Genomic DNA, 56,079 nt, shown 5'->3' with positions numbered 1-56,079 from the left:
GACAGGGCAAGCTCTTCGAGATCCCGTTGCCGGTGTACCTCGCGATCGTCATCTCGGTGATCCTGTGGTTCGTGTTGCGGTACACGACGCTGGGACGTCAGTGGCACGCCGTCGGCGGCAGCGTCGAGGTCTCGCGGCTGTCGGGCGTCAACGTCCGTCGCGCGCGTCTGCTCGCGTTCACGCTCGCCGGCTTCGTCTCCGCGATCGGTGGCGTGCTGCTTGCAGCGCGCCTCGGCAGCGCCAGCGCCGTGCAGGGTGAGGACAACATGATGTTCTCGGTCGCCGCGGTCTTCCTCGGCATGACGATCCTCCGCTCCGGCGCGGCCAACCTCGTCGGCACGATGATCGGTGTCGCCATCATCGGGGTCCTCAGCAACGGACTGAACATCCTCGGCGTCAACGCCTACATCCAGCAGGTACTGACCGGCGCGATCATCATCGCCGCGGTCACCCTGTCCTCCCTCAAGCATCGGGAGCGGTGACCCGCCCTTCCCGACCCCTCCGAGTCCCCACTCGGAACCCCACCCCAAGAGATACGCAATATACGAAGGAGTACAACGTGCGTGCATCACTGAAAGCACTCGCGGCCGTTGCCGCAGTCACCGCTCTCGCCCTGACGGGCTGCTCGAGCTCCGGTGGCGACAGCGACGCTGCCCCGAAGGTCATCGCCTTCACCTCCGGCAACCAGACGCCCATCGGCGGTTGGTGGCTGAACAACACCGAAGCGCAGGGAACCGAACTCGGCTGGGACGTCTCCGCGATCGCCGGTGACTTCGACTTCCAGAAGATGAACCCCGCCGTCGAGAGCGCCATCGGTCAGGGCGCAGATGTCGTCTACAACGGCTTCACCGACATCGCCTCGATCGCCTCGATCGTGACCGCCTCGCAGGATGCCGGCATCCCGATGTTCGCGATCGACGCGGGCACCGAGCCCAACGACGGCTACGCGCTGAACATCACGACCGACCAGCAGGGCATCGTCGACCAGACCCTGGGTGCGATCTCCGATGCCATCGGCGGCCTCGACGGAAAGACCATCATGGTGATCGGACACGACCCGCACGCCGGCATCCGGATGCGCTCGGGTCTTGCGGCCGACGACATCGTCGCCGCGGGCGGCACGCTCGCCGGTGGCGCGATCCAGCAGGTCGTCTCGCCCGCAACCGGCCGCACCGAGGCGCTGGCCCTCGTGGCCGACTTCATCACCGCGAACCCCGGTGTGCTCGACGCGGTGTGGGTCGGCTGGGATGACGCGGCACTCGGTGCGGTTCAGGCCATCAGCGAGGCGGGCGCCGATGCCGTTGTGACCGGGTGCGACGCCACCAGCGAGGCCATCGCCGCCGTCGAGGCGGGCACCATGCTCGCCACCGTCGAGCAGCCGTGGCCGTCGATCAACGACACGATCATGGACGCGATCTCGGAGTACCTCGCCACGGGAACCCTCCCCGACTCGAACTTCGAGATGGTCGCCACGACGCTCGTGACCCAGGCGAACGCCGCCGACATCACGCCGTCGGATCAGCTCGGCTGATCCCCTCGCCGGTGGGGCGCTCGCGCCCCACCGGCCCACCGTCTTCACCGCTCGCGCGCGCGGGCCGACACCCCACTGCGTCCGCTCGCGCGCGCGAGCAGGCACGACCAGAAAGACTCGAAGAACATGCGCTTGGAAGGAAAAGTCGCCCTCATCACCGGCGGCGCCAGCGGAATCGGTCTCGCGACCGTCCAGAAATTCGTCGAAGAGGGCGCCAAGGTCGCCGTCGCCGACATCAACGCGGCGCGTGCCCAGGAGGTCGTTGACACCCTCCCGGCAGGCTCCGCGATCGCCGTCGGCGTGAACGTCGCCGTCTTCGCCGAGGTCGAGGCCGCCGTCGCCTCGACGGTCGAGGCGTTCGGCAAGCTCGACGTCATCTTCAACAACGCCGGTATCGCCGGAGGCAAGCCGCTGCTCGAGCACGACCCGGCGGTCGACTACGAGCCGCTCATCCGCGTCGACCAGGACGGCGTCTACTACGGGATCCTCGCGGCGGGCCGTCAGTTCCGCGCGCAGGGCGGGGGCGGTGTCATCATCTCGACATCCTCCATCTACGGTGAGCAGGCCGCTGAGCTCTCGTTCACCTACAGCGCCGCCAAGGCCGCCGTGATCTCCTTCACCCGATCGGCCGCCTACGAGCTGGCCGAGTATGGCATCCGCGCCGTCGCCATCACGCCGGGCCGGGTGGGCACCGCGATCATCAACCAGTTCTCGGACGACCTGAAGGCGACCTTCGCGTCCGAGCAGCTGCGCAACAAGATGACCGAGCCGATCGAGATCGCCAACGTCGTCGCCTTCCTCGCCTCCGACGAGGCGAACGTCATCAACGGCACGGTCGTGCACGTCGACGACGGCTACTCGGTGTTCAAGCAGCGCCTCGACCTCCCGGTCTTCTGAGGGGCAGCGTCATGGCTCTCGATATCGGCTGCCACATCAACGTCCTCGTCGCGAGCCCTGACGCCCCCGGCGCATCCGATGCGCTGCGCAGGGTTGCCGACATCGGCTATCGGCGCGTGGTCCTCGCTCCCTTCGACCCCGCCGCCACCGACCTCGGCGCCCTGCGCCACCTCTTCGACGAGGTGGGCCTTGTGCCCATCCCGATCGCCGGCCAGATGCCGGGGGCGGATGTCTCCTCCGCCGACCCCGATGAGCGCGCCGCCGGTGAGGCGTCGCTTCGGGCGATGGTCGATGCGACCGTGGCGCTCGGCGGTGACCAGCTCAATGGGGTCCCCTACGGCGTCTTCGGTCACCCGATGGTGCCTGTCGACCACGCGGCGCGCGAGCGCTCTGCCACCGCGGTCGGCCGGGTCGCCGACTACGCGCACGAACAGGGCATCACGATGACGTTCGAGGTCGTCAACCGCTACGAGACGGCGATGCTCAACACCGCCGCCCAGGCGATGACCTATGCGGAGCTGAGTGGTTCCGATCACCTCGGCATCCACCTCGACACCTTCCATATGGGAGTCGAGGAAGCGGACGCCGCGGCCGCCATCCGGATGGCGATGCCCCGACTGCGCTACCTCGAGCTGGGCCAGTCGGGCCGCGGTCTGCTCTCGACCGGCGCCGTCGACATCCCCTCGCTCGTGCGTGCGGCGCTGGATGCCGGCTACACCGGCCGCTGGGGGGTCGAAGCGTTCTCCCGCTCGATCATCCCCGAGTTCGTGTCCGACATGCTCGCGATCTGGCGTGAGCCTTATTCAGACGGCATCGCGCTCGCCGAAGACGCGATGCGAGTGATCCAAGGAGCAGTGAAATGACGACAGTCACCGACATCTCGACCCTCATCGACCCGGCGGTCTTCGCGGGGAAGATCTTCATCGACGGCGAGTGGGTTCCGGGAGGGGCCGGTCAGATCGACTCGGTCGCGCCGGCCACGGGCGAGGTGCTCGCCCCCGTCGGGATGGCTTCGCCCGAGGACGTTGCCCGTGCGGCGAAGAGCGCTGCCGCAGCACAGAAGGAGTGGGCGGCGATGCCGCATCCCGCTCGGGCCGCCGTCCTGCGTCGCGCCGGGATGCTGTGGGAGCAGTATGCGGATGAGGTCGCGGGGTGGAACATCCGCGAGGTCGGGGCGATCCCGCCGTTGGCCGGCTTCGCGCTGCACGTGACCGCTGCCGAATGCTACGAGGCGTCCTCGCTGCCCTCGGCGCCGCTCGGAACCGTGCTCTCCAGCGAAGAGCCGCGGTTGTCGATGACGCAGCAGGTGCCGGTCGGTGTCGTCGGCGTCATCTCGCCCTTCAATGTGCCCCTCATCCTCGGCATCCGTGCCGTCGCCCCGGCGCTTGCTCTCGGCAACGCCGTGCTCCTCAAGCCCGACCCCCGTACGGTGATCACCGGTGGCGTCGCGTTCGTGCGGATCTTCGAGGAGGCCGGGCTGCCGGCAGGCCTGCTCCAGCTGGTCCCTGGCGGTGCTGAGGTCGGTCAGGCGCTGGTGGAGGACCCGCACGTGCGGGTGATCGCCTTCACCGGTTCCACGCGCGCGGGCCGCGCGGTCGGTGAATTGGCGGGGCGTCACCTCACGCGCGCGCACCTCGAGCTGGGTGGCAACTCGGCGTTCATCATCCGTGAGGATGCCGACGTGGACGAGGCGGTGAACCTGGCCACGTGGGGGTCGTTCCTGCACCAGGGGCAGATCTGCATGACGGTCGGGCGTCACATCGTCCACGAAGCCGTGTTCGACCAGTACGTCGAGAAGCTCGCCGCCAAGGCCGACTCGATGTTCGTCGGCGACCCCGCGGCGGGCCCGGTGCACCTGGGGCCGCTCATCGACGAGGTACAGCGCGACCGTGTGCACGCGCTCGTGATGGATGCCGTCGCGAACGGCGCTGAACTGAAGGCGGGTGGGTCCTACGAGGGTCTCCACTACCGGCCGACGGTCCTGGCCAACACACCCGCGGACGCACCCGCGTACTGCGAGGAGGTCTTCGGACCGGTCGCCTCCGTCGTCTCGTTCTCCACCGACGAGGAGGCGGTGGCTCTGGCGACGGCGACCGACTACGGCCTGTCGCTGGGCATCGTGACCCGGGACGCGCTGGCCGGGTGGGAGCTCGCGCAGCGCATCCCGACCGGGATCGTGCATATCAACGATCAGACGGTGAACGACGAGGCCAACACCCCGTTCGGCGGCACGGGCGCCTCGGGCACCGGATCCCGTCATGGCGGCGCGCAGGCCAACATCGATGCGTTCACCGAGACCCGCTGGATCACGATGCGCCGCGAACCCGGACAGTATCCGCTCTGACGCGGACACGATCATGCCCCGGGCGCGCTACGTGGAGTGCGTGTCCCGGGGCATCACCGTATCCAGCACGTACCGTTCGCGCCCCGCCGCCAGGCCGACCACGACCTGACCGACCAGGACGCCGGTGAGAAGTACGAGGGGTGCGATCCATCCGCCGGTCGTCGCGTAGAGGGTGCCGAAGAGCACCGGACCCGCCGCCGCCATGAGATAGCCCACAGACTGCGACATCCCCGACAGCGCCGACGAGGCGTGGTGGTCGCGAGCGCGCTCGGCCATGAGGATCAGCGACGTGCCGAGCGAGGCACCCGACACCGGGCCGAGGAAGAGGATCCACACGATGATCGCGTCCGGGGCGACCATCAGCCCGATCGCCCCGATCATCCCGATCAGGGGAAGAGCGGCGGCCACCCAGCGTTTGGCGGCGCCTCGGAAGGCGAGCGGCAGCAGGAGCGCTCCCGCAACCGATCCCGCCTGGTAGATCATGACGTCGAGTCCCGCGACGACGGCGGTGCGCCCGGTCGAGACCGCGATCGTGGCCAGCCAGGTGGAGAGGATGTAGAAGAGGGCGGATTGGAATCCCATGTAGGCGGCGACGACCCACGCCGTGGCATCCGACCACACGCCGCGGGACACCCGCCCGGCGCCCTCCGAGGTGTCTCTGGCCTGGGGCAGTCCGCGGGTCGCGGCGATCCACACGATGATCGCGGGGAGCAGGAGAGCGCCTCCGGTCACCAGCAGTGCTGTGCGCCACCCCTCACTCGCACCGAGATCCATCGCCAGATGTGAGGTCGGCACCGCAAGCCCGGAGGCGATCGCCCCGGCTCCGCCGAGGAGCGCGGAGTAGGTCGCCATCATGGCGGGGACCCGGGCCGGGAACTCGCGCTTGACGACAGCCGGCATCAACACGTTCGCGACCGCCAGTGCGACGCCGATCAGTGCCGTGCCGAGCCACAGGCCGATGACCGGCCCGGGAAGCGAGCGGACGACCGTGCCTGCGGTCAGCAGGAGCAGCGCACCGGTGACGGTGCGGGTCATGCCGAAGCGGCGACTGAGGTCGTGCGCGAACGGGGAGACGAGCGCCCAGGCGGCCAGGGGCACGGCGGCGACGAGGCCGAGCGTCGCCGCTCCCATGCCGGTGTCGGTGCCGATCTGCTCCAGGAGCGGTCCGATCGCGGTGATGGTCGGCCGCATGTTGAGCGCGACAAGGCACACCGCGACGACGAGAGCGACGCGGGCGCCCGGCATCGTTGCGCGTTCATCGCCCATTGGATCGGACTATACCTCAGGGCATAGGTATACGGAGGGGATGCCGGGGGCGGAGGTTCCGGCGCGGCGCTATGCGAGCGGCCACCCGGTGTACGCCTCGGCGAGGTAGGCGCGCCCGGCCTCGGATTCGACGACCGAAGTGAGCTCGCCGACCTGGCGCTTCCGGTCGAACTCGCTCGCGTCGGGTGCGACATGCAGCATGCTCGTCATCCACCACGAGAAGTGCTGGGCTTTCCAGATCCGCTGTGAGGCGGTCTCGGCGTAGGTCTCCACGAGGCGCTCGTCATTCTCGAGCAGGAGCGCGCGCAGTGCGCGGTCGAGGAGGATGACATCCGCGACAGCGAGGTTCATGCCCTTCGCACCCGTCGGCGGGACAGTGTGCGCAGCATCGCCGACGAGCGCCGCGCGCCCTCGCTGCAGTTCGCGTGCCACGAAGCTGCGGAAGCGCAGGACGTCGCGCTGAAAGATCGGGCCCTCGTTGAGGGTGGTGCCGGGCACGCGCAGCTGCAGCGCGTCCCACAGTTCCGCCTCGCTCCACGCGTCCGGGTCGGCGTCGGGGTCACACTGGAAGTACATCCGCTGCACCGTGGCGCTGCGCTGGCTGATGAGGGCGAAGCCGTCGGGGGAGTTGCTGTAGATCAGCTCATCGGAGCTGGGCGGCGCCTCACAGAGGATGCCGAACCACGCGAACGGATACTCACGGAAGTAGCCCTCGCTCGACGAGCCGCCCACGGCGGGCCGCACGACGCTGCGCGAGCCGTCGGCGCCGACCACGAACTCCGCGCGGATCTCGCTCACCGTGCCCTCCGCGTCGGCGATCACGACTGTCGGACGCTCGGTGTCGACGCCCTCCACCCGCTGAGCGGACACCCCGAACCGGATGTCCTGACCCGCGTCCAGCCGCGCCGCGATGAGGTCTTTGAGAGCCTCGTGCTGCGGGTAGAGCCAGACGCCGCGCCCGACAGACGCGGCGAAGTCGATGCGGTGGCCTTCGCCGCCGAAGCGCAGTTCGATGCCGTCGTGCCGGTGACCGACCGTGCGTGCGCGGGAGAAGTCACCCAGGGCGTCGAGGACTTCCACGGTGCCCTGCTCCAGAATTCCGGCGCGGATGGTCGTCTCGATCTCTTCGCGGGTGCGCTGGTCGATCACGATCGATGCGATACCCGCCTCGGCAAGGAGGTGGGAGAGCAGCAGGCCCGCGGGGCCGGCGCCCACGATCGCAACGCGGGTGGTCTCGGTGAGGGGCATCTCGTCTCCTTCGACGGGGTGGATATCGTCGCGGATCAGTGTGCGGGACGGTATCCCACTTCGCCCACGCGAGTCTCATTCAATGAGAAGGTAATTTCCCGCCGGTCCACCGCTCATGCCCGTCGCGCGCGAGGTCCGTCTCGATCGCCCGGGCCGCCGCGCGCAGGATTGCGACGGCGCTCTCAGCGGGTGCGTGCCGCGGCAGGATCACCGAGAGCGCCGCGACCACCTCGCCGCGGTCCCGGACGGGAACGGCGACACCCGTCGAGACGGTCTCCACCGAGCCGGGGGCAACGACGAAGCCACGGGTGCGCACCTCTGCCAACAGGGTGCGCAGTGCCCCGGCATCCGTCACGGTCTCGGGAGATACCGCCGGCAGCGGATTTCCGAGCACGCGCTCCCGCACCTCGTCCGGTGCATGTGCCAGCAGAACCAGTCCCGAAGAAGACGCGTGGAGCGCGAGCCTGCCGGCGACGCGGGTGATGTTCGCTCCGGCATCCGGATGCGAGAGGCGCTCCAGGAAGAGTGCCTCGTCGTTCTCGAGGACCGCGAGTTGGGTGTGTTCTCGGATCCGCGCCTGTACGGCCTCCATGTGCGGCAGCGCCGCCTGGCGCAGTCGCAGGGCGCGAGACCCACGCAGCGCAAGCTCCCACAGTCGCATCCCCAACCGGATGTGGTGCTCGTCGTCGCGCTCGAGAAGCCCGGCGGCGACGAGATCGTCCACCAATCGATGCGCTGTCGCCGAGGGCAGCCCGGCGCGCCGCCCGATGTCGGATGCCGACTGCACGGTGCGGGTGTCGCTGAAGGTATCGAGCACGCGCACGACGCGATCGATCATCGAGTCACCCGATGGGGAATTGGCCACGCTTCAGCGTCGCACGAGGTGGTGTCCGGACGCGATCGATCAGGTGAGCGCGCCGGCGAGCCAGGCGCGGCTCCGGACCAGGAGCGAGCGCGCGATGTCGGATCCCGGCGACCACGACTCCACCCCGTGGGGAACCCCGTGTACGACATCCAGCGTGACCGCGACCCCGCTCTCGCGGAGGCGGTCGGCGTAGGCGACGTCTTCCGCGAAGAACAGCTCGATGTCCGAGGTGTACATCCAGGTGGGCGGCAGGCCGGTCAGATCCGTGCGTCGTGCGGCGCGGCATACGGCGGAAGCGTCGGGGCGCCCACGCTGTCGCCCAGGTACTCGCCCCACCCGGCGCGGTTCGAACGGTTGTTCCAGATGAAGTGGTCGGTGGCATCGAGCGAGTCGTCGGCTGCGGTGCGGTCGTCGAGCATCGGCGCGAACAGCCACTGTGCGATCACATCCGTTCCGCGATCGTGCAGCCTCTGCACGAGAGCGGCGGCCAGGCCGCCCCCGGCGCTCTGACCGCCGACGGCGATGCGCGCCGGGTCGATGCCGACCTCGTCTGCGTGCGAGACGAACCAGTCGAAGGATGCCGTGCAGTCGTCGATCGCGGCGGGATACGGAGCCTGCGGCGCGAGACGATAGTCCACCGCGGCGACGACGGCGCCCGTTGCCAGGGCCGTCTTCGCGCACATGATGTCGTCGACGGCGGCAGCGCCCATCACCAGTCCTCCGCCGTGGATCCACAGCAGCGCCGCCCCCGAGGGTGTGGCGGGGGTGTGGATGCGCAGGCGCACGTTCCCGTCGCGGACGACGCGCCGCTCCACGCCGTCGTAGCCCTTTCCCCGCGCCAATCCCGAGAGGCGCGCGATGAGGCGGCGCCGGAAGCGGCTGTCGATGTTGATTTTCGGTCCCGCGAGCGTGGCTTCTCGGAGGGTCGGGTCGACGGCGTCGAGGTCCATGCGGCTCCTTTGCTCGGCTGGTGACCGGGCGCGAGGTCAGCCCGTGATGTCCTTCTCGTAGCGCGTCAGTGCGTCTTCGGCCTCCAGCATACGGACGAGGAGTGCGTTCAACTGGGCGACTTCGTCGGGCGAGAGCGATGCCTGGAGAATCCTCTCCCGCTCACGCGCAATCGGCATGAGGTCGTCGTGCACGCGCTCGCCGTCCTGCGTCAGGAAGAGGTGACGCGATGCGCGCGGTCCGACCAGCTGTGCGACGAACCCGCGGGATACGAGCTCGGCAACGCTCTTCGAGGCGATCGACTTGTTCAGGCCCAGCACCTCGCACAGATCGCTCGCCGTGGACCCGGGGTGGTTTGCGAGCGCGCTGATGATGCGCCATTCGTTGGTCCCGACGCCGTGTGCGTGCTGGAAGAGGCGAGCGCCGCTCCACACGAGCATGTTGTTCAGCAGGCCGAGCAGAGCCGGCGTGTAGGTGTCGCGGTCGATGGTGTGGCTGAGGCGATCGGCGACGAGACCCTGCTCGCGCGCCGACGCGATCACCTCTTCGCTGGGTGCGGCCATGCTCTCCTCGCTTCCGGTGCGCCGTTCGGCCCTGTCGAGTCGGTGAGGCGCGTGCCCGATCCTACGGTTCTCGCGGGGGATTGCACGAGCGTGAGTTTATATTTAAACTCGCCATTGCATCGATGCATCGCCCGTGAACGAAGGAGTCCTCGTGGTCACCGCAACATCCCCCGCGCCGGTCCTGGACATCGATCCGTTCTCGGTCGCGTCGCTGTCCGATCCTCGTCCGGTCGATGAGGCGATCCGGGAGTCCGGTGAGATCGTGTGGATCCAGAAGCACGGTCTGTGGTTCACCGGGCGCCACAGCGTGGCCGAGGCGATCTTCCGCGACTACGAGACCTTCGAGTCCTCGGCGGGCACGGGCGTCACCAACACCAAGCGCGCCGAGAACTGGCGAAAGCCGAGTGTCATCCTCGAGAACGACCCGCCCTCACACACCAAGTACCGCCGCATCATGACCTCGGTATTGAGCCAGCGCGTCGTGCGACGACTCACCGAGGGGTTCCAGGAGCAGGCCGATCGACTCGTGGACGAGGCCGTCACCGCCGGAGAGTTCGACGCGGCGGCGCTCGCCGAGTCGTTCCCGCTGACGGTTCTCCCGGATGCGGTGGGGGTGAATCCCGAGGGGCGCGAGCACCTGCTGCCCTACTCCAACCTCAACTTCCAGGCCATGGGGCCGCGCAACGAGCTCTACGACCGCGCCGTCGAGGCGGCCGGTGAGGCGGCGACGTTCGTGAACTGGCAGATGCGGCGCGAGGCACTCGCTCCCGGAGGTCTCGGCCACACCATCTACGGGTACGTCGACGAGGGTGAGATCTCCGAAGAGGATGCCGGGATGCTGGTGCGCACGTTCCTCTCCGCCGGCGTCGACACCACGATCTTCGGCATCCAGTTCACCCTTCTCGCCCTCGCGGAAGACCCCTCGGCCTGGGCGCAGCTCCGAGAGGACCCCGCCCTGGCACGCAAGGCCTTCGAAGAGGGCCTGCGTTGGAACGCGCCGAGCCCCTACATCGGGCGCACGACCGCGCGGGAGACCGAGATCGCTGGGGTCCGGCTCGGTGAAGGGGAGAAGGTCATCATGGCGCTCGGAGCGGCCAACCGCGACCCTCGTCGCTTCGAGAACCCCGATGTCTACGATCTCTCCCGCGACACATCCGGGCACCTCGCATTCGGCACCGGCATCCATGGTTGTGTCGGCCAGATGATGGCGCGGATGGAGGCGACCTGTCTGCTGTCGGCCCTCGCGCGCCGTGTCGAGACGATCGAGCTGGCGGGAGAGCCGGTGCGGTTCCTGTCGAACTGGCTGCGCGGATTCGAGCAGCTCCCCGTTCGGGTCACCCTCCGCTGAGTACCTGACGCGCACGAAAGACAGGCCTGTGAAAAGGACATCACTGTGAAGAAGATCATCAACGACCCCGCCGATGTCATCGAGGACTACATCGTGGGCCTCATCGCCACCGAGCCTCATCTCGCGAGAGTGGAAGGCTGGCCGGTCGTCGTCCGGAGCGCCGCCGCGCGCAAGAAGGACAGGGTCGCCCTCGTGTCGGGCGGTGGATCCGGGCACGAGCCGGCCCACGCCGGCTATGTCGGACGCGGGATGCTGGATGCCGCGGTCCTCGGACCCGTTTTCACCTCGCCCTCCGTGGACGCGGTGTACGCCGCCATCCGTGCCGTCGCCACCCCCGCCGGCGTCGTGCTGATCGTCAAGAACTACACCGGCGACCGGCTCAACTTCGGCCTGGCCGCCGACATGGCTCGCGCCGATGGCATCCGCGTCGACATGGTGATCGTCGCCGACGATGCCGCGCTCGGTGACGAATCCCGGGTCGGTCGACGGGGTCTGACGGCGACGGTGCTCGCTCACAAGGTCGCGGGCGCCGCCGCCGAGCTCGGCGCCGACAGCGAGGAGATCGTGGCCCTCACGCGGGATTTCCTCGAGGGAGCAGCGACGGTCGGGGTGGCGCTCGGGCCGTGCTTCGTGCCGGGCGCGTTCCGACCCAATTTCGACCTCGGCGCCGACGAGATCGAGTGGGGCCTGGGCATCCACGGCGAAGCCGGCAGCGAGCGGGGTCCCCTCGTGCCCAGCGCAGAAATCGCCGAGCGGCTCGTCGGTGTGCTCATCGACGATCTGGAGCTGCGCGCGGGAGATGAGGTCGTGGTCCTCGTGAACGCCCTCGGGGGGACGCCGGACCTCGACCTCCGGATCCTCAGCGGTGACGTGCTCGGGGCGCTGTCCGAGCGCGGCATCGCGGTGCGACTGGCCTGGGTCGGCCCTTTCCTCACCTCGCTCGATATGCCGGGAGCATCGCTGACGATCGCACGGGTGACCGACGCGTCGCTCGTGCTTCTCATGGCCGACGCCGAGGTCACGGCATTCCCCCGCACGACCGTGCTGCGAGATGCCGGCGCGGGCGAGGTCGTGTCGACGCTCACTGCAGCCGAGGCGGCCGGTGATCAGAGCGAGCGGGAAGCGGAAGTGGACATGCTCGCGGACGTCGCCGAGGCCGTCGCGGCGGCGGTGGTCGCCGCGGAGCCCCACCTCACGGACCTGGATCGGAAGGTCGGCGACGGTGACCTGGGCACGAACCTCGCCCGCGGCGCGACCGCCGTGCTCTCCCGGGCGGCCCTGCTCCGGGGGCGTCCCACGACCGAGCGCTATCTCGTGGGTGTCTCCGACATCCTGCGCCGTGAGGTCGGGGGCACATCGGGGCCGCTGTACAGCATGTTCCTGCTCGCGATGGCCGAGCGGCTGCGCGACCGGTCCGAGGCGGACGCGGCCACCTGGAGCGCGGCGTTCAGCGCGGGCGTCGCCCGCATCCGCGAGGTAGGCGGCGCGGCCCCCGGCGACAGCACCATGGTCGACGCGCTCCAGCCCGCGGCCGATGCGCTGCAGGCGGCGCCGGGGACAGGTCTGCGCGCCGCGGTCGCCGCCGCGCACGATGGCGCCGAGTCCACCGCCGCGCTGCGGCCGAGCCTCGGGCGCAGCAGCTACGTCGGCGAGCGTGCCGTGGGGGTCCCCGATCCGGGTGCGGTCGCGATCGCACTTCAGCTCGCCGAGATCGCCCGTGTGGTCGAGGCCCGGAGCCCGTCGTGCTGACCCTTCAGGTCGCGGCACGCACGGACGAGGCCGATGGCGTCGCGGGCCTCGTGCTCGTCGATCCGCAGGGACAGCCGCTCCCGGCGTGGGAGCCCGGCGCCCACATCGACGTCCACCTCGACAGACCGGGCGAGCCGGCGCTGGTGCGGCAGTATTCCCTCTGCGGCGACAGCGGGCGTCGCGATGAATACCGCATCGCCGTCCTGCGCGAGGCCGACGGCGGAGGGGGGAGCCGCCACCTCCACGACGCTGTGCGACAGGGACAGCTCATCCGGGTGTCGACGCCGCGCACGCTCTTCCCGTTCCGCGTCGCGCCGCGTCTGGTGTTCGTCGCCGGCGGCATCGGGATCACCCCGATCATGCCGATGATCCGGGCCGCCACGGCGGCCGGAGCGGACTGGATCCTGCACTACGCCGGCCGGGAGCCGAGTGCCATGGCGTTCGGCGCCGATCTCGCTGCTTTCGGCGACCGCGTGCGCATCTACGTCAGCGCGCAGGGGCAACGGATGGCGCTCCCGCAGATCGTCGCGGATGCCGGGAGCGCGCCGATCTACGCGTGCGGACCCTCGCGTCTGCTCGATGACCTCGAGGCAGCGGGCGCGGAAGCGGGCACTGAGGTCATCGTGGAGCGTTTCACGAACGACGCCGAGGTCACGAGCGACGATGATCTGCCCTTCGAGGTCGAGCTGACACTCACCGGGACGACCATCACCGTGCAGCCCGGCGAGAGCATCCTCGACCGGGCGGTCGCCGCCGGCGCAGACGCCCCCTCGTCGTGTCGGGGTGGGACGTGCGGAACGTGCGAGACCTTCGTGCTCGGGGGTGAGCCCGATCACCGCGACGCAGTCCTCAACGCGAAGGAGCGTGAGGAGTCCGAGGTCATGATGATCTGCGTGTCCCGGTGCGTGGGCGAGCGGCTCGTCCTCGAGCTGTAGGCGCTACGGCGTGCTCGTGAGCGCCACCGCTCGTCGGATGGCGGCGAGGCCCCTCTCCACGTCCGCGGTGCTGGTCTGCCAGTTCGAGACCGAGATGCGCAGCACGGCGCGCCCCCGCCAGACCGATCCCGACATCCAGACGTCACCCTCCGCGAGGATGGCACGGGTGATGGCCCGGGTGCGCTCGTCGTCCTCGAACGCGAGCGTCACCTGGGTGAAGACCACGTCGTTGAGGATCTGTGCGCCCGGTATCCCACGGATCCCCGCCGCGAACTCGTGGGCGCGAGCCGCAAGTCGGTCGATGAGGTCGACGACCCCCGTGCGCCCCATCGCCCGGAGGGTCGCCCACACCGGCAGCCCCCGCGCGCGGCGAGAGAGTTCGGGTACGAAGTCGTACGGGTTGCCGAATTCATCTCCGAAGCCGGCGAAATAGGGGGCATCGATCGACATGGCCGCTCGGTGCGCCGCGGGGTCTCTGACGATCACCACGCCGCAGTCGTAGGGAACGTTGAGCGTCTTGTGGGCGTCCGTCGCCCAGGAATCGGCGAGCTCGACGCCGGCGGCGAGGTGGCGCAGGGAGGGCGAGGCCGCCTGCCACAGTCCGAACGCCCCGTCGACGTGTACCCACGCTCCGTGGCGGTGTGCGATCGGGATCAGCTCGGCGAAGGGGTCGCTGGCCCCCGAATGCAGGTCGCCGGCCTGCAGGAGCAGGAGCGTCGGCGTGCTCGGGGCGTCGGCAAGGCTCGCCTCCAGCGCGTCCGTCCGCACGCGGCCCTGATCGTCGACCGCGACCACTTCGGGCTGGGGGAGCCCCGCATAGCGCAGCGCCAGCAGCACGGAGGTGTGGACGTCCTCGCCGGCGAGCACCCGAATCCGGGGACCACCGGCGAGCCCGCGCGCGGGATCCCCGCCGGCCCGTCGCAGCAGCTGGTCACGGCCCACCAACACACCGGTGAGGTTGGCGGTGGTCGCGCCCGTCGTGAAGCCGACCGACGATGTCGCGGGCAGGCCGAGGAGATCCACCAGCCATCGTCCCGCGGCCCGCTCCACCTCGGCCGCGCCCGGGGCTGCGGCCAGGACGCCGGTGTTCTGATCCCACGCGCTCACCAGCCAATCGGCGGCGACGCCCGCGGGTTGGCCCCCGCCGAACACGAATCCGAAGAACCGACCCGACCCGTGGGCGCCCAGTCCCGGCTCGACGACAGCGGCCAGATCATCGATCACGGTGGCGGCGGGGGTGGGGGTGTCGGGAAGCTCGCCGAGCGCGTTCCGGATGGTGGCGCCACCGCGGCGCGGCGTGACCTGACGGGTGCCCAGCGAGGCGATCCAGTCCCGGGCGTGGGCGTGCGCGCGATCGAGGGCGGGGGTGAAATCGGACGCGGTCATGAAAGCCATCATGGGCGCTCGGGGCGTCATCGCCGAGCGCGCGCCTCGTTCCGATCGCGGAGCGAGCATGCCATGCGCAGGGCGGCGGCAAAGATCGCGGTTCTTGTCTGCGGCGAAAGGATGCCCGCGCGCATGCTCGTCATCTCCGGTCTCGTGCGAGGCTCGTTGCCTAGCCTGACGGCATGGACACTCCCGCGGAGGACGCCTCAACGTCGGGGCTCGACTCCCGCATCACGCTGCGTTTTCTGAGCTTGCCGCACGATTCGGCTCCGGGCGGTCGTACGGTCGCCGGCGGGAGCGTCATGGAATGGATCGACCAGGCGGGGTACGCCTGCGCCGTCGGATGGAGCGGCGCGTACTGCGTGACCGCGTACGTGGGAAACGTCCGACATGCCCGTCCGATCGCGCCGGGGTCGCTCGTGGCCGTCCACGCGCGCATCATCCACACCGGCCGCTCCAGCATGCACGTGGCGGTGACCGTCGAATCCGCCGACGTCGCCGAGCGCGTCTACTCGCCGAACACCACGTGCGTGCTGGTGTTCGTCGCGGTGGGCGAGGACCGCACGCCGGTGCCCGTGCCGCAGTGGCGGCCGAGTTCGGCATCCGACCATGCGCTCGCCGAAGCCGCGGTCTCTCGGATCCCCGCCCGGGATGCGATCAAGCGCGCCATGCTCGGACAGGAGTACACCGACGCGAGCGCCGCGCCGCGCTCGCGCCTGCGGTTCCTCGTTCCGCCGAGTTCCGTGAACTTCGGCGGAGCTGCGCACGGCGGCACCGTCATGCGTTGGATCGACGAGGCGGGATACGCGTGCGCCGCCGCCTGGTCCTCGGATCAGGCCGTTGCGGTGTACTCGGGCGGCATCCACTTCCTCGCCCCCGTGAGAATCGGCAACGTCGTCGAGCTGGACGCGCGCCTCATCTACACCGGCCCCCACAGCATGCACGTCTCGGTCCGTGTGCTCACCGCCGACCCGCGCACACCCGAGGCGAGGACGCTGACCACGCAATGCCTGCTGATCTTCGTGGATGCCGGACCCGACGGCGCGCGGGAGGTGCGGCGCTGGGAGCCGTCGCTCCCTGAGGACGTGCGCCTCACCCAACACGCGGTCGATCTGGTGCACCAGCGAGGTGAGATCGCCGTCCTCGCACCTGAGGTGCTTCTGGCCCAGTAGTTTCGCCAGGGACCAACGGCGGATGCATCGGTGTATCGAAAGTCGTACCCTTGCTGTCAGCAGTACCCGGCGCAGGGTGCGATCGGGCTGATCTCAGCAAGAGGAGGAGTCCGCGATGGACATCGCAGGAAAGGTCTTCGTCGTCACCGGCGCGGGCAACGGAATCGGTCGTGAGACGACACTGCAGCTGCTGTTGAAGGGCGCCTCCGTGGCCGGTGTCGACCTCAACGAAGCGGGGCTCGCCGAGACCGTCGAATTGGCTGCGGCCGGAAACCGGCTCTCCACCCACGCCGTGAACATCACCGACCGGGACGCGGTTCAGGCGCTGCCCGCCGCTGTCGCCGAGCTCCATGGGGCCGTCGACGGGATCGTCAACATCGCCGGCGTCATCCAGAAGTTCGTCAAGGTCATCGACCTCCCCTACGAGGAGATCGAGAAGGTCATGAACGTGAACTTCTGGGGCGTCATCAACATGTGCAAGGCCTTCTTGCCCACGCTCGTCGAGCGTCCCACGGCGGCGATCCTCAACGTGTCGAGCATGGGCTCGTACGCCCCCGTTCCCGGCCAGGCGGTCTACGGCGCTTCCAAGGCCGCGGTCACGTTGCTGACAGAGGCGCTCTACGCCGAACTCATGGGCACGAATGTGCAGGTCACGACGATCTACCCGGGTGCCATCGGCACCAACATCGCCGCCAACTCGGGCGTCACGATGGAGGGGATGGAGGAGAAGGCCGCGAAGAGCACGCGCAAGATGACCAGCCCCCAGGAGGCCGGCCGCGTGATCGTCGACGCGATCGAGAAGGGGAAGTTCCGCGCCACGATCGGCTCGGACGCCGCGACGATGGACCGTCTCTCGCGCCTGAACCCGAAGTTCGCGACCGAGCTGATCGCCAAGCAGATGGCCGACTTGCTCAACTGACACCGCTTCCCGAAGAGGCCCCGCGAGCGTGTGCTCGGAGGGGCCTCTTCTTCGTGGATCGCGGAGGGATCAGAACACGATCGTGTGGTTGCCGTGACGGATGACGCGGTCCTCAGCGTGCCAGAGGACGGCGCGGGAGAGGACGGCGCGTTCGACATCCGCACCCCGTCGCTGCAGATCGGCGGCTGTCATGGAGTGGTCGACGCGGGCGACGTCTTGTTCGATGATGGGGCCTTCGTCGAGGTCTTTGGTGACGTAGTGACTGGTCGCGCCGATGAGTTTCACGCCGCGTTCTTTGGCTTTCTTGTAGGGGCCGGCGCCGATGAAGGCGGGAAGGAACGAGTGGTGGATGTTGATCACCGGGACCGCGACGTCGGTGATGAACTCGTCGGAGAGGATCTGCATGTACCGGGCCAGCACGACGAAGTCGACGTTCCCGGCCAGGAGCTTGAGGATCTCGGTTTCGGCGGCGGATTTGTCCGGTCCCTGTGAGGGGATGTGGAAGAACGGGATCCCGAAGGATCGGACGTCTTCGGCGGTGTTGGTGTGGTTGGAGATCACCATCGGGATTGAGACCGGGAGTTCCCCGCGGCGGTGACGCCACAACAGATCCAACAAACAGTGATCACTGGTGGACGCGAGAATCGCCATCCGCTGGGGAACCGACATGTCGCGGAGGGTCCACTCCAGCTCGAATCCGGCACCGAGGGTGCCCTCGAGATCGGCCTCGATGTCGGGAAGCGCTGCGGAGAGCTCAGGGCGGTGCAGAACGACGCGCTGGAAGTACGCGCCGCCTTCGGGGTTGTCGGAGTACTGGTCGAACTGGACGATGTTCGCGCCGTTGCGGGTCAGCAGTGCGGAGACGGCCGCGACGATGCCCGGAGTGTCCTTGCCCCAGACGGTGAGGCAGGCGTGATCGATCGGCAGATGCGGAACAGGCATGTCTTCGATTCTGCCGGGTCACTCGGTCTGCGGACTACCGCACACCCTTCATGAGCGCGAGCACCGGCTTGACGGCCAGCAGCATCGCCACACCGAGCACGACCGCGGCGATGCCGAGGAACGAGAAGTACGGCACCTCGTTGTCGGGGTCGTAGAACTGGGCCAGCCACCCTGCGATCGCCGTTCCGAGGGCGACGGAGAGGAAGAAGAGCGCCACCATCTGCGTGTGGAACGCACTCGGCGCCAGCTTGGTCGTGACCGAGAGCCCGACCGGCGAGAGCAGCAGCTCCGCGACCGTGAAGACGAACAGGATGCCGACCACCGCCAGCAGCGGGGTCGTGTTCTCCCCGCCGTTCGCCCAGGGCAGGAAGAGGAGGAAGGCGGCACCCATCACGATCGCGGCCAGACCGAACTTCACCGGGGTCGAGGGCTGGCGTGAGCCGAGCTTCGTCCACAGCGCCGCGAACACGCCCGACAGGATGATGATGAAGATCGGGTTGATCGACTGCACCCACGCGACCGGCATCTCCCACCCGAAGAGGTCGCGATCCATGCGCTTATCGGAATACACCGTCATGACCGTGAACTGCTGCTGGTAGAGAGACCAGAATCCGACGCTCACGATGAACAGCGGGATGAAGCCGAAAACGCGCGAGCGCTCGACTTTCGTCACCTTGCGCGAGCTCAGGATCACGATGAAATAGGCGATCGTCGCGGCCAGGGAGACGAGGATGACGACATCCGAAAGGTTGTCGGCGCGGATGACGCCCACCAGGACGAGCAGCACGATCGCGACGATCGCGCCCACGGCGATGCCGATCATCAGGGTGTACTTCGATGTCGGCAGCGGGTTGTGCACGACCCGGGAGGCGGCAGGGAGGCGGCGTCGCCCGAACGCGTACTGGGTCAGACCGATCGCCATGCCGAGCGCTGCCAGGCCGAAGCCCCAGTGGAAGCCGAGCGTCGACTGCAGGAGCCCCGTCAAGAGGGGGCCGAGGAAGGCACCGAGGTTGATGCCGAGGTAGAACAGCGAGAAGCCGGCGTCGCGGCGGACGTCGTCGGGGGCGTAGAGGGTGCCGACGACCGAGGTCGCATTCGCCTTCAGTCCGCCCGAGCCGACGGCGATCAGGATCAGTCCGACGCCGACGCCCATCAGGCCCGGGAGCAGCGCGAGGCCGAGGTGACCGAACATGATGACGATCGCGCTGTAGAACAGCACGCGCTCCGACCCGAGCAGGCGGTCGGCGATCCAGGCGCCCAGGATGGTCGACAGGTACACCGCCCCGCCGTAGGCGCCGACGATGCCCGTGGCGACGGTCTCGTCGATGCCGAGCCCGCCCTGCGCCGCCGAGTAGTACAGGTAGATGAGCAGGATGCCCTGCATGTCGTAGAAGCTGAAGCGCTCCCACATCTCCACGCCGAAGATGTTGGCCAGGGCGGCGGGCTGTCCGAAGAAGCGGGTGTCGCGCGCCGGTGCAGCGTCGCTGGTCGGGGCCGTCATGCCCGCAACGCTATACCGCTAGGGACCTTCGATGGTGTCGCGCAGCCCGGCGTGCACGGCATCCAGCCAACGACTGACGTTGCGCCGCGCCTCCGGGGTGTCGGGGTAGCGGCAGCGCAGGTGCAGTCCCGACTCGTTCGCGATGAACCAGATCATGACCCCGTCGGTGCGGATCACCGCCGAGACATACTGCACATCCCGAATACGATCGGCGGCGATCGGGAGGCGGCCGGTGTCGAGCCACGACACGGCGAACATGCCGGGTGTGGCGGGCATGCCGCCATACGGCGCGAGGATCGGTCCCAGCGGGTGGGAACCGAGCGCCACCGCTTCCTTCACGGAGCGGGCACAGGCTGCCGGGGAGGGGTCGTCGCACTCGATGACCGAGTTCGTGATGAACCAGCCCACCGCGTCGTGCCACTCCGGCTGGTGCCGGCTGTGGACGGGGAAGACGGCGCGCAACGGCTGACCGCCCATCTCGAGGCTGATCTGGGTCATGACCGACATCGCGAGGGCGATCGCCCGCACGCCCCGGGCGGCGGCGACCCCGTGGAAGTCCTCCATCTCGTCGGCGTCGAAGACGTCACGGACGTCGACGATCTCTGCGCGCGCGGTGGACACATCGCCGAGGGTGAGGGGGAAGATCGGCATCCTGCCGCCTTCCGCCTCCAGGATCTCCGCCCAGCGAGTGTTGATCTCAGCGGGGGCGGGGGGTCGTGTGGCGAGCTCCGCGCTGTGATCAGCGAAGGCCCTGGCCACCGGCAGTCCTCCGCCCAGCGGCGCCGCTTCACGGTCGTCGTCGATCATCGCGGCCAGATCGCGCGCGAGGATGAGCAGCGACCACATGTCGACGTGGGAATGGTCCGACGCGATCACGACGGTGGGGTCGGCGCCGCCGCCCGGCTCGACCAGGCACAGGCGATGAGAGGGGCTGGCGAAGGGGCGGCACTCGGCATCCAGCACCTCGCGGAGCACGTCGCGCGTCAGCCGCGAGGCGGGGGCCGGATGCTCGATCCAGCGCCCGGCGCCGAACCGGGCCTCACGCACCCGAACCTGACCGTCGGTGACATCGAACACGGTGCCGAGTGTGCCGTGCCGCTCGACGACCGCGGTCCACGCGTCCGCGATTTCGTCAGGGGCGGCAGAGGCCCGCAGTCGGAAAGAGATCGCCATCCACGACCCGGAGCGATCGCCCTCGCCGAGGTGTCGACCCTGGTCGAACGACACCGTCAGCGGCTCCGCATCCGGGAGCGGCTCGGCGGGAATCAGCAGGCTCCGTACGCGTCCCTGGGGCAGAGACATCCGGGCAACATTCGTGAGGCGCATCGCGCGTAGTCTAGGCGGCAACCGTTTCGCATTTTCACCGGCTCGGGGAGGGGCACGTGGGCAGGCTCGAGGTTCGTGGCGCCACACTCGATTTCGAGGTCACCGGAGATGACGGTCCGCTCGTGGTCCAGCTGCACGGACTGATGTCCTCGCGCCAGCGCGACCGGCAGCTGGGTCTCGACCTCGGACGTGCCCTGCGTGGCCATCGGGTGCTGCGGGTCGACGCGCGCGGCCATGGGGGATCGAGTGGTTCGCCCGATCCCGCGGACTATGCCTGGAACAGGCTCGCCGAAGATCTCATCGCCGTGCTCGACGATGTCGCGCCGGGCGAGACGGTGCACGGGGTGGGGCCCTCGATGGGCACCGGAACCCTGTTGCACGCGGCGCTGCACGACCCCGCCCGCTTCACGAGCCTCACGCTCATGGTGCCGCCCACGGCCTGGGGTACGCGGCGCGCGCAGGCCGAGACCTACCTGCGCAACGCCGACCTCATCGAGCGTCACGGCGTCGATGCTTATTTGCAGCTGGGAGCCACGACACCCGTCCCACCGGCGATCGCGGATGCACCCGAGACGCTCCCGTCGGTCGACGAGCGGCTCCTGCCGACGGTGCTGCGCGGGGCCGCCACCGCAGACCTCCCGGCCAAGGACAACATCACGCTCATCGAGGTGCCGACGCTGATCCTGGCGTGGACGGGAGACCCGACTCATCCGCTGCGCACCGCGACGCGGCTGAGCGAGCTCCTGCCGCAGAGCCGACTTGTCGTCGCCCGCACGCCGTACGGCGTCACCGCCTGGCCAGGGCTCTTCGCGGAGCACGTCATCACCGCCGGTGTCGAGCCGACCCCGACCGGCACCATTCCCGTCATGCCCGATGTGACCCGGCCGCTGCCCGAGACCCGCGCGTCGTGACCCCGTCGGATGCGGCGGCCGGGGTGCCGCCGCTGCGCATCGAGCCGCTGGAGACCGTCGAGCAGGTGTTCACGGCATCCGAGGTGCTCTCCGAGGTCTGGGGTGGCGATCGCACGGGGATGCCCGGCAATCTCTTGCGGGCCCTCGCGCACTCGGGCAACTACGCCGTGGGGCTGTATTCCGAAGAGCGCATGGTGGGCGCGTCGGTGGCGTTCTTCGCGGAACCGGCGGCCCGCTCGATGCATTCGCACATCACGGGCGTGCTGGCCGCGCACCGCAGCGGTGGCCTCGGTCGCATGCTCAAGCAGCACCAGCGCGAGTGGGCGTTGTTGCGAGGCGTCGGCACGATCACGTGGACCTTCGACCCCCTTGTCGCCCGCAACGCGCACTTCAATCTGCGGTCCCTCGGTGCGCGGGCCACGGACTACCTCGAGAACCACTACGGCGAGATGGACGACGCGGTCAACCGCGGCGACGAGACCGACCGACTGATGGTGTCGTGGGCCCTCGCCGCGCCGCCTGCGCCGCTACCGACCGACGCCGAGGTCGTGACTGTGGTGTCCGTGCCACGCGACATCGAGTCGTTGCGCCGAGCGGACCCGGCGGCGGCCCAGGAGTGGCGGCTGCGAGTGCGCGAGGGACTCACGGGAGGCCTTTCGGAGGGCCTGCGGATCGGGGGCTTCGACGCGCCGCGCGGCTACCTGCTCGTGCGGTGACCCGGCGGGCGCCCCGGCGCACCTGCGCAATTACCCGCTCCCACGGATGCCTGCACCCCGTACGTCCGTGGGAATGAGGATTGCCGTGCGAAGGCGAGGCCCCAGGCCGCCATAGTCTGAGGGCATGCCGATCACGACGCCCGCGCAGCCGGTCACACTCGAGGCGGTCGAGCTTCGGGTGTTGAATCTTCCCCTGGTCGAACCCTTCACGACCTCATTCGGCACCGAGAGCGTGCGCGAAGTGATCGTCGTCCGAGCGGTCACCGACGGCGCGGACGGGTGGGGTGAGGTCGTGACGCAGCACGCGCCGCGCTATTCGAGCGAGTACACCCAGGGGGCCTGGGATGTCACGCGCCAATTCCTCGCTCCGGAATTGCTGCGCCACCGCGCGCTCGCGCCCGAGGATGTCTCGTCCGCGCTGTCTCCGTTCATCGGGCATCGGATGGCCAAGGCGGGGCTCGAGCTCGCCGTGCTCGATTCTGCGCTGCGCACCGAGGGACGCTCCTTCGGGGACTATCTGGGGGCGGTCCGGCCGAGGGTTCCCAGTGGCGTCTCCGTCGGCATCCAGCGCGACCCGGCGAGTCTGGTCGACGCCGTCGGCGAGTACCTTGCGTCCGGGTATGTGCGCATCAAGATCAAGATCAAGCCCGGTCGGGACATCCGCGACACGGCAGCCGTGCGCGAGGCATTCGGCGCGATTCCGCTGCAGGTCGACGCGAATTCGGCGTACACGCTGGCGGATGCCGCGGTGCTCGCCGAGCTCGACCGGTTCGACCTGCTGCTGATCGAGCAGCCACTCGAAGAGGACGACCTCGTCGACCACGCGATCCTCGCGAAGAGCTTGCGCACCCCGGTGTGCCTGGACGAATCGGTCGTGTCGGCAAAGGCCGCGGCCGACGCGCTCGCGCTGGGTTCGGCATCCGTCATCAACATCAAGGCGGGCAGGGTCGGCGGGTATCTCGAGGCTGTGCGCGTGCATGACCTGTGCCGGGATGCCGGTGTGCCGGTGTGGTGCGGCGGCATGCTCGAGACCGGTATCGGTCGAGCCGCCAATGCGGCGCTCGCAGCCCTCCCCGGGTTCACCCTGCCGGGCGATGTGTCGGCATCCGACCGCTTCTACCGCGAGGACGTCGTCACCGAGCCCGCCGTGCTCGTGGACGGCCACATCGCGGTGCCGACCGGCCCCGGACTCGGGGTCGAGGTCGACATGTCGGTGCTGGACGCGCTCACCGTCGCCAGCGAGGTGATCCGCGCCTGACGCCGGGCACCCCGGGGGCTTGTGCGGGCGGTGCGGCGCGGCCACACTCGGGACTAACGGTGCGCCGCAGGGGGTGCCCGCCGCGATCCTGAGGAGGACACCATGAAGACGCGCGCCGCGGGGGTAGCGCTCATGCTCGGTCTCAGCGCCGTCGCGCTGACCGGGTGCGTGAACCCGGTCGAAGAGCTCATCAGCACCACGGTGGAGGATGCGATCGAGGGTGCGACCGGTGTGGATGTCGACACGGGCGACGGGGCCAGCGTCCCGGACGGCTTTCCTGCGAGTGTCCCGCTGCCGAACCAGGATCCGATCGTCGCCGCGTCGATCGACGGGGGCTACAGCGTGTCGTACAGCCTTGCCAGTGCGTCCGAGGCCGAGGCGCTCATCGATGAGATGAAGGCCCGCTTCACGACGGAGTCGGAGACCGACATCGGTGGGCTGAAGGCATGGAGCTTCACCGATGGCGAGTGGACGATCGCCGTCACCGTCATCGAGGATGACGCGACGACACAGATGGTCTACGTCGTCGTTCCGGCCGGCAGCTGAACCGGAAGCCCCCTCCCCCACCCGACCGGCGGGGGAGGGGGAGGTTAGAGGCCGAGCGCCGCGGCGACGGTCGGGTTGACGACGGCGCCGGCGTGGGCGTTCAGACCCTTCTTCAGCGCCGGATCGGCGTCGGTCGCCGCCTCCCAGCCGAGGTCGGCGAGCTTCACGATGTACGGGATGGTCGCGTTGGCCAGCGCCTGGGTGGATGTCACGGGGACGGCTCCCGGCATGTTGGCGACGCAGTAGTAGATCGAGTCGTGCACCGGGAAGGTCGGGTCGTGGTGCGTCGTGGGGCGGGATCCCTCGAAGCATCCGCCCTGGTCGATCGCGATGTCCACGAGCACGGAGCCCGGCTTCATCTGTGCGACCATCTCATCGGTGACGAGCTTGGGCGCCGTGGCTCCGGGGATGAGGACCGAGCCGATCACGAGATCGGCGGTGCGGAGGGCCTCGGTGAGGGCGAGCGGCGCCGACAGACGGGTCTGTACCGCGCCGCCGAGTTCGGCCTCCAGCTGCCGGAGCCGCGGGACGGATACGTCGAAGATCGTGACCTGCGCGCCCAGCCCGATCGCGTTGCGGGCGGCGTGCTCGCCGGCCACGCCGCCTCCCACCACGACCACGTGCGCCTTCTCGGTGCCGGCGACGCCGCCCAGCAGCATCCCGCGACCGCCGGCGGGCTTCATGAGGTGGTGGGCGCCCTCGACGATCGAGAGGCGACCGGCGACCTCGCTCATGGGGGCCAGCAGCGGTAGGCGCCCGTCGCTGGTCTGCACCGTCTCGTAGGCGATGGCCGTCGTGCCCGAGGCGAGGATCGCGTCGGCGCACGCCTGGGAGGCGGCCAGGTGCAGGTACGTGAACAGGACCTGGCCCGAGCGCAACCGGTGGAACTCCGAGGCGACGGGTTCTTTCACCTTGACGAGGAGGTCGGCAGTGGCCCACACTTCGTCGGCCGTGGCCAGCATCGTCGCGCCGACCTCGGTGAACATCTCGTCGGTGATGCCGGCGGCGACACCCGCACCGGCTTCGATCACGACGTCGTGGCCGTGACGGGTCAGCAGATCGACGCCCTCGGGCGTGATCGCGACGCGGCGCTCATCGTCTTTTACTTCGGCGGGGACTCCGACTCGCATGGCTGAACCTTTCACTCGTTGGAGCAAGTGTGAAGCTTCCTTCGTTACGAATCCGTTTCATCCGTGGATACTTCGGTACATTGGCACAATGTCGCAGCGAGTTTCGGTTTCAGGCTCATCCGAGCAGGATGTCGCGAATCTTTCGCGCTCGGATGCCGCGCTCGATGAGCTCGATCTGGCCGTGCTCGAGCTGGTCACGACCGAGGCCCGCATCACCAACCGCGAGCTCGCTGCGCGCGTGGGGGTGGCGGAGTCCACCGCCCATACGCGGTTGCGGGGACTCGAACGCCGCGGTGTCATCGAGGGCTACGAAGCGGTGATCTCGCAGGGCACGCTCGGGCGTGGGCTGCAAGCGTTGGTGGGGGTGACCCTGCGGCCCGGCGCGCGGCAGGCCAGCATCACGCGGTTCTCCGAAGACACCCGCACCCTCCCGGAAGTGCTGCAGTTGTTCTTCGTGGGTGGAGCGGACGACTTCGTCGTGCACGTGGCGGTCGCCGATTCATCGGCACTGCGGCGCTTCGTGGTCGACCACATGTCGGGGCACGAAGGTGTGGCATCCACGCGCACGAGCATCATTTTCGAGTACCGGCGCAACGCCGTCGCGGCGTCGTTCGCATAGGCGATGAGGGGTCACTTGACGGAAACCAATCGGAAACGTAACGGTCGTCGCCATCGCGATACAGTCGAGCGACGAAAGGTGCGATGAATGAGCGAGGTGGACGAGACACTCGACGACATCGACTCCCGACCGGGGAGTACGACCTCGCTGTTGAGGTCGGTCATCGGGATCTATCTGCGCGAGCTCGACGAGTGGATCGCCGTCGCGGATCTGCTCCAGCTCATGGATGCCCTCGATGTTCCGGCGCCGCGCGCTCGTACGGCCATCGCTCGTGTGAAGAAGAAGGGCCTGCTGCGGCCCGAGGCCCGCGGGGGCGTGGCGGGCTATCGGCTGGCACCGGAGGCGCGCGTCATGCTCTCCCGCGGTGACCGCCGGATCTACCACCCGCGCCACATGGATGCCGCCAGTCCCTGGTGCCTCGTCTCCTTCTCGATCCCGGAGGACAACCGCAGCCTGCGTCACCAGCTCCGTCGTCGCCTGCTCTGGATCGGATGTGGAACGGTCTCGCCCGCGCTGTGGATCGCCCCGGCATATCTGCTCGACGAGGTCGAAGACATCCTCAGCGAACTGGGTGTTCGCGAGCGGGCGACGGTGTTCGTGGCCGACGAGCCGCGCGTGGCGGGTTCGCTCGCGCTCGCCGTCACCGGCTGGTGGGACCTCGACGAGATCCGCGCCCATCACGACGAGTTCCTCGCCGGACATTCGGCGGCAGTGATCGAGGATGCCGCGACCAGCCGCGAGGCCTTCGCCACCTACATCCGCGGCATCGACGCGTGGCGCATCATCCCCTACGTCGATCCGGGCCTACCGCCTCAGTTGCTGCCGGCCGATTGGCCGGGCGAAGCATCCACGACGCTGCTGCTCGAGCTGCGCGCGCGCTTCAGCGGCCCGGCCACCGACTATGTGTCCGAGGTCGTCGGCCGCCGCGTCGACAACCCGAGCCGCGCGGCGTTCCTGGCCGGGAGCGGTCAGCGATGAGCGCGCCCCGGGTCGTCCTCCTGGACGGCTGGCAGCATCGCCGTGCTCCCGTGCACTGGCAGGGCTGGCTGGCCGAGCGTCTCACCGAGCACGGGTGGGAGGTGGATTACCTCACGCTTCCCGACCCCGAGCGCCCGCGCTACACGGACTGGGCGCGCGTCGTCGAGCGGGCTGTGCAGCGCGACGAGACCGCGCCGCTCGTCATCGCCCACGGCCTCAGCGTTCTGCAGTGGCTGCGGATGTGCGAGGACCCCGCGCTCACGATGCCCCTCGTTCCGCGCGCGCTCTTGGTGGCACCGCCCGCGGCCGGCGCGCATGGCGGGGATGTCTCGGAGTATCGCCCGAGTGCGGTGCTTGCCGCGGCGGTGGAGCGTCGCCACGCGGTTGCGCCCCTGCTGGTGTCGACCGTGGACGACCCCTATCTGCCGGAGGGGGCGGGTGCCCTGGTCGAGGCCGCCGGCGCAGACTGGGTGGAGCTGGCCGAGGGTGCGCACCTGAACACCGCGTCCGGCTTCGGTCCATGGCCCGCCGTGCTCGAGTGGTGCCTGACCGCCACCTGGCCACGCAGCGAGGCGGACACCGCCGACCTCGCACACACGACTGCTCGTGAGGAGATCCACGTGAACGCATCGTCCGAAGACCTGGCCCTGGATGCCTGGCTAGAAGAGGTCTATCGCCCTGACGGGCACCGGCTCGGCATCCTGAGCGCCGCCATCACGACGGCCGCCGCCGGCGCCGTGGATGATGCGATCGCCTCCGAGGGTCTTCTGCCGATCCGCCGTCACGCGCAGCTGACCCCCAGAACGGGGGAGGACCAGCTGCGCCCCGAAGACGTCGCAGACTTCGTGCGGCGCTACGGCCACGAGTATCAGGCGGCGGTCATCGCCGAGCGGTTCGCGGTGGGCGAGGGCGGCCGGGACATCCGTGCCGCGCTCGACGAGGAGGGCGTGCTCGCGCGATTTATCTGACGCAATTGTGACGCCAGTCAGACTAATGAAACACTGTGGTAATCCCCGGACACCTTCTCGTGACATCTCGCGAGTAGAAATGACGGGTACCACGGCATCTAGATGCCGCCATCGCACTTCTGATCGGATCGTCACATGAGCTCTGCGCAGACCGCACCACTGGAGGGCCGCGTCGCGCTCGTGGTCGGCGGAGCCGGGAGGCTCGGGCGCGAGATCTGTCGCATCCTCGCTGACCGCGGCGCGATCGTCGCCGTCGGCTACCGCGGCTCCGAGGATGCCGCGCGCGCCCTGGCGGCCGAGATCGATGGACTCGCGGTGCGCATCGATGTGAATGACGACGACGCAATCGATCGCGCCTTCGCCCGCGTCGAGGCCGAACGCGGATCCGTGACGGTCGTCGTCGACACCGCACACGTGGAATCGCACCCGCGCGCGGTCGCGGATCTGGACCGCGAGTTCCTGGGCGAGCACCTGGCCGCGGTCCAAGGATTCGCCGCGGTCGCCCGCCGTGCACTCCCGGGCATGCGCGACGCCGGCTGGGGACGCTTCGTCTACGTGTCGGGCGCGCTCATGTCACGTCCCTATGCGGGTTTTTCCGCCTACGGAGCGGCCAAAGCCGCTGCCACAACGCTCACCCGGTACCTCGCGGCCGAGGAGGGCCGCGCCGGAGTCACCGCGAACATCGTGGCGCCGGGACGCGTCTTCGACCCCGCCGACGAACTCGACGAGACCCGCCGTGAGCTCTCCGACATGCTCCTGGCCCGCACCGCCCTCGGGGAGTTCCCGACGGCAGCTCAGATCGCGGCGACAGTCGCCGACCTCACCACTTCTTCGCACCTGACCGGCCAGACCGTGTGGATCACCGGCGGCGAACCGATCATCGCCTGACATCGGAAGGAACCTCCATGACCATGACTGACACGACTGTCGAGACCGACCCGATCATCGCAGCGCTGCAGGCGCCCGACAGCGCCGAGGCGATCATCGCGAACACACACGCGATCCTGCCGCTGCTGGCCGAAGAGGCCGACGAGTCGGAGCGACTCGCCCGCCTCTCCCCGCGCGCAGAACGCGCGATGCGCGCCGCCGGCGTCTTCCAGATGGCCTTTCCCAAGCGTCACGGCGGCGTTGAGATGTCGCTCGTGCAGCAGGTCGAGGTCACCGCGTTGGTGGCCGCCGTCGACGGTGGCATCGGATGGAACGTCGGCGTCTTGAACGCCACCGGCTTCTACGCCGGCCGACTCGGCGACGAGGCCTACGCCGAGCTCTACCCGACGCGCGACATGCCCACCAGCGGCGCTTTCCACCCGCGAGGACGTGCCGAGCGCGTCGAGGGCGGCTACCTCGTGAGCGGCGACTGGGGCTGGGGCAGCGGCAGCTACACGGCCGAGTACATCATCGGCGGTGCCGAGGTGTTCGAGAACGGCGAGCCGGTGATGGGAGCCGACGGCAAGCAGATGCACCTGGGGTTCTGGCTTCCGCGTGAGGCCATCGACGTGAAGGATGACTGGCAGGTGCTGGGGGTGCGAAGCTCGGGCAGCACCTCGTATTCGATCCCCGCTCCCGGCGCGTTCGTCCCCGAGCGGTACAGCTTCGATCGAGAAGCGCTCGACACGGGCGAGGGTGACCCGCTCGACAAGAGCGTCGGCGTCTCGCATGTCGCGCTCACGGGTGTCGCCCTCGGTGTCGCCCGTCATGCCGTGCAGCTTGCGGCCGAGTACATCGGATTCCGGATGCAGAGCGCGCCCGCCAAGGTGGATGCCGCGACGCGCCAGGCGCTCGGTGAAGCGATGGGCGAGGTCGACTTCGCCTACGCCGGTGTGCGTGAGGTGTGCCGACTGACTGATGAGGTCCTCTTCACTCCCGGCGCGATGCTCACCGATGTGCAGCGCGCACGCATGACCGCGGCCAACGCAGTGGCCGGAGCGGCGCTGCGTCGCGTGCTGAACCTGTGCACCGAGCTCGCGGCGGCCAGCTACATCCTCGATCGCAACGCCATCCAGCGCGTCGTCCGTGATGGTCTGGGTGCACTCGCGCACGCCGGGACGCGCCGCGTGCACCTCGGCGCGCTCGCCACCGCCGCGATGCAGCACCCCGAGCAGGGCACCACGATCGCCGACGAGGCCGGCTGGGCGGCAGGCGCGCTGTGACCACTCCCATGCTTCCCGGCAGCGAGCGGGTGCGGGTGGTGGTCGAGAAGATCGACGAGGTGACCGGAGCCGGCCGCGTCGGCGACAGCTTCGAGATCGACGGCACGGCGCTGACGCTGCCCGACGGCGGCACCTTCTGCCCGTACGCGCTGGCCGCAGTGCTTCCCGTGGTCACAATGCGCCAGTCGCCGCTTCCCGCCGACAGCTGGCTGATCCGCAAGCCGTGGATTTGCGGTCCGGACGCCCGGGAAAACCTCATCATGCGCGTCGAGGGGTTCGACACCGACGACGTCGATACCCAGGAGGTCGTGTCATGAGCCGCACCGTGCGCTGCACCGTGTCGTCGATGAACTACTCGGCGTGCGGGATGAAGGAGGGCGACTGGTTCGACGTCGGCCCGGACGGATTTCGGATGCCCGACGGCGCCCACTTCTGCTACTTCGCCGTCGCCTCGGTGCTGCCGCTGATCAACGGGCGCATCGACTCCGATGACGTGGATGCCTGGCTCGACTCGAGCCCCGTCGTCCAGTGCCCCGACCCGCCGGAGGCACTGCGGATGACGCTCTCTCGGGCACCGGAGGTGAGCGCATGACCCGCGAGGCGACCTTCAGCGCACGCATCGGTGCGCCGGTCGGTGTGAGCGACATGGCCGACCGTGCCGTCTTCGCCGAGGAGCTCGGCTTCGACCAGGTCTGGACCGGCAACGACGTGTTCGGCACGCCGGGTCTCGTGCAGCTCGCGGCAATCGCCATGCGCACGAGTCGCATCAGGTTCGGCTCCGGTGTGATGGACCCCGTCACGATCCACCCGGCGCAGATCGCCCAGTACGCGTCGGGCCTGCAAGACCTGTCGGATGGTCGGTTCCTCCTCGGGTTGGGTGCCGGTTCCGAGGTGTTCTTCTCCTGGGCGGGCATCACACCCGACAAGCCCGTCGTGCGCACCCGCGAAGCCGTGGTCGCGATCAAGGAGCTCGTGGCCGGGCGTTGCCCCGCCGGCGTGCCGGGGGCGGGAGGGGGGTGGACGGCCAAAGCCGTCCTCAAGGATCCGCGCCCCACGCCGGTCTACGTCGGCGCGCTCGGCCCGAAGATGATCGAGATGACCGGACGGTACGCCGACGGTGCGCTGCCGCTGTGTCTTCCCCCCACCCACGTGTTCAACGTCATGCGCCAGCTCGACGTCGGCGCTGCCCGAGCCGGGCGGTCGGTCGACGAGCTGGATGTGGCGGCCTGCGTGTGGGTGTCGATCGACGACGACCGTGACAAGGCGCGCCGTCTGATGGCGCACCACATCGCCGAGTACAGCGGGTCGCTGTCGACCGACGCGTTGCTGGCCAACGACCTCGACCCCGAGGAGTTCGCCCGGACGCAGGCTCTGATGAACGATGGCCAGGTCGAAGACGCGATCGACTCGGTCACCGACGACATGATGAGGCTGGGCATCGTCGGCGGCGTCTCGGATGTCATCGACCAGTGCGGTGCTCTCATCACCGCCGGTGCCCGACACATCTCGTTCGGGCCGCCCATGGGCCCCAACGGCTTCGAGGCGCTGAAGATCCTCGGCGAGGACGTCCTCCCCGAACTCCGCCGCCTGCTCTAGCCCCCACACCTCACCGTCCCTCTGTGATCTCGCCGAGTTGTCACTCTCCTCGCCGAGTTGCACATCCCCCACCCGAGTTGCACCCCGAAAGGAACACCATGCTCTACGTCTACGGCGGAATCCTCGTCGACCCCGCGCGCAAAGAAGAAGTGACCGCCAAGGCCGCCGTCTTCGCGGCGAAGTGCCGCGAAGAGGAGGGTTGCGTCGAGTACAACCTCTCCTGGAACGCCGAGAACGAGAACTACCTGCGCCTGCTCGAGATCTGGGAGCCCTCCGAGTCTCACCTCGCGCACGTGCAGCAGCCTCACGTGCTCGAGTGGACGGAGTTCATCCAGTCGGCCGCGGCGGCGGCGCCGGACTTCACGAAGTACATCGTCGACGTCATCGAGGGCTGAGCCCCGATGCGGCGCCCGGGCTGCCCCGGGCGAGACCAGAAGGAGGCGGGATGACCGTCGAAACCAACACGCGAGAGCTCGAGTCTGAGATCGTGACCGACCTCAGGGAGAAGCTGACCTACGGCTCCTACCTGCAGCTCGATCGGGTGCTGAACGCGCAGCGACCGCTCAGTTCACCCGAGCACCACGACGAGATGCTGTTCATCATCCAGCACCAGACCACCGAGCTGTGGCTGAAGCTGCTCCTGCACGAGCTGCGTGCCGGATGCGCGGCGCTGGCCGCCGATGACCTGGGCGACGCGCTCAAGAAGATTGCGCGCATCAAGCACATCCAGCGCACGCTGATCGAGCAGTGGTCGGTGCTGGCCACCCTCACGCCCACCGAGTATGCGCAGTTCCGCGGCAGCCTCGCCAACTCCTCGGGATTCCAATCGGCGCAGTACCGGGCCGTCGAATTCCTGCTCGGCAACAAGAACGCCAAGATGCTGCGCGTGTTCGACGGTGAGCCTGAGAACGCCGCGATGCTCACGGCGGCGCTCGAGGCCCCCAGCCTCTACGACGAGTTCCTGCGCTACCTCGCCCGTCACGGCCACCCGATCCCGGAGCGGCTCCTGGCGCGGGATGTCAGCGTCGCCCACGTCTTCGACGACGAGCTGTGCGATGTCTTCACGACGATCTACGAGAACGCGGAGGAGAACTGGGAGGCGTATGAGGCGTGTGAAGAGCTCGTCGACCTCGAGGAGAACTTCCAGCTCTGGCGCTTCCGTCACCTGCGCACCGTGCAGCGCACGATCGGTATGAAGCGGGGCACCGGAGGCTCGAGCGGCGTCGGCTTCCTGCAGCGCGCGCTCGAACTCACCTTCTTCCCCGAGCTGTTCGAAGTGCGCACGAGAATTGGACAGCCATGACCGTCACGATCCCGGATGCCACCGCCCTCGACGCCGCTGACGCCCTCGCGCCGATGCGCGACCGGTTCGTCGCGGCCGAGGACGAGGGCATCGTCTATCTCGACGGGAATTCGCTCGGCCGGCCGCCGCGCGCCGTCGCCGACCGCTTGGCGCAGTTCGTCTCCGAGGACTGGGGCACGAGGCTGATCCGCGGGTGGGACGAAGGCTGGTTCGCCTCGCCGCTCGCCGTCGGAGACAGAATCGCCGACGCCGTCCTCGGCGCCGCGCCGGGACAGACGATCGTGGCCGACTCGACGACCGTCTCGCTCTACAAGCTGATCCGCGCAGCGCTCGCCGCGCGTCCCGACCGCTCGCGCATCGTCATCGATCGCGCGAACTTCCCGACCGACCGCTACGTCGTCCAGGGCATCGCCGCAGAGACCGGCGCGCAGATCGACTGGATCGATCCTGATCCCGCCACCGGTGTGAGCGTCGACGACGTCCACGCGGTGCTCGGGCCCGACACGGCCGTGGTCGTCCTCAGCCATATCGCCTACCGTTCGGGCTACATCGCCGACATCCCTCGGATCACCGCAGCGGCGCACGCCGCCGGCGCGCTCGTGGTGTGGGACCTGTGCCACTCGGTGGGTGCTGTGCCGCTGGAGCTCGACGCTTGGGGCGTGGACTACGCCACCGGATGCACGTACAAGTACCTCAACGGCGGTCCCGGATCGCCCGCGTTCCTCTACGTGCGAGCCGAACACATCGGGTCCGCCGTGCAGCCGATCCAGGGGTGGATGGGGGTCAGGGACTCGTTCCTGATGGGTCCCGACTACGAGCCGGCTGCCGGCATCCGTCGTTTCGTGAGCGGGACCCCGCCGGTGCTGGCCATGGTGCCGCTGACCGTCTCTCTGGAGTTGATCGGGGAAGTGGGCATCCAGGCGATCCGTGAGAAGTCCGTCGCGCTGACCGAGTACGCGATCGCGCTGTTCGACGAGATCCTCGCGCCCCTCGGCGTGACGCTGTCCTCGCCCCGTGACCCCGCCGTGCGTGGGGGCCACATCACGATCGATCACCCGGCCTTCCCCGCGCTCATCGCGCCGCTGTGGGAGCGCGGCGTCATTCCCGATTTCCGCCCCCCGACAGGCATCCGTCTGGGGATGTCGCCCCTGTCGACCTCGTTCGCCGAGGTTCGCCGGGCTATCGTCGCTATCGCCGAAGAACTCACTGCCGCCACCTCGAGGAGTGACCGATGACACTGGAACGCAAGCTTCCCGACCCGCAACTGCTGCGGCAGACGTTCGCGCTGTTCCCCTCGGGGGTGGCCTGCATCGGGGCCGTCGTCGACGGTGTGAACGAGGCGCTCATCGCGTCGTCGTTCACCGTCGGGGTCTCGCTCGAGCCGCCGCTCGTGTCGTTCGCCGTGCAGAACGGGTCGCAGACGTGGCCCGTCATCCGCCGCGCGGAGAGCATCGGCATCTCTGTCATGGCCTCTGATCACGAGCCGTACGCTCGCCAGATCGCGTCCAAGGACCGCGCGCGCAGGTTCGAGGGTGTGGATGTGCACATCGCCGAGACCGGAGCGTTGTTCCTCACGGGCTCTCCCGTGTGGCTGGAGTGCTCGATCTACTCCGAGGTGCCCGCCGGCGATCACCATATGGTGCTGCTCCAGGTCGACGGTCTGGGGCTGAATCCCGAGCTCAACCCGCTCGTCTTCCATCGCTCCGGCTTCCGCTCGATGCAACAGGACTGACAGGCCGTGCACGTGCTCGAGCGGCCCGCGCCGCCGCCCGATCGCACGCTGGCATATGACGCGCGAGCGTCGGCCGTCGTGGACGTGTTCGACCCTGTCGGGGAACCCTCGGGTCTGGCGGTCGTGCTCCACGGGGGCTTCTGGCGCGCCGCCTACGATCGTGTGCATCTGCGATGCCTTGCTGCCGCACTCGCGGATAGGACGGGGATGACGATTGCACTGCCCGAGTACCGTCGCGTCGGCGAGCCCGGCGGAGGTGTCCCCGGCACCCTCGAGGATGTCGCCGCGATCTTCGCGCGCGTGCCCGCATCGCTCGGTGTCGGGGCGTCGCAGACCGTGGTGGTGGGACACTCGGCCGGGGGGCATCTGGCCGTGCTCGGTGCGATCGGAGCGACCACGGCTCCGCGTCGGGTGGTCTGCCTCGCGGGGGTTCTGGACCTTGCCGCCGCACACGCGGCTCGGCTGTCGAACGGCGCTGTCGCCGAGCTGCTGGGCGAGTACGATCCGTCGACGGCACGCGTGGCGGCGATCGATCCGATGCGCCTTCCCGTTCCTGCGTGCGACGTCGTGCTGATCCATGGCGAACGCGACGACGAGGTGCCGGTTGACTATTCCCGTGCGTACGCGAGACGTCTGGATCGTGACCATGGCGGCGGCATGGCCGGTGGCAGCGCACCGCGCGGGGGTATCACGGTGCTGCCCGAGGCTGACCACTACGACGTGATCGACCCGCACTCCTCAGCGTTCGACGTGGTCGCACGGGCGATTCGCGTGGGCTGAATCCCCGTGAGAACTCAGCGCGAGGTCGGGGTGTCGACGCCGGCGGCCAGCCAGGATGCCATGGAGATGGCGTCCCACACCGGGAGGCCGAAGCGTTCCCGCACGACCGATGTGTAGGGGCCGAGATTCGTGCACTCGAACACGATCGCGCCGATGCCGTCCTCCTTCTCGAGCGCGGCGGTGAGGGCATCCAGCACCTCGGCCTCGGCGATCGCGGGGTCGAACTGCTCGATCTCTCCCATGAGGTTGCCGAGGAAGTGCGTGGCGTTCTGCATGCCGTGCACCGCGACACGACCGAGCTCGTCGGGGTGGACGCCGCAGTCCAGCAGGTGCTCGGAGCGCACCCACTCCGAACCGACGGCGAGCACGAGCACACGCTGCTCGGGGCGGATGACGCGCAGGGCGAGGGCGACCTGCAGCAGGCTTGACGTTCCCACGGGAATCGGTGATGACGCGGCGATCTCGCTCTGATACTGACCGAACATCCCGCAGCCTGTGAAGGCGATCCGCGCTCCCCTCTTGGCCAGGCGCTCGGTCGAGGCGATCAGCTCGGCGGAGATGTCTTCGCGCTTGTCCCAGAAGAGGTCCGGGCCGTTGATGCCGGGCAGCAGGTCGAACTGGACCGGGAAGTCATAGCTGCGGATGTTGCTCACGTCTCCGATGGGAGCGGGGAAGTCCCCGTCGAGGATGGCGATGCCGAGGTCGGCCCCCGCCCAATAGTGTCCGCGCTTCAGCCGGTCGTACGACATGATTCTCCTTGTGGTGATGAGACCACTCTTGTCTACCTCACGACGCTGATGATCTAACGCAATCGTGACGACAGGCAACAAAATGAAACGCGAGTGGAAACCGTGGGAAACGCGTCGGTTACAAACGCCGCCTAGAAATGAAGTGGCGAATCACCCGATGTCGCCGCACCAACTACGCTGCACCTCACCTGACGGGAACACCCATGGCCGGAATCCACCTTCCGAAATCACGTCGCTCCCGGGTCGCTCTGACCTCGCTGGCGATCCTGTCCACCGCCGCCCTGCTCTCCGCGTGCACCGGCACCTCGGAGCCTGCTGACACCGCTACGGCCGACACCGGTGTCGTCGACGCAGAGCTCGCCGCCCTCGTGCCCGCCGAGATCGCCGACTCCGGCGTCCTCTCGCTCGGCGCGCTGTGGGAGACGCCTCCCATGATCAGCGTCGACGAGGCCGACACCAACGTCGCCGTCGGCATCGCCCCCGACCTGGCCGCGATCGTCGCGCCGATCCTCGGACTCGAGCCCGAGTGGCAGAACATGCAGTGGCCCGCCCAGCTGCCCGGCGTTCTCTCCGGCGTCGTCGACGCCCTGTGGGGTCAGGTCACCGACACCGCCGAGCGTGAGGCGTCGGAGTACGACCAGATCCCGTTCTTCAAGAACACCGAATCGCTGCTCGTGCTTTCTGAGAACGCGGACGGCATCGACGGCCTCGCCTCGATGTGTGGCCTGTCGGTCGGTGTTCCGGTCGGCTCCACTCAGTCCGAAGAGGTCGCCTCCGTCAGCGCGGAGTACTGCGAGGCCAACGGTGAGCCGGCAATCGAGCTCGCCGAGTACCAGGGCGCCACGGCCGCCATCAGCGCCGTCCAGGCCGGAACGGTCGACGCGTGGATGGACAACACCACCAGCCAGTACGGTGCTGCCGACGCCTCCGACGGCCTCTTCTCGGTGGTCCTGATCACGGAGGTCCCCGAGACCTTCACCGCGATCACGGTCTCCAAGGAGTACCCGGGCCTGAGCGAGGCGCTCGCCGGCGCCCTGCGCATCTCGATCGAAGACGGCAGCTACCAGGCGGTCCTCGACGAGTGGGGCGTGGGAGCCGCGGCCGTCACGGTCGACGAGGTCGTCATCAACCCCTACACCGGCATCGCCCCCGGCGAGTCCGAGTGATCTCTGAGGGCCGGGAGCGGCGACGCTCCCGGCCCTCATGCTTTTCCAGATAACGAGGTTCCATGTCCGACAAGTCCGTGACGACCGCCCCCGCGTCCTCGCCAGCTCCATCACGACCGGCCAAACTCAACGTCGTGCCCGTGCGCCACTACGGCCGCGGGATCGGCGCCACGATCGTCGTCCTGCTCATCCTGGGCCTCATCTACAGCTTCGCGACCAACCCCAACTTCAACTGGGGAATCGTCGCCCAATATCTCTTCAACCCCAACGTCCTGCGCGGTCTCGGCGTGACGATGGTCATGACCATCGTCGGGATGGTGCTCGCGCTCGTGCTCGCGGTCGTCATCGGGGTCATGTACATGGCCGAGAGTCGTGTGATGCGCTGGTTCGCCGCCGGCTGGGTCTTCATCTTCCGCGGCATTCCGCTGATCGTCCTGCTGATCTTCCTCGGCAACCTCGGCCTGTTCTTCAAGCGGATCGTCATCCCGAACCCGTTCACCGGCGGCGCGTTCCTCGACGTCGCGACGGCGGACGTCGTCAGCCCTTTCATCGCCTCGATCCTCGGGCTCGCACTCGCAGGCTCGGGATATATGGCCGAGATCGTGCGAAGCGGTCTGCTGGCAGTGGGACGCGGCCAGCGCGAAGCTGCCAAAGCGCTCGGCATGCGCTCGGGCATGACCTTGCAGTTCATCGTTCTGCCGCAGGCGCTGCGGATCATCGTTCCGCCGCTCGGCAACGAGTTCATCGGGATGCTCAAGGCATCCGCCATCGTGTCGGTCATCGCCGGTGGTGATCTGCTCACGGTCGTCCTCGGCTTGAGCAGCCTCAACTTCCGCACGATCGAGATGCTCATCGTCGCCACGATCTGGTACCTGCTGGTGATCGCGGTCTTCTCGGTTGCGCAGTTCTTCCTCGAGCGAAAGGTGGCCGAGCGATGAGCGCGACCGCAGAGCTGGCGGCGCCCGTGGTGCGCGTCTCCGATATGGACAAGTGGTACGGCAACTCGCAGGTGCTCTACAACATCGACCTCGAGGTTGCCGCCGGCGAGACGGTCTGTCTCATCGGGCCCTCGGGGTCGGGCAAGAGCACCCTGCTGCGCTGCATCAACCACCTCGAAGAGATCAACACCGGTTCCGTCGAGGTGCTCGGGGACCTGATGGGCTACCGCATGCACCGCGGCCGCTTGCACGAGCTGCATGAGCGTGATGCCGCCGATCAGCGCACGCGAGTGGGCATGGTGTTCCAGCACTTCAATCTCTTTCCCCACATGACGGCCGTCGAGAACGTGGCATTGGCGCCGATCAAGGTCAAGAAGGAGAACAAGGCCGAGGCGCGGGCGTATGCACGCGAGCTGCTGGGCCGGGTCGGTCTGGCGGGCAAGGAGGACCACTACCCCTCGCAGCTCTCCGGCGGGCAGCAGCAGCGGGTGGCGATCGCACGCGCGATGGCCATGCGCCCCAAGGTCATGCTCTTCGACGAGCCGACGAGCGCGCTCGACCCCGAACTGGTGGGAGAAGTCCTCGCCGTGATGAAGGATCTGGCACTGACGGGCGGAATCACGATGGTCGTCGTGACCCACGAGATGGGCTTCGCGCGTGAGGTCGCCGATCGGATCGTGTTCATGGACAGCGGCCGCGTCGTCGAGCAGGGTCCGCCCGCTCAGGTGCTGGACACCCCTCGCAGCGACCGGACGAAGGCGTTCCTCTCGGCGGTGCTCCACTAGCCGAGAGCGCGCGCTCCACACGTCACAGCAGACCCCGTCAGCGAGGCCCACGCCTCGGTCGCGGGGTCTTCTGCTGTGCTCCGGAGTGGTGAAACGAGATGTTTACATGCCAGAAAAGTGACGAGCGTCACTCAAGCGATACATTCGGGGCGAAGACTTTCCGCCCCTCCGAGCCGAGGTGAAATGCACACGTCCCCGTACTGGAACCCGAAGACCGAGACGCTGCCGCGTGAGGAGCTCCGCGCCCTCCAGCTGGCGAAGCTCCGTCGCATCACCGAGTGGGCGTCCGCGCGCAGCCCCTTCTACCAGCGCACCTTCGCCGCCGCCGGATTCGCCCCCGATCAGCTGAAGGCCTGGGACGACATCCAGCGCATCCCCTTCCTCACCCGGGAGGAGTGGATGGAGAGCCAGACGGCCCATCCGCCGTACGGCGAGCTTCCCGTTGCCGGCCCCGATGCCGCCATCCGCCTGCACACCACCAGCGGCACGAGCGGGAAGACGCCGCTGCGCGCGCTCGACTCGCGCAAGGACTGGTCGTGGGCCGCCGAGATGTGGTGCTACTCGCTGTGGGGCGCGGGCGTCCGCCCGAACGACATCGGCTACGTCGCCTTCGGCTACGGGACCTTCATCGGGTTCTGGGGTCTGCACAACGGGCTCGAGAAACTCGGTGCGTTGACGATCCCGGGCGGCGCGCAGACGACGCCCGCGCGAGTGAAGCAGATCATCGACTTCGGCGTCACGGTCGTCGCATCCACGCCGACCTACGCGCTGCGGATGGCGCAGGAGGCCGAGACGCTGGGCCTGGATCTGCCGAACTCGCCGGTGCGCATCATCATCCTCTCGGGCGAGCCGACACCGGCCGCGACTCGGGCACTCATCGAGGCGCAGTGGGGAGCCAAGGTCTTCGACACCGCGGGCATGACCGAGATCTCGACGATCTTCATGTTCGAACCGGCCGATCAGCCCGGTGGATGCCACATCATCGAGGACCACTTCATCGAGCAGGTCATCGACCCCGAGACCGGCGAGGAGCTGCCCTACGGCGAGGCCGGCGAGCGCGTCACGACCTCGTTCGGGCGCAGCATGATCCCCCTGCTGCGGTACCGCACGAAGGACCTCGTGGTGAAGATCCCGCACACCGCGGCGAGCAACGGGCGCACGTTCGACATCTACGAGGGCGGCATCCTCGGCCGCGTCGATGACATGAAGCTCGTGCGCGGCACGAACGTCTACCCCCGTGCGATCGAGGGCATCGTGCGTCAGTTCGCCGAGGTCGACGAGTTCCAGGTCGAGATCACCCGCGAGGGCATCCGCGACGAGATCACCCTGCACGTCGAGACCATCGAGTCGTTCGCCGACGCCGGCTGGGACGACCTCTCCCGGGCGCTGCAGACCGAACTCGCGGACGGCCACGAGGGGCTGCGCTTCCTCATCAATCGCCGCTCCGCCGGCGAGCTGCCCCGCTTCGAACTCAAGGCGCGTCGGCTGAGCGACCTGCGCCCCGTCGGCTGAGACCGCGCAGACAAAGGAGATCCACGACATGACGACCGATCTGCTCGGAAACGAGCTCACCGCCGCCGAGACCGAGCTTGTGCGCCTCTACGACGAGCTCAAGGCCTTCGCCGCGCGCGAAGACCTCGGCCCCTCCACCCGTGCGGCCGCCCTCGCCGCGCTCGCGCCGCTCGCGGTGGGTGTCACCGACCTCGGTCTGCGGCTCGAGCACCTCACCGACATCGGCGCGTGAGTACCGCATCCGGATTCCTCGACGCGGTCGCGCTGACGGCGGACGGTGACGCCTTCGTGGCCGTCACGCAGCCGGTGCCGTGGCCGAAGTCCTACGGCGGCGACCTGTTGGCGCAGGCGGCCGCCGCGGCGACGGCCACCGTCGGTGAGGATCGAACCCTCCACGCAGCCCACTCGCTGTTCGTCGCGCCCGCCGCGATCGGGGCGACGCTGCGCTACGAGGTCGACGTGCTGCGCGATGGACGCTCGTACTCGTCGCGCCGAGTGACTGCCCTCGAGGGCGAGAAGATCGTGCTGTCAGGACTCTTCTCGTTCCACGTGGGTGAAGAGGGTCCGGCTGTCGGGGCGTCCCCCCGCCCCGCGCCGGAACCCGACTCCCTTCCGTCCGTGCGTGAGCGCACCGACGGTGCCCCGACGGCATCGATCGAGTACTGGGCGGACGGCCGCAGCTTCGACCTGCGGCATATCGACACCGCGCTGTACACCTCACCTGCCGGCGAGCCCGCGGGCGAGGTGCGGCTGTGGATGCGGGCGAACGAGCCGCTCGGCGATGACCCCGGCATCCATCGACTGGCCCTCGTCTACGTGTGCGACTACGCGATGCTCGAGCCGGCGCTGCGCGTGCACGGCTGGTCCTGGACAGACCCGGGTCTCGTGACCGCGAGCCTGGACCACTCCCTGTGGCTGCACGAGGACGCAGCGCTGGACGAGTGGATCCTGTGCGAGCTGCGTCTCGTCTCCCACACCCATGGACGCGCCCTCGTGCAGGGCGAGTTCTTCTCGGCATCCGGCACACATATCGCCACGGTCGCCCAGCAGGGCATGATCCGCCGGCTACCGGCTACCGCCATCTGATCCCCGACACCATCACACGCGAAGGAGCACCCACGTGCGCATCGCCGTCATCGGCGGAGGACCGGCAGGTCTCTATTTCTCCGCCCTCATGAAGCAGCTCGATCCGACTCACGAGATCACCGTGTGGGAGCGCAACGCCCCCGATGACACGTTCGGGTTCGGCGTCGTGTTCAGCGACGAGACCATCGCGGGCATCCAGGCCGCCGACCCCGACTTCTTCTCGGGGATGGCCGCCGAGATGGCGCGCTGGAGCGAGATCGACGTCCATGTCGGCGGCGAGGAGCTGCGTGTCGGCGGCCAGGGCTTCTCGGCGCTCAGCCGCAAGCGCCTGCTCGAACTGCTGCAGGCACGCTGTGCGGCGCTCGGCGTCGACATGCACTTCCGCACCGTCGCGCCACCCGTCGAAGAGCTCTCGGCGGAGTACGACCTCGTGATCGCCTCCGACGGGCTGAACTCCCGTACCCGCAACACGTGGCCGGAGGACTTCGGAGCGTCGCTGGACCCCCGCAAGTCGAAGTACATCTGGCTGGCGATCGACCGTCCCTTCGAGGCGTTCACGTTCCTCATCAAGGACACCGACTACGGCCGTATGCAGGTGCACGGCTACCCCTATTCGGCGACCGAGAGCACCTTCATCGTCGAGATGCACCCGGCCGTGTGGGAGCGCGCGGGATTCGGTGAGTGGGATGACCCGTCACGTCCCGTCGGTCAGAGCGATGAGCGCTCGATCCAGAAGATCGCGGAGCTGTTCGCGGACGAACTCGACGGTGCGCAGGTGCTGGCCAACAACTCCCGCTGGCTGACCTTTTCGACCGTGCGCAACGACCGCTGGCACCGCGGCAACGTCGTCCTCCTCGGGGACGCGGCACACACGGCCCACTTCTCCATCGGTTCGGGTACCAAACTCGCACTCGAGGATGCTCTGGCGCTTGCGGCATCCCTCACCGAGACCGACACCGTCGAGGCCGGGCTCGAGGACTACGACGCCACCCGTCGCCCGGTCGTGCTCTCGCTGCAGCGGGCCGCGCAGGCGAGCCTGGAGTGGTTCGAGAACATCGGGCAATACGTCGATCAGGATCCGGTGCAGTTCACCTTCAACCTCATCACCCGCTCGCGCCGCATCACGCGCGACAATCTCGCGGTGCGCGACCCCGAATTCGCGGCGCGGATCGACGGTCATTTCGCGGCATCCGTCGACGGGGGCCGCGAGGCGCCGGCGATGTTCCAGCCGGTGAAGATCGGTCAACTCGAGCTCGCGAACCGGGTCGTCGTGTCTCCCATGGACATGTACTCGGCCACGGACGGGATCGCCAACGACTTCCACCTCGTCCACCTGGGTTCCAAGGCGATGGGCGGGGCGGGGCTGGTCATGACCGAGATGATCGGCACCTCCGCCACCGGTCGCATCACCCCCGGGTGCACCGGCCTCTACACCGACGCACAGGCGGTCGCCTGGGCGAAGGTGGTCGATTTCGTCCACACCCGCTCGGATGCCAAGATCGGCGCGCAGATCGGCCACTCCGGCCGCAAGGGCTCGACACGGCTCATGTGGGAGGGCATCGATGAGCCCCTCGAGGAGGGCCGCTGGGAGCCGGTCGGCCCTTCGGCCATCCCCTACAAGGACGGCAGCGTCACCCCGCGCGAGGTCACCCACGAAGACATGGATGCCTTCACCGCCGAGTTCGTCGGCGCCGCGCGCCGCGCCGACGCCGCCGGGTTCGACCTGCTCGAGATACACGCCGCTCACGGCTACCTGCTGTCGTCGTTCCTGTCGCCGCTGTCGAATCGGCGCACCGACGCCTACGGCGGCACCCTCGAGGACCGTCTGCGCTACCCCCTGGAGGTCTTCGACGCCGTCCGCGCGGTCTGGCCCGAGCACAAGCCGCTCACCGTGCGTCTGTCGGCGGTCGACTGGGCCGAGGGAGGCATCGACATCGATGACACCGTCGCGATCGCGGATGCCTTCATCAGCCACGGCGCCGACGCGATCGACGTCTCCAGCGGCCAGGTCGTCGGGCACGAGAAGCCGCAGTACGGTCGCAGCTTCCAGACCCCGTTCGCGGACGCCATCCGCAACCGCGTGGCCGCTCGCCGCGGCATCCCGGTCATCGCGGTCGGTGCGATCTCGTCGTACGACGACGTGAACTCGCTGATCCTCGCCGGACGCGCGGACCTCTGCGCGCTGGGGCGCACGCATCTGTACGACCCGCAGTGGACCTTGCACGCGGCCGCCGAGCAGGACTACCGCGGTGCCGGTGTCTCCTGGCCGCTGCCCTTCCGTGCCGGACGGCGCAAGCCCCCGACGTCTCGCACCGACGCCGTGCGTCCCCGCCTGACGCTGCGGGCCGAGGAGACTGTCGTCGAGGTCCCGCCCCGCTGGCGGCCGAACGTCGCCGCTGCGGTCTGAGCTTCACAACTTCAATAGGAGAGACATCCATGTCGCACACCCTCGTGAACCCGCCCACCCTGGCCAAGCCCCTGGGATTCGCCCATGCGGTTGTCGCCGCTCCGGGTTCCAGCGTCCACCTCGCGGGCCAGACGGCGATGACGGCGGACGGCGCGATCGTCCCGGGCGGGATCGTCGCCCAGTTCCGTCAGGCGTTCTCCAACCTGCTGGAGGCGCTCGCCGCGGCAGGGGGTAAGCCTGAGGATCTGGTGAGCGTCACGATCTATCTCACCGATGTCGCCGACTACCAGGCCCACGGGCGCGAGATCGGCGCCGTCTGGCGGGAGCTGGCCGGCGCGCACTATCCGGCCATGGCGGGAATCGGCATCACCCGCCTCTGGCAGGACGACGCCATGATCGAGATCGCCGGCGTCGCCGTCATCCCCGATTAATCGCCGCAGTTCCCGCGCGTGATCTGCGCCTCTAGCATCGGGGCATGGGGCGCAGGGTCAGGCGTGGGGGCGCGGTCGCGGCGCTGCTCGCTGTCGTTCTTGTCGGCTGCGCCGCCCCGTCACCCACCGGCATCACCGCCTCCATCGAGCAACAGCGATCGGATGTCGCGCTCCGCCAGGCGCAGATTCTCGTGGTCAATGACGGGGATACCGAGATCGAGGTCGCTGAGGTCGTGGTCGAAGATCCGCGCTTCGACGGGGAGGCCGCGCGGGTGGTCGATCGGACGAGCCGCATCGCACCGGGCGCCGCGGTGGGCATCCGGGTGCAGCTGCCAGAGATGGCCTGCGATGTCGGGGATGTCGCGGATACGACCGTCACGGTGGACTACGAGGTCGGCGGTGTCGCCCACACCGCGACACTGGCCGCGCCTGACACCCTCGGGTTCCTGCCGGGGCTCCACGAGCGGGAGTGCCGGGCCCGGCGCGTGGCCGAGGCCGTCTCGCTCGCCTTCACCGACTTCCTCCCCGCGGCGCCGGGCGAGGCGTCCACGTTGGTGCTGGAGGTGAGGCCGACCGGTGCCGCTGACGCGACCATCGATGCGATCCGCAGCACCAACCTGCTCCTGGTCGGTGACGACGTGGATGCCGACCGCGTCGTCCTCCCGCTCGACATCCGTGTCACAAGCGCGAGTGACGCTGCCCCGACCCTGGTCGAGCTGCCGATCCTGCCCTTCCGCTGCGACGCCCACGCCGTGCAGGAGGACAAGCGCGGCACGATCTTCCCGTTCGAGGTCACCGTCGACGGCCAGAGTGGCACGATCGAGCTCCCCGTCCCCGACGAGATGAAGGGCCGCATCCTCACCTGGGTCGCCCAGTGGTGCGGCTTCGCCTGAGAACGGCACGGCAGCTGCCGCAGATACAATCGAGGGATGCCGTGGCGCCCTGTGGGAGGCGCCGCCTGCGCGCTTTTCACCCCCGACCATTGGAGCCACCGTGGCCGAGCAGTCTCGCCTCGACAAAGTCATCGCCCTCGCCCGTCACCGCGGGTTCGTCTTCCAAGCGGGCGAGATCTACGGCGGGTCCCGGTCGGCGTGGGACTACGGACCGCTGGGCACCGAGCTCAAAGAGAACATCCGCCGTCAGTGGTGGCAGACCTTCGTGCGCGGCCGCGGCGACATGGTCGGGCTGGATTCCTCGATCATCCTGCCCTCGAAGGTGTGGGAGGCCTCGGGTCACGTTGCGACCTTCACCGACCCGCTGGTCGAGTGCCTGCAGTGCCACAAGCGCTTCCGTGCCGACAACCTCATCGAAGACTTCGAGGCCCGCAAGGGTCGCCCGGCCGAGAACGGCCTGGCCGACGTGCCCTGCCCCAACTGCGGGAACAAGGGCCAGTACACCGAGCCCAAGGCGTTCTCGGGCCTCGTGAAGACCTATCTCGGCGTCGTCGATGACGAGTCGGGTCTGCACTACCTGCGTCCCGAGACGGCACAGGGGATCTTCGTGAACTTCACGAACGTGCTCACCGCCTCGCGCAAGAAGCCGCCGTTCGGCATCGGCCAGGTGGGCAAGGCGTTCCGGAACGAAATCACCCCCGGCAACTTCATCTTCCGCACGCGCGAGTTCGAGCAGATGGAGATCGAGTTCTTCACGCCCCCGGCCGAGGCCGACGAGTGGTTCGACCACTGGGTGCAGGCGTGCTGGAACTGGTTCATCGACCTCGGCATCGACCCCGAGAACATGCGCCAGTTCGATGTGCCGGCAGAGGACCGTGCCCACTATTCGGCCGGCACGATCGACGTCGAGTACCGCTTCGGCTTCGCCGGCAAGGAGTGGGGCGAGCTCATGGGGGTCGCCAACCGCACCGACTACGACCTCAAGAGCCACACCGAGGCATCCGGGCAGAGCCTGACCTACTTCGACCAGGCCTCGGGCGAGAAGTACATCCCGTACGTCATCGAGCCCTCGTTCGGCCTGACCCGGTCGATGATGGCGTTCCTGGTGGATGCCTACGACGAGGAGTCCGTGCCCAACGCCAAGGGCGGCACCGACACCCGCACCGTGTTGCGCCTTGACCCGCGCCTGGCGCCCGTCAAAGTCGCCGTGCTGCCGCTGTCCCGCAACGAGGCCCTGTCGCCGCTCGCGCGCCGGGTCGCCGACCAGCTGCGCGGCCACTGGGCGATCGACTTCGACGACGCCGGCGCGATCGGCCGCCGCTACCGCCGTCAGGACGAGATCGGTACGCCGCTGTGTGTGACCGTCGACTTCGACTCGCTCGAAGACGATGCCGTGACCGTGCGCGACCGCGACACCATGACCCAGGAGCGCGTGCCGCTCGCGGGCCTGGACGCCTACCTTTCCGAGCGCCTCCGCGGCGCCTGAGCCGTGCCCGACCTGTCGCCGATCGCGGGGCGGGTCCCGGAGTCCGGCATCCGCCGGATCTTCGAGCTCGCGCAGGCGATCGAGGGGGTCACGTTCCTCGCGGTGGGTGAGCCGGAGCTGCCGGTCGCCCCGCACATCCTCGCCGCGGGGGCGGCGGCCTGGGAGCGGGATGCCACGGCCTACACGGCCAACTCCGGCATCCTTCCCTTGCGCGAGGCCATCGTCACCACACTCGCCCGCGACAACGGGTATGCGGTCGATCCCGACCAGATCAACGTCACCCCGGGCGGCTCGCAGGCGCTGTTCCTGGCGATGACTCTGGCGCTCGCGCCCGGCGATGAGATCCTCGTTCCCGACCCGGGCTACGCGACGTTCGCGATGGCGCCCCGTCTTGTCGGCGCCATACCGGTGCGCTACCCGCTCCACGCGGAGCATGGCTTCATCCCGCAGCTCTCGGATCTCGAAGCGCTGGTCACCCCGTCGACGAAGGCGCTGCTCATCAACAGCCCCTCGAATCCGCTGGGCACCGTTCTCGGCGAGTCCACGATGCGGGAGCTCCTCGCCTTCGCCGCGCGCCATGATCTGTGGGTCATCAGCGATGAGGTGTACGAATACCTCTCCTACGACGGCGGGTTCACGAGCGCCGCCACGATCGCACCCGAGCGGACGCTCAGCGTCTACTCGCTCTCGAAGACCTACGGTCTCACCGGCGCGCGCGTGGGCTACCTCGTCTCACCCCCGGGGCTCGCGCACGCGGCACGGCAGGTGCAGGAGGCGACGATCAGCTGCGTCAACGAGCCCGCGCAGTGGGCGGCGCTCGCGGCACTCGAAGGCCCGCAGGATGCCGTCGCCGATGCCGTCGCGCACTATCAGGCGAACCTCGCCGCGGCCCGCGCTCTGCTCGACGCCCGTGGCATCCGCTACCTCGTCCCGGGTGGGGCCTTCTACCTCTGGATCGACGTCTCGCACGCCTCGAAGGGTGATGTCAGCGCGTGGGCGGAGTCGTTCCTCATGACCGAGCGCGTCGCCGTGGCGCCGGGTTCCGCGTTCGGCCCCTCGGGAGAGGGGTGGATCCGGGTGTGCTTCGCCGGTCGCACCGAGCCGCTCCTGCACGGACTCGCGAAGCTGCCGGTCCCGTAGCGGGGCGGATCAGGCCTTCTTGGCGGCGGCCTTCATCGCCTTCTTGTGCTCGCGCACCTTGGCCAGCGACTCGGGGGAGACGATGTCGGCGACGCTGCGGAACGAGCCCTCTTCGCCGTAGGGGGCGGATGCCTCGCGCCATCCTTCACCCGCGTACCCGTACTGCTTGCCGAGCAGGGCCAGGAAGATCTTCGCCTTCTGCTCCCCGAACCCCGGCAGTGCCTTCAGCCGCTTCAGCACCTCGGCGCCGTCCGGGCCGCCCCGGGTCCAGATCGCCGCGGCATCGCCGTCCCAGTCCTCGACTACCGCCGCGCACAGCGCCTGCACGCGCCCGGCCATAGATCCGGGGAAGCGGTGCACGGCAGGGGTGGTCTTGAAGACCTCGACGAAGGCATCCGGCGCGAAGCCGGCGAGGGCTGCGGCATCCAGCGACCCGATGCGGTCCCGGATCTTGCGGGGACCGGCGAAGGCCGCCTCCATCGGCACCTGCTGGTCCAGAAGCATCCCGACGAGCAGCGCCAGCGGGTCGTGGGTGAGCAGGAGGTCGGCGGCGTCATCTCCGGTGATCTGCAGCGTCATACTCCCAGTTTTTCACGCTGCTGCCTCTGACTCCACGATGCGAGGATAGAGGGATGGCTGAGTCTGCGTTCGCCCGACTGATCGAGCACGCGCGCTCGGAGCACGTCGTCGTGGTCGGTGGCGGTATCGCCGGGATGGTCGCGGCCCGCGAGCTCGCCAAGGTCGGCGTGCAGGTCACCCTCGTGGAACAGTCCGCTCGGCTCGGCGGCCAGTTGGGAGCCGTCGAGGTCGGGGGAGTGGAGGTCGGACTCGGCGCGACCGCGTGGTCCGGCGGCGCGGACGGTGACGTCTCGCTCCTCGCCCGCGAGCTCGGCCTCGGTGACGACCTCATCTCTCCCGCGGACGAGGCGGAGTGGTTGGCGATCGAGGCCGGCGTCGTCCCCGTTCCGCGCGGCTCGGTCGCGGGTATCCCTGCCAACCCCTGGGACGAGGATGTCCGTCGAGTGATCGGCTGGGGTGGCACCTGGCGCGCGTATCTGGATCGCCTACGGCCGCCGTTGACGATCGGCCAGCAGCGCAACCTCGGTGCCCTCGTCGCTACCCGCATGGGGCGAAAGGTGCGCGACAGGCTCGTCGCGCCCGTCACCCGCGGTCGGTATGGGCTGGCGCCGGACGATGCCGACGTGCAGGTCGTCGCCCGTGGACTGGGATCGGCGCTCACCCGTACCGGTTCGCTGTCTGGTGCGGTCGGCGAACGGGCGGAGACGGCGCGCGATGGCTCGTTGCAGGGCGTGCGAGGCGGGCTGCCGCGCCTGATGCGCGCGCTGGAGGCGAGCCTGAACGACTACGCGGTGACGGTGCTCACGAATACCCGCGTGTCGGCCGTGCGCGCGGGCGACGGCTGGACCGTCGACGCGATCACCCCCGAAGGGGCTCACACCCTCACCGCGCACGCCGTCGTGGTGGCGTGTCGGGAGGTGTCGGGGTCGCTGGACGTGGAACTGCCTCCGGTGCTCGCCCGTGAGCTCGTCCAGGACATCGTGACCCTCGTTGTCGACGCCCCGGCTCCGGCGACCCGGCGCGCGAGCGTGTACATCGGCGAGGGTGCAGAGCTGTCCCCGGTCGCGCCGGTGCTCGCCGCGGATGAGACGGCCCGCTGGGGGGAAGGGGGGCGTTCCCGGGTCCTTCGGCTCACATACGGTGACCTCGAGCATCCCTCACCTCTCGCCGACTTCGACGCCGAGGCGCTGACCCGCGCCGCGACCGAGCACGCGCGGGTCCTCCTCGACGTGAGCGGCGAGGTTCGCGGCATCCACTGCGCCCGTGTCGTCCAGACCGCCCCGGCCGCGCTGGCCGGGCGCCTCGAGGCGGGTGCGGCCGTGCGACAGCACGCAGCGCGCCTGCCGGCGCTCGCCGTCGTCGGAGAATGGGTCACCGGTCCGGGGCTCGGACGCGTTGTGTCCCAGGCGCGCAGCGAGTCCGAGCGACTGCGGGTCTCGCTGCTGTGGGGGGAGCATCCGGATGGGGCTACGCTGGGAGAGGACCACCCGATCGACCAGCGTGAGGAGACCCCATGAGGGGCAAGGTAGGACTCGTCGTCGGACTCGCTGTGGGATACGTGCTGGGTACGCGCGCCGGACGCGAACGGTACGAGCAGATGAAGTCGCAGGCGCTCAAGCTCTGGAACACCGACCCGGTGCAGAAGCAGGTCACCAAGGCGAAGGACTTCGCCACGTCGACGGCGATGGCCATCCCCTCCACGCTGTGGGACAGCGGGGTCAAGGTGGTGAAGGCCGCCGCGGCGAAGGGCACCCCGGGGCAGAAGCTCGATTCCGCGATCGCGGCGGGCAAGGAATCGGTCGACGACGTCGCGGATGCCGCGAAGGCGACCGACGAGGGCTGAGATGACGGCTCCCGGAGATTTCCGCGATCGCGCGAACGACAGCCTTTTCACCCTCCTCGGAGAGCTCCCCGAGCTGATCCGCAATCTCGTCATCGCCGAGGTGGACGCCGCCAAGGACTGGGCGCGCAAGACGGGCAAGGACGCCGGTGTCGGCGTCGTGCTGGTCCTGATCGCCCTGTTCGTCTTGTTCTGGTCCGTCCCGGTCTTCGGCACGTTCGTCATCGCGGGTCTGTCATCGTGGTGGCCGGTGTGGCTCTCGGCGATCGTCGTGTTCGGTGTGTTGCTCGTGATCGCGATCATCGTCGCGCTGCTCGGTGTGCTGAAGTTCCGCAAGATCACCCGGCGCACGAACCCCGTGCAATCGATCGCCAAGGACTTCAAGGAGGTTCGTGATGACATCTGACATCCCCCGCACCGCCGTCGACCTCGCGATCACCGACCCCGTCGAGCGGGCGCGTGCGGAGTTGAAGGCCGCCTTGGCCGCGATCGAGATCAAGTCGAACGTCCCGCTCCAGGTGGAGAAGGCGGCGGATGTCGCCGTCGCCAAGATCCGCCGCTTCGCGAAGGATTATCCGGTGGCCACCGCCGCGATCGCCGTCGCCAAGGCCGCAGCCGTCGGCGCCATCGTGTGGTGGTGCGTCGACCGCTACGTGCGCCGTTGAGTCTCGGGACCATGAGTCGCACCGAACCCATCACCACGATCAAGCCGCTGTCGGGCTGGCGCGTCCTCGTGCCCCGCGGTGGTCCGTGGGGTGACAGCGTGGCGGGAATGCTGCGCCGGCAGGGTGCGGTGCCCGTGATCGCCCCCCTCATCAATTTCGCGCCGAGCCATGACCCCGCCGACCTCGAGTCGGCGTTCGCCGCACTCGCCGAGGGCGCCTTCGACTGGATCACCCTCACCAGCGCGACCACCGTCGATGTGCTCTACGCCTATCGCGCCGAGATCCCCGCGACGACGAAGGTCGCCGCTGTCGGCGAGACCACCGCCGCGGCCCTTCAGGCAGCCGGCTACCGGGTGGACCTCGTCCCGGATCGTGACAACTCTGCGGCGGGGATGGCCGAGCAGATCATGGCCCTGGAGCCGGAACCGCGTGACATTCTCACGCTCCGCAGCGAGACGGCCAAGCCCGTGCTCACCCAGACGCTCACGGCCGCCGGTCATCGGGTGCGCAGCGTCGTCGCATATCGGACGGTGGGTGTTCCGGTCACCGAGCGCATCGCCGCTGACGTCCGCTCGGGTCGGATCAACGCGATCCTCGTGACGAGCGGATCGGTCGCGGAGCAGGTGCGCGAGCAGTTCCCCGAGATCCCCGATTCGACGATCGTCGCGGCGATCGGTCCGCTGACCGCGACGGACGCGCGGGCCGCCGGCCTCACGGTGGATGCCGTTGCGGCGCCGCAGACGATCGAGGCTCTCATCGACGCGGTTGCCCAGTTCCCGCTGCCCTACGCGACAGAAGAACTCGCGCCCTGACCCTCACGGGGCCAGACGCGCGCCAGCAGCGCGGACGTGTGCGCTCCCATCCCGCGCCGCGCGGCGTCGCGCAGCTGATCGACGGTGTCGACGTCGCGGTGCAGCGTCTCCACACCGGTCAGTGACACGTGGCCCCTGGCGACGTGGCGGGCGAAAGAGCCGTCGCCGAAGGCGCTGTCGAACCGCCCCTGCCGCCGCGACGTGAGCAGGGTCGTCCCCGTGCCCTCCGTGTCCGCCACGACACCACGTTCATGCCCCGTTGCCGCCTCGAGCGCCCGTGAGAGATCCCGCGGGTCCAGCGCCGGCAGGTCACCCAGAAGCGCGGCGCGGAACGCGCTGCGTGCACGGTCTGCGCCGGCGGCGACGGCGGCGTTGAGGCCACGTCCGGGGTCGGTCACGATCGTCACCGACCCGGACAGGTCGCGCGCGAGCTCGGCATCGCCGGTGACGACGATCACTTCGGCCACGCGGTCGCACGCACGCGCCGCCGCGATGGTGTCGCGGGCGATTGCGCGTGCCAGCGGTGCGCGATCGACTCCGGGCACCTCGAGGCGCGTCTTTCCGGCGCCGCCTCGCACCGGGATGACGACGCTCCAGGTGATCTGCTCGCTCACGCGCCCAGTCGTGCGCGCAGGCGCGGCAGGATGTCGGCCTGATAGCGCTCGATGAAACCGGCCTGGTCCTGGCCGGGGTCGTGGAACACGAGGTGACGGAAGCCGAGCCCGGCGATCTGTGCGATCTTCTCGACGTGCTCATCGGGGTCGGACGACACGATGAAGCGCTTCGCGACGCGCTCGATGGGGAGCTCCGCGGCGCGACGCTGCATCTCGATCGGGTCGTGGATGCCCATCTTCTCTTCGGGGCTGAGGGCCAACGGCGCCCAGAATCGGGTGCGCTCGAGTGCCTCCTCCGGGTCGGGGTGGTAGGAGACCTTCACCTCGATGAGGGTGTCGACGTCGTCACGGGTGCGCCCGGACTTGCCCAGGCCCTCATCGAGCGCCGGCAGCAGCGTGTCGGTGTAGAGCGCGGGATCCTTGCCGCTGGTGGTGATGAAGCCGTCGGCGATACGGCCCGCCAGTCGCGTGGCGGCGGGGCCGGCCGCTCCGATGTAGACCGGGACAGGGGTGTCGGGGCGGTCGTAGATCGTCGCGTCCTTGACCGTGTAGAACTCGCCCTCGTAGGTGACGCGCTCATCGCTCCAGAGCTTGTCGATGATCGTGAGGGCTTCCTTGAGACGGCGGAAGCGCTCGGGCGGATCGGGCCAGGTCATGCCGAGTGTCACCTCGTTGAGCGACTCGCCGGTACCGACGCCGAGGATGACGCGCTCGGGATACAGCGCGCCGAGGGTGGCGAACGCCTGCGCGATGACGCCGGGGTGGTAGCGGAAGGTCGGCGTCAGCACAGATGTCCCCAGCAGCACGCGCGAGGTGCGCGCGCCCATCGCGCCCAGCAGCGGGATCGCAGCGGGGGCGTGACCGCCCTCGTGCATCCACGGCTGGAGGTGGTCCGAGACGAACACCGAGTCGAAGCCGGCATCCTCGACCGCAACGGCCAGATCGACGAGCTCGCTGGGGCCGAACTGTTCCGCAGAGGCCTTGTATCCCAGTCGCAGGGGAATGGTCATGTGGTGCTTCTCCTCACGCCCGTCACGGGCTCTCTCAGGAATTCGGAACCGTCGGCCGCGCGCATCTGCGCACGGAACTCCGCCACGGTCCCCGGCCACAGCAGGGTCAGCCTGCCGGAGCGCTCGTCGACGTACCAGTTGTGACAGCCGCCCGTGATCCACGCCGTCGGCGCCGCACGCTCGTCGATCCGGCGGCAGTAGTCGGCCTCGGCCGCCGGGTCCGGCCGCAGAATCTCGCCATCGGTGAGCTTCGCGAGGGTACGGGCGGCGTAGGCGGCTTGCTCTTCGAGCATCAGGATCGACGAGTTGTGTCCGAGCGAGGCGTTCGGACCGTTCAGGACGAACAGGTTCGGGAAGCCCGGGACGACGGTGGACAGGACTGATGTCATCCCCGACGACCAGTGGTCGGCGAGCGTCTCCCCGCTCTCTCCGGTGACGAACCGTGCGTAGGGCTGCTCGGTGGCGCGGAAGCCGGTGGCGAACACGACGAGGTCGACCTCGTGCCGGGTGCCGGTGGCGGAGATCAGCGTGTGACCCTCGATCCGCTCCAGTGCCGAGGGCTCGAGGGTCACGGCCGCGGAGGCGACGGCCGGATAGAAGTCGTCCGAGAGCAGCACCCGCTTGCATCCGAAGGCGTAGTCGGGCGTGAGCGCAGCGCGCAGCCGCCGGTCGGGGATCTGATCGGCCAGGTGGGCGAGGGCCTGATCGGATGCCGCGGCCGCTGCCGCGGCATCACCCGACCGGGATGCGTACCGCGCCTCACCGTCGACGAAGAGGCGCTCGCGCAGCTGTGCCATCTCCTCCGGAGCGGCGGCAAAGCGCGCGCGCTCGGCATCGGTGTAGCCGTGGCCACCGCGCGGCAGAACCCAGGCGGCTGTCCGCTGGAAGAGGGTGACGTGTGCCCCGCGTCGGACCAGCTCGGGTACCAGCTGCACGCCGCTGGCGCCGGTGCCGATGACCGCGATGCGGCGTCCGTCGACCTCGGTGGCCGGATCCCATCGGGCGGTGTGTGTGAGGACGCCGGGGAACCCCTCGCTCCCCGGGATGTCGGGGAGCGAGGGGTCGGTGAGCCTCCCGCATGCCAGCAGCAGGGCGCGCGCGTGGATGTCGCCGGTCGGTGTTTCCACGTGCCAGCGGTCTTCGTGCCATCGCGACGCGGTCATCGGGGTGTCGAAGCGGATGAGCGCGCGCACGCCGCTGCGGTCTGCGACGGTGCGCAGGTAGTTCTGGATCTCGTCACCGGGTGCGAATTCGTGAGACCAATGTGGCCAGGGGTGGCGGCCCAGTGCGTAGAGATGCGCGGGGATGTCGCAGGCGACACCGGGGTAACGGTTCTCGCGCCACGTGCCACCGACATCGTCCGCCCGCTCGATGAGGGCGATGTCATCGACCCCCGCCGCCCGCAGCTCCAGGGCGGTGGCCAGACCTGCGAACCCGGCGCCGACGATCAGCGCCTCGACATGCGTGCTCATCGACGTCCCGTCACATCCCGGTAGTCGGTGGTGCGCTGGCGGAGCGGACGGAACAGCCGACGCGAGAGCGCATGCGCGTCGGCGAGGGAGAGCTGCTTTCCGGCCTCGATGCCGGCGTGCGGCAGGACGCGCCCGTCCAGCAGCGTCCCGCCGAGGTCGTTGCCGCCGGATGCCAGCAGGGTGCGCACCTCGCCCAGGGGGAGCCTCGGCCACGGCACCTGGAGGTTGCGGATGTCGTTGGACAGGAACAGCCGCGCGACCGCGACCATCGCCCGGTGCTCGTCCAGACGCGAGCGACCGACCACGAGCGGCACGTCGTGTCCCGGCAGCGGGATCGGGACGAATTCGGTGAAGCCGCCGGTCTCGCGCTGGATCTCGGCGAGTGTGCGCAGGTGTGCGATGCGTTCTGCGGCCGTCTCGACATGTCCGTAGAACAGCACGGACGTCGATCGCAATCCGGCGCGGTGGGCCGCGCGGATGGCGGTCAGCCAACGCTCGATCTCGAGGTCGCCCGGGGCGACCTGGGCGCGCACGCGTTCGCTGAGGATCTTCACGCCGGTGCCGGGCACCGTTCCCACGCCCGCCTCGCGCAGTGCGCGGTAGGCATCATCGATGCTCAGGCCGGTGCGCTCGGCGAGATCCCAGACGTCCTGGGGACGGTAGGCGTGCAGGTGGATGTCCGGTGCGGCGCCGCGGGCGGCAGCCACGATCGCGAGGTATCCCGCGGGGTCACCCGGGATGAGTCCTTGCACGCACAGCTCTGTGGCGCCGAGGTCGGCCGCGTCAGCGGCGATCGCGGCGACATCCGTGATCGTGAACGTCGCGGGGTCCTCCCCGCCCGCCGCGCGCAGGCCGGAGGAGGTGAGG

General features: G+C 69.0%; 58 protein-coding genes and 1 pseudogene (2 of these 59 running past the window's edge). 43 read left to right on the top strand and 16 right to left on the bottom strand.

The annotated features are described in order from the left end of the window. The 5 genes from ABD206_RS09835 to ABD206_RS09815 all read left to right on the top strand — a co-directional run. Positions 1–482, top strand: the final stretch of a protein-coding gene (locus ABD206_RS09835) for an ABC transporter permease (RefSeq protein ID WP_344072010.1). The gene continues 514 nt to the left of window position 1, outside the view; the window shows 482 of its 996 coding nt (coding positions 515–996); its start codon lies off the left edge, out of view; the stop codon is at positions 480–482. A 77-nt stretch (positions 483–559) separates the two neighbouring features. Further along, complete coding sequence (locus ABD206_RS09830; RefSeq protein WP_344072008.1) at positions 560–1,531, top strand: sugar ABC transporter substrate-binding protein; 972 nt, start codon at positions 560–562, stop codon at positions 1,529–1,531. A gap of 126 nt (positions 1,532–1,657) precedes the next feature. Beyond that, positions 1,658–2,428, top strand: a complete 771-nt coding sequence (locus ABD206_RS09825) for an SDR family NAD(P)-dependent oxidoreductase (protein ID WP_344072006.1) — start codon at positions 1,658–1,660, stop codon at positions 2,426–2,428. An 11-nt stretch (positions 2,429–2,439) separates the two neighbouring features. Continuing rightward, a complete protein-coding gene (locus ABD206_RS09820; protein WP_344072004.1) occupies positions 2,440–3,291 on the top strand; it encodes a sugar phosphate isomerase/epimerase family protein in 852 nt (283 codons plus the stop codon). Then, positions 3,288–4,772: an aldehyde dehydrogenase family protein gene (locus ABD206_RS09815; protein WP_344072001.1), complete on the top strand. Its 1,485-nt coding sequence runs from the start codon at positions 3,288–3,290 to the stop codon at positions 4,770–4,772. The genes ABD206_RS09820 and ABD206_RS09815 overlap by 4 nt, the downstream gene beginning before the upstream one ends. Before the next feature lie 27 nt (positions 4,773–4,799). Here ABD206_RS09815 and ABD206_RS09810 read toward each other — a convergent pair whose 3' ends face one another. From ABD206_RS09810 to ABD206_RS09790, 5 genes and pseudogenes are all read right to left on the bottom strand, one after another. Beyond that, positions 4,800–6,038, bottom strand: a complete 1,239-nt coding sequence (locus ABD206_RS09810) for an MFS transporter (RefSeq protein WP_344071999.1) — start codon at positions 6,036–6,038, stop codon at positions 4,800–4,802. Positions 6,039–6,107: 69 nt separating this feature from the next. Further along, positions 6,108–7,286 carry a 4-hydroxybenzoate 3-monooxygenase gene (locus ABD206_RS09805; protein ID WP_344071997.1) on the bottom strand — a complete coding sequence of 393 codons (1,179 nt, stop codon included), beginning with the start codon at positions 7,284–7,286 and terminating at the stop codon, positions 6,108–6,110. 79 nt (positions 7,287–7,365) lie between these two features. Further along, entirely contained in the window at positions 7,366–8,124 is a 759-nt protein-coding gene (locus ABD206_RS09800) for an IclR family transcriptional regulator (protein ID WP_344071995.1), read from the bottom strand. A 66-nt stretch (positions 8,125–8,190) separates the two neighbouring features. Next, a pseudogene (locus ABD206_RS09795) lies at positions 8,191–9,101 on the bottom strand (alpha/beta hydrolase). Positions 9,102–9,137: 36 nt separating this feature from the next. Then, positions 9,138–9,662, bottom strand: a complete 525-nt coding sequence (locus tag ABD206_RS09790) for a MarR family winged helix-turn-helix transcriptional regulator (protein WP_344071993.1) — start codon at positions 9,660–9,662, stop codon at positions 9,138–9,140. A gap of 151 nt (positions 9,663–9,813) precedes the next feature. On the opposite strand from ABD206_RS09790, the gene ABD206_RS09785 reads away from it, so the two are divergent. From ABD206_RS09785 to ABD206_RS09775, 3 genes are read left to right on the top strand one after another with little or no spacing between them, the layout of a single operon-like run. Next, positions 9,814–11,010 (top strand): cytochrome P450, encoded by a 1,197-nt coding sequence (locus ABD206_RS09785; RefSeq protein WP_344071991.1) that lies wholly within the window; start codon positions 9,814–9,816, stop codon positions 11,008–11,010. Between the two features lie 45 nt (positions 11,011–11,055). Continuing rightward, complete coding sequence (locus tag ABD206_RS09780) at positions 11,056–12,759, top strand: dihydroxyacetone kinase family protein (protein WP_344071989.1); 1,704 nt, start codon at positions 11,056–11,058, stop codon at positions 12,757–12,759. Beyond that, positions 12,753–13,694: a PDR/VanB family oxidoreductase gene (locus ABD206_RS09775; protein ID WP_344071987.1), complete on the top strand. Its 942-nt coding sequence runs from the start codon at positions 12,753–12,755 to the stop codon at positions 13,692–13,694. The genes ABD206_RS09780 and ABD206_RS09775 overlap by 7 nt, the downstream gene beginning before the upstream one ends. Before the next feature lie 3 nt (positions 13,695–13,697). Here the strand turns inward: ABD206_RS09775 and ABD206_RS09770 are convergent, their stop codons facing one another. Continuing rightward, positions 13,698–15,080, bottom strand: a complete 1,383-nt coding sequence (locus tag ABD206_RS09770) for a pyridoxal phosphate-dependent decarboxylase family protein (RefSeq protein ID WP_344071985.1) — start codon at positions 15,078–15,080, stop codon at positions 13,698–13,700. Positions 15,081–15,262: 182 nt separating this feature from the next. On the opposite strand from ABD206_RS09770, the gene ABD206_RS09765 reads away from it, so the two are divergent. Both ABD206_RS09765 and ABD206_RS09760 read left to right on the top strand, forming a co-directional pair. Then, positions 15,263–16,252 (top strand): acyl-CoA thioesterase, encoded by a 990-nt coding sequence (locus ABD206_RS09765; RefSeq protein ID WP_344071983.1) that lies wholly within the window; start codon positions 15,263–15,265, stop codon positions 16,250–16,252. A gap of 115 nt (positions 16,253–16,367) precedes the next feature. Continuing rightward, entirely contained in the window at positions 16,368–17,171 is an 804-nt protein-coding gene (locus ABD206_RS09760; protein ID WP_344071981.1) for an SDR family NAD(P)-dependent oxidoreductase, read from the top strand. Between the two features lie 69 nt (positions 17,172–17,240). Here the strand turns inward: ABD206_RS09760 and purU are convergent, their stop codons facing one another. From purU to ABD206_RS09745, 3 genes are read right to left on the bottom strand one after another with little or no spacing between them, the layout of a single operon-like run. Continuing rightward, on the bottom strand, positions 17,241–18,113 hold the full coding sequence (purU, locus tag ABD206_RS09755) for a formyltetrahydrofolate deformylase (protein ID WP_344071979.1): 873 nt from the start codon (positions 18,111–18,113) through the stop codon (positions 17,241–17,243). Positions 18,114–18,147: 34 nt separating this feature from the next. After that, entirely contained in the window at positions 18,148–19,614 is a 1,467-nt protein-coding gene (locus ABD206_RS09750) for a peptide MFS transporter (RefSeq protein ID WP_344071977.1), read from the bottom strand. 18 nt (positions 19,615–19,632) lie between these two features. Next, complete coding sequence (locus tag ABD206_RS09745) at positions 19,633–20,940, bottom strand: peptide synthetase (RefSeq protein ID WP_344071975.1); 1,308 nt, start codon at positions 20,938–20,940, stop codon at positions 19,633–19,635. 56 nt (positions 20,941–20,996) lie between these two features. On the opposite strand from ABD206_RS09745, the gene ABD206_RS09740 reads away from it, so the two are divergent. The 4 genes from ABD206_RS09740 (at position 20,997) to ABD206_RS09725 (ending at position 24,371) form a co-directional block, all read left to right on the top strand. Next, positions 20,997–21,851: an alpha/beta fold hydrolase gene (locus tag ABD206_RS09740; protein WP_344071973.1), complete on the top strand. Its 855-nt coding sequence runs from the start codon at positions 20,997–20,999 to the stop codon at positions 21,849–21,851. After that, entirely contained in the window at positions 21,848–22,567 is a 720-nt protein-coding gene (locus ABD206_RS09735; protein WP_344071971.1) for a GNAT family N-acetyltransferase, read from the top strand. The genes ABD206_RS09740 and ABD206_RS09735 overlap by 4 nt, the downstream gene beginning before the upstream one ends. 124 nt (positions 22,568–22,691) lie before the next feature. Further along, the gene (menC, locus tag ABD206_RS09730; protein WP_344071969.1) at positions 22,692–23,825 is read left to right on the top strand and encodes an o-succinylbenzoate synthase; all 1,134 of its coding nucleotides are present in this window, start codon (positions 22,692–22,694) and stop codon (positions 23,823–23,825) included. Positions 23,826–23,927: 102 nt separating this feature from the next. Continuing rightward, entirely contained in the window at positions 23,928–24,371 is a 444-nt protein-coding gene (locus tag ABD206_RS09725; RefSeq protein WP_344071967.1) for a hypothetical protein, read from the top strand. Between the two features lie 44 nt (positions 24,372–24,415). On the opposite strand, the gene ald is transcribed toward ABD206_RS09725, so the two are convergent. After that, entirely contained in the window at positions 24,416–25,501 is a 1,086-nt protein-coding gene (gene ald, locus ABD206_RS09720; protein WP_344071965.1) for an alanine dehydrogenase, read from the bottom strand. Positions 25,502–25,589: 88 nt separating this feature from the next. On the opposite strand from ald, the gene ABD206_RS09715 reads away from it, so the two are divergent. From ABD206_RS09715 to ABD206_RS09655, 13 genes are all read left to right on the top strand, one after another. Beyond that, positions 25,590–26,120, top strand: coding sequence for an Lrp/AsnC family transcriptional regulator (locus ABD206_RS09715; RefSeq protein WP_344071963.1), 531 nt, complete (start codon positions 25,590–25,592; stop codon positions 26,118–26,120). Positions 26,121–26,207: 87 nt separating this feature from the next. Beyond that, complete coding sequence (locus ABD206_RS09710) at positions 26,208–27,098, top strand: PaaX family transcriptional regulator (RefSeq protein ID WP_344071961.1); 891 nt, start codon at positions 26,208–26,210, stop codon at positions 27,096–27,098. Then, on the top strand, positions 27,095–28,066 hold the full coding sequence (locus tag ABD206_RS09705) for an RBBP9/YdeN family alpha/beta hydrolase (protein ID WP_344071959.1): 972 nt from the start codon (positions 27,095–27,097) through the stop codon (positions 28,064–28,066). The genes ABD206_RS09710 and ABD206_RS09705 overlap by 4 nt, the downstream gene beginning before the upstream one ends. Positions 28,067–28,201: 135 nt before the next feature. After that, the gene (locus ABD206_RS09700) at positions 28,202–28,954 is read left to right on the top strand and encodes an SDR family NAD(P)-dependent oxidoreductase (protein ID WP_344071957.1); all 753 of its coding nucleotides are present in this window, start codon (positions 28,202–28,204) and stop codon (positions 28,952–28,954) included. 17 nt (positions 28,955–28,971) lie between these two features. After that, positions 28,972–30,216, top strand: coding sequence for an acyl-CoA dehydrogenase family protein (locus tag ABD206_RS09695; protein WP_344071955.1), 1,245 nt, complete (start codon positions 28,972–28,974; stop codon positions 30,214–30,216). Further along, positions 30,213–30,533, top strand: a complete 321-nt coding sequence (locus ABD206_RS09690) for a TIGR04076 family protein (RefSeq protein ID WP_344071953.1) — start codon at positions 30,213–30,215, stop codon at positions 30,531–30,533. The genes ABD206_RS09695 and ABD206_RS09690 overlap by 4 nt, the downstream gene beginning before the upstream one ends. Then, on the top strand, positions 30,530–30,808 hold the full coding sequence (locus ABD206_RS09685; RefSeq protein ID WP_344071951.1) for a TIGR04076 family protein: 279 nt from the start codon (positions 30,530–30,532) through the stop codon (positions 30,806–30,808). Before ABD206_RS09690 ends, ABD206_RS09685 begins: the two co-directional genes overlap by 4 nt. Further along, a complete protein-coding gene (locus ABD206_RS09680) occupies positions 30,805–31,812 on the top strand; it encodes an LLM class flavin-dependent oxidoreductase (RefSeq protein WP_344071949.1) in 1,008 nt (335 codons plus the stop codon). The genes ABD206_RS09685 and ABD206_RS09680 overlap by 4 nt, the downstream gene beginning before the upstream one ends. 98 nt (positions 31,813–31,910) lie before the next feature. Continuing rightward, complete coding sequence (locus ABD206_RS09675) at positions 31,911–32,207, top strand: putative quinol monooxygenase (RefSeq protein ID WP_344071947.1); 297 nt, start codon at positions 31,911–31,913, stop codon at positions 32,205–32,207. Between the two features lie 50 nt (positions 32,208–32,257). Continuing rightward, the gene (locus ABD206_RS09670) at positions 32,258–33,115 is read left to right on the top strand and encodes a tryptophan 2,3-dioxygenase (RefSeq protein WP_344071945.1); all 858 of its coding nucleotides are present in this window, start codon (positions 32,258–32,260) and stop codon (positions 33,113–33,115) included. After that, positions 33,112–34,350: a kynureninase gene (kynU, locus tag ABD206_RS09665; protein ID WP_344071943.1), complete on the top strand. Its 1,239-nt coding sequence runs from the start codon at positions 33,112–33,114 to the stop codon at positions 34,348–34,350. Before ABD206_RS09670 ends, kynU begins: the two co-directional genes overlap by 4 nt. Beyond that, positions 34,347–34,847 carry a flavin reductase family protein gene (locus ABD206_RS09660; protein ID WP_344071941.1) on the top strand — a complete coding sequence of 167 codons (501 nt, stop codon included), beginning with the start codon at positions 34,347–34,349 and terminating at the stop codon, positions 34,845–34,847. Before kynU ends, ABD206_RS09660 begins: the two co-directional genes overlap by 4 nt. A gap of 12 nt (positions 34,848–34,859) precedes the next feature. Next, positions 34,860–35,627 (top strand): alpha/beta hydrolase, encoded by a 768-nt coding sequence (locus ABD206_RS09655; protein WP_344071939.1) that lies wholly within the window; start codon positions 34,860–34,862, stop codon positions 35,625–35,627. Between the two features lie 14 nt (positions 35,628–35,641). Here ABD206_RS09655 and ABD206_RS09650 read toward each other — a convergent pair whose 3' ends face one another. Further along, on the bottom strand, positions 35,642–36,376 hold the full coding sequence (locus tag ABD206_RS09650; protein WP_344071937.1) for an aspartate/glutamate racemase family protein: 735 nt from the start codon (positions 36,374–36,376) through the stop codon (positions 35,642–35,644). A gap of 203 nt (positions 36,377–36,579) precedes the next feature. Between ABD206_RS09650 and ABD206_RS09645 the strand changes: the two genes are divergently transcribed. The 11 genes from ABD206_RS09645 to ABD206_RS09595 all read left to right on the top strand — a co-directional run bounded on the left by ABD206_RS09645 (position 36,580) and on the right by ABD206_RS09595 (position 48,220). Next, positions 36,580–37,542 (top strand): transporter substrate-binding domain-containing protein, encoded by a 963-nt coding sequence (locus ABD206_RS09645; RefSeq protein ID WP_344071935.1) that lies wholly within the window; start codon positions 36,580–36,582, stop codon positions 37,540–37,542. Between the two features lie 62 nt (positions 37,543–37,604). Next, the gene (locus tag ABD206_RS09640; RefSeq protein ID WP_344071933.1) at positions 37,605–38,480 is read left to right on the top strand and encodes an amino acid ABC transporter permease; all 876 of its coding nucleotides are present in this window, start codon (positions 37,605–37,607) and stop codon (positions 38,478–38,480) included. Then, positions 38,477–39,265, top strand: a complete 789-nt coding sequence (locus tag ABD206_RS09635; protein ID WP_344071931.1) for an amino acid ABC transporter ATP-binding protein — start codon at positions 38,477–38,479, stop codon at positions 39,263–39,265. The genes ABD206_RS09640 and ABD206_RS09635 overlap by 4 nt, the downstream gene beginning before the upstream one ends. A 183-nt stretch (positions 39,266–39,448) precedes the next feature. Beyond that, positions 39,449–40,777 (top strand): phenylacetate--CoA ligase family protein, encoded by a 1,329-nt coding sequence (locus ABD206_RS09630; RefSeq protein WP_344071929.1) that lies wholly within the window; start codon positions 39,449–39,451, stop codon positions 40,775–40,777. 28 nt (positions 40,778–40,805) lie between these two features. After that, positions 40,806–41,009 carry a hypothetical protein gene (locus tag ABD206_RS09625; protein ID WP_344071927.1) on the top strand — a complete coding sequence of 68 codons (204 nt, stop codon included), beginning with the start codon at positions 40,806–40,808 and terminating at the stop codon, positions 41,007–41,009. After that, the gene (locus ABD206_RS09620) at positions 41,006–41,863 is read left to right on the top strand and encodes an acyl-CoA thioesterase (RefSeq protein ID WP_344071925.1); all 858 of its coding nucleotides are present in this window, start codon (positions 41,006–41,008) and stop codon (positions 41,861–41,863) included. The genes ABD206_RS09625 and ABD206_RS09620 overlap by 4 nt, the downstream gene beginning before the upstream one ends. Positions 41,864–41,897: 34 nt before the next feature. Continuing rightward, the gene (locus tag ABD206_RS09615; protein WP_344071923.1) at positions 41,898–44,270 is read left to right on the top strand and encodes a bifunctional salicylyl-CoA 5-hydroxylase/oxidoreductase; all 2,373 of its coding nucleotides are present in this window, start codon (positions 41,898–41,900) and stop codon (positions 44,268–44,270) included. A gap of 29 nt (positions 44,271–44,299) precedes the next feature. After that, the gene (locus ABD206_RS09610) at positions 44,300–44,701 is read left to right on the top strand and encodes a RidA family protein (RefSeq protein WP_344071921.1); all 402 of its coding nucleotides are present in this window, start codon (positions 44,300–44,302) and stop codon (positions 44,699–44,701) included. A gap of 44 nt (positions 44,702–44,745) precedes the next feature. After that, on the top strand, positions 44,746–45,594 hold the full coding sequence (locus tag ABD206_RS09605) for a hypothetical protein (RefSeq protein ID WP_344071919.1): 849 nt from the start codon (positions 44,746–44,748) through the stop codon (positions 45,592–45,594). A gap of 100 nt (positions 45,595–45,694) precedes the next feature. Further along, a complete protein-coding gene (locus ABD206_RS09600) occupies positions 45,695–47,080 on the top strand; it encodes a glycine--tRNA ligase (protein WP_344071917.1) in 1,386 nt (461 codons plus the stop codon). Positions 47,081–47,083: 3 nt separating this feature from the next. Beyond that, positions 47,084–48,220, top strand: a complete 1,137-nt coding sequence (locus ABD206_RS09595; protein WP_344071915.1) for a pyridoxal phosphate-dependent aminotransferase — start codon at positions 47,084–47,086, stop codon at positions 48,218–48,220. A gap of 9 nt (positions 48,221–48,229) precedes the next feature. Here ABD206_RS09595 and ABD206_RS09590 read toward each other — a convergent pair whose 3' ends face one another. After that, complete coding sequence (locus ABD206_RS09590; protein WP_344071913.1) at positions 48,230–48,799, bottom strand: HhH-GPD-type base excision DNA repair protein; 570 nt, start codon at positions 48,797–48,799, stop codon at positions 48,230–48,232. Positions 48,800–48,852: 53 nt separating this feature from the next. Here ABD206_RS09590 and ABD206_RS09585 point away from each other — a divergent pair, with 53 nt between their 5' ends. Genes ABD206_RS09585 through ABD206_RS09565 form a run of 5 tightly spaced genes read left to right on the top strand, consistent with a single transcriptional unit; the run spans position 48,853 to position 52,116 of the window. Further along, positions 48,853–50,316 (top strand): protoporphyrinogen/coproporphyrinogen oxidase, encoded by a 1,464-nt coding sequence (locus ABD206_RS09585; protein WP_344071911.1) that lies wholly within the window; start codon positions 48,853–48,855, stop codon positions 50,314–50,316. Continuing rightward, positions 50,313–50,642, top strand: a complete 330-nt coding sequence (locus ABD206_RS09580; protein WP_344071909.1) for a hypothetical protein — start codon at positions 50,313–50,315, stop codon at positions 50,640–50,642. The genes ABD206_RS09585 and ABD206_RS09580 overlap by 4 nt, the downstream gene beginning before the upstream one ends. A gap of 1 nt (position 50,643) precedes the next feature. Next, on the top strand, positions 50,644–51,045 hold the full coding sequence (locus ABD206_RS09575; RefSeq protein ID WP_344071907.1) for a phage holin family protein: 402 nt from the start codon (positions 50,644–50,646) through the stop codon (positions 51,043–51,045). Next, entirely contained in the window at positions 51,035–51,304 is a 270-nt protein-coding gene (locus ABD206_RS09570; protein WP_344071905.1) for a hypothetical protein, read from the top strand. The genes ABD206_RS09575 and ABD206_RS09570 overlap by 11 nt, the downstream gene beginning before the upstream one ends. Positions 51,305–51,315: 11 nt before the next feature. Next, positions 51,316–52,116: a uroporphyrinogen-III synthase gene (locus ABD206_RS09565; protein WP_344071903.1), complete on the top strand. Its 801-nt coding sequence runs from the start codon at positions 51,316–51,318 to the stop codon at positions 52,114–52,116. On the opposite strand, the gene cofC is transcribed toward ABD206_RS09565, so the two are convergent. The 4 genes in view from cofC to cofG are tightly spaced (each overlapping or abutting the next) and all read right to left on the bottom strand, a layout consistent with a single transcriptional unit that may run on beyond the window. Next, positions 52,089–52,730 carry a 2-phospho-L-lactate guanylyltransferase gene (gene cofC / locus ABD206_RS09560; RefSeq protein WP_344071901.1) on the bottom strand — a complete coding sequence of 214 codons (642 nt, stop codon included), beginning with the start codon at positions 52,728–52,730 and terminating at the stop codon, positions 52,089–52,091. The two genes, ABD206_RS09565 and cofC, sit on opposite strands and share 28 nt — an antisense overlap. Then, positions 52,727–53,740 carry a glucose-6-phosphate dehydrogenase (coenzyme-F420) gene (fgd, locus tag ABD206_RS09555; RefSeq protein ID WP_344071899.1) on the bottom strand — a complete coding sequence of 338 codons (1,014 nt, stop codon included), beginning with the start codon at positions 53,738–53,740 and terminating at the stop codon, positions 52,727–52,729. The genes cofC and fgd overlap by 4 nt, the downstream gene beginning before the upstream one ends. Next, positions 53,737–55,212 carry a flavin-containing monooxygenase gene (locus ABD206_RS09550; RefSeq protein ID WP_344071897.1) on the bottom strand — a complete coding sequence of 492 codons (1,476 nt, stop codon included), beginning with the start codon at positions 55,210–55,212 and terminating at the stop codon, positions 53,737–53,739. Before ABD206_RS09550 ends, fgd begins: the two co-directional genes overlap by 4 nt. After that, positions 55,209–56,079, bottom strand: the 3' portion of a protein-coding gene (gene cofG / locus ABD206_RS09545; RefSeq protein ID WP_344071895.1) for a 7,8-didemethyl-8-hydroxy-5-deazariboflavin synthase CofG. It continues 1,451 nt past the right edge of the window; the window shows 871 of its 2,322 coding nt (coding positions 1,452–2,322); its start codon lies off the right edge, out of view; its stop codon occupies positions 55,209–55,211. The genes ABD206_RS09550 and cofG overlap by 4 nt, the downstream gene beginning before the upstream one ends.

It is taken from the genome of Microbacterium sediminicola (genome assembly GCF_039531125.1).
GTDB classification, from domain to species: Bacteria; Actinomycetota; Actinomycetes; order Actinomycetales; family Microbacteriaceae; genus Microbacterium; species Microbacterium sediminicola.
Note: the sequence above shows the minus strand (reverse complement) of the source record. Positions and strands in the feature narration are given on the sequence as shown.

Coding starts and splice junctions, on each gene's coding strand:
- ABD206_RS09625 (WP_344071927.1), top strand. CDS start 40,806: ATGACGACCGATCTGCTCGGAAACGAGCTCACCGCCGCCGAGACCGAG.
- ABD206_RS09820 (WP_344072004.1), top strand. CDS start 2,440: ATGGCTCTCGATATCGGCTGCCACATCAACGTCCTCGTCGCGAGCCCT.
- ABD206_RS09680 (WP_344071949.1), top strand. CDS start 30,805: ATGACCCGCGAGGCGACCTTCAGCGCACGCATCGGTGCGCCGGTCGGT.
- ABD206_RS09605 (WP_344071919.1), top strand. CDS start 44,746: ATGGGGCGCAGGGTCAGGCGTGGGGGCGCGGTCGCGGCGCTGCTCGCT.
- ABD206_RS09675 (WP_344071947.1), top strand. CDS start 31,911: ATGCTCTACGTCTACGGCGGAATCCTCGTCGACCCCGCGCGCAAAGAA.
- ABD206_RS09715 (WP_344071963.1), top strand. CDS start 25,590: ATGTCGCAGCGAGTTTCGGTTTCAGGCTCATCCGAGCAGGATGTCGCG.
- ABD206_RS09565 (WP_344071903.1), top strand. CDS start 51,316: ATGAGTCGCACCGAACCCATCACCACGATCAAGCCGCTGTCGGGCTGG.
- ABD206_RS09745 (WP_344071975.1), bottom strand. CDS start 20,940: ATGCGCCTCACGAATGTTGCCCGGATGTCTCTGCCCCAGGGACGCGTA.
- ABD206_RS09550 (WP_344071897.1), bottom strand. CDS start 55,212: ATGAGCACGCATGTCGAGGCGCTGATCGTCGGCGCCGGGTTCGCAGGT.
- ABD206_RS09590 (WP_344071913.1), bottom strand. CDS start 48,799: ATGACGCTGCAGATCACCGGAGATGACGCCGCCGACCTCCTGCTCACC.
- ABD206_RS09695 (WP_344071955.1), top strand. CDS start 28,972: ATGACCATGACTGACACGACTGTCGAGACCGACCCGATCATCGCAGCG.
- ABD206_RS09580 (WP_344071909.1), top strand. CDS start 50,313: ATGAGGGGCAAGGTAGGACTCGTCGTCGGACTCGCTGTGGGATACGTG.
- ABD206_RS09660 (WP_344071941.1), top strand. CDS start 34,347: ATGACACTGGAACGCAAGCTTCCCGACCCGCAACTGCTGCGGCAGACG.
- ABD206_RS09760 (WP_344071981.1), top strand. CDS start 16,368: ATGGACATCGCAGGAAAGGTCTTCGTCGTCACCGGCGCGGGCAACGGA.
- ABD206_RS09610 (WP_344071921.1), top strand. CDS start 44,300: ATGTCGCACACCCTCGTGAACCCGCCCACCCTGGCCAAGCCCCTGGGA.
- ABD206_RS09710 (WP_344071961.1), top strand. CDS start 26,208: ATGAGCGAGGTGGACGAGACACTCGACGACATCGACTCCCGACCGGGG.
- ABD206_RS09805 (WP_344071997.1), bottom strand. CDS start 7,286: ATGCCCCTCACCGAGACCACCCGCGTTGCGATCGTGGGCGCCGGCCCC.
- ABD206_RS09575 (WP_344071907.1), top strand. CDS start 50,644: ATGACGGCTCCCGGAGATTTCCGCGATCGCGCGAACGACAGCCTTTTC.
- ABD206_RS09635 (WP_344071931.1), top strand. CDS start 38,477: ATGAGCGCGACCGCAGAGCTGGCGGCGCCCGTGGTGCGCGTCTCCGAT.
- ABD206_RS09585 (WP_344071911.1), top strand. CDS start 48,853: ATGGCTGAGTCTGCGTTCGCCCGACTGATCGAGCACGCGCGCTCGGAG.
- ABD206_RS09815 (WP_344072001.1), top strand. CDS start 3,288: ATGACGACAGTCACCGACATCTCGACCCTCATCGACCCGGCGGTCTTC.
- ABD206_RS09770 (WP_344071985.1), bottom strand. CDS start 15,080: ATGACCGCGTCCGATTTCACCCCCGCCCTCGATCGCGCGCACGCCCAC.
- menC (WP_344071969.1), top strand. CDS start 22,692: ATGCCGATCACGACGCCCGCGCAGCCGGTCACACTCGAGGCGGTCGAG.
- ABD206_RS09630 (WP_344071929.1), top strand. CDS start 39,449: ATGCACACGTCCCCGTACTGGAACCCGAAGACCGAGACGCTGCCGCGT.
- purU (WP_344071979.1), bottom strand. CDS start 18,113: ATGCCTGTTCCGCATCTGCCGATCGATCACGCCTGCCTCACCGTCTGG.
- ABD206_RS09650 (WP_344071937.1), bottom strand. CDS start 36,376: ATGTCGTACGACCGGCTGAAGCGCGGACACTATTGGGCGGGGGCCGAC.
- ald (WP_344071965.1), bottom strand. CDS start 25,501: ATGCGAGTCGGAGTCCCCGCCGAAGTAAAAGACGATGAGCGCCGCGTC.
- ABD206_RS09790 (WP_344071993.1), bottom strand. CDS start 9,662: ATGGCCGCACCCAGCGAAGAGGTGATCGCGTCGGCGCGCGAGCAGGGT.
- ABD206_RS09825 (WP_344072006.1), top strand. CDS start 1,658: ATGCGCTTGGAAGGAAAAGTCGCCCTCATCACCGGCGGCGCCAGCGGA.
- ABD206_RS09765 (WP_344071983.1), top strand. CDS start 15,263: ATGGACACTCCCGCGGAGGACGCCTCAACGTCGGGGCTCGACTCCCGC.
- ABD206_RS09725 (WP_344071967.1), top strand. CDS start 23,928: ATGAAGACGCGCGCCGCGGGGGTAGCGCTCATGCTCGGTCTCAGCGCC.
- ABD206_RS09700 (WP_344071957.1), top strand. CDS start 28,202: ATGAGCTCTGCGCAGACCGCACCACTGGAGGGCCGCGTCGCGCTCGTG.
- ABD206_RS09810 (WP_344071999.1), bottom strand. CDS start 6,038: ATGGGCGATGAACGCGCAACGATGCCGGGCGCCCGCGTCGCTCTCGTC.
- ABD206_RS09640 (WP_344071933.1), top strand. CDS start 37,605: ATGTCCGACAAGTCCGTGACGACCGCCCCCGCGTCCTCGCCAGCTCCA.
- ABD206_RS09705 (WP_344071959.1), top strand. CDS start 27,095: ATGAGCGCGCCCCGGGTCGTCCTCCTGGACGGCTGGCAGCATCGCCGT.
- fgd (WP_344071899.1), bottom strand. CDS start 53,740: ATGACCATTCCCCTGCGACTGGGATACAAGGCCTCTGCGGAACAGTTC.
- ABD206_RS09685 (WP_344071951.1), top strand. CDS start 30,530: ATGAGCCGCACCGTGCGCTGCACCGTGTCGTCGATGAACTACTCGGCG.
- ABD206_RS09750 (WP_344071977.1), bottom strand. CDS start 19,614: ATGACGGCCCCGACCAGCGACGCTGCACCGGCGCGCGACACCCGCTTC.
- ABD206_RS09670 (WP_344071945.1), top strand. CDS start 32,258: ATGACCGTCGAAACCAACACGCGAGAGCTCGAGTCTGAGATCGTGACC.
- kynU (WP_344071943.1), top strand. CDS start 33,112: ATGACCGTCACGATCCCGGATGCCACCGCCCTCGACGCCGCTGACGCC.
- ABD206_RS09570 (WP_344071905.1), top strand. CDS start 51,035: ATGACATCTGACATCCCCCGCACCGCCGTCGACCTCGCGATCACCGAC.
- ABD206_RS09800 (WP_344071995.1), bottom strand. CDS start 8,124: ATGATCGATCGCGTCGTGCGCGTGCTCGATACCTTCAGCGACACCCGC.
- ABD206_RS09645 (WP_344071935.1), top strand. CDS start 36,580: ATGGCCGGAATCCACCTTCCGAAATCACGTCGCTCCCGGGTCGCTCTG.